The organism is Streptomyces sp. NPDC102270 (genome assembly GCF_044766405.1).
Classification (GTDB): domain Bacteria; phylum Actinomycetota; class Actinomycetes; order Streptomycetales; family Streptomycetaceae; genus Streptomyces.
Window position 1 is genome coordinate 410,394 of sequence record NZ_JBIWLX010000008.1, and the last position, 51,599, is coordinate 461,992.

Annotated in this window: 51 protein-coding genes (1 of these 51 only partly in view); 30 read left to right on the forward strand and 21 right to left on the reverse strand. The window is 70.2% G+C overall.

Going from position 1 to position 51,599, the window contains the following annotated elements:
* The 19 genes from ACIRP7_RS19270 to ACIRP7_RS19360 form a co-directional block, all read left to right on the forward strand.
* Window positions 1-357, forward strand: the 3' end of a protein-coding gene (locus ACIRP7_RS19270; protein ID WP_403660708.1) for a trypsin-like serine protease. Its footprint begins 1,443 nt before the window's first position; the window shows 357 of its 1,800 coding nt (coding positions 1,444-1,800); the start codon falls outside the window, past its left edge; its stop codon occupies window positions 355-357.
* A 207-nt stretch (window positions 358-564) separates the two neighbouring features.
* Window positions 565-1,671 carry an LCP family protein gene (locus ACIRP7_RS19275; protein ID WP_403660532.1) on the forward strand — a complete coding sequence of 369 codons (1,107 nt, stop codon included), beginning with the start codon at window positions 565-567 and terminating at the stop codon, window positions 1,669-1,671.
* Between the two features lie 176 nt (window positions 1,672-1,847).
* Entirely contained in the window at window positions 1,848-2,066 is a 219-nt protein-coding gene (rpmE, locus tag ACIRP7_RS19280; RefSeq protein WP_403660535.1) for a 50S ribosomal protein L31, read from the forward strand.
* A 103-nt stretch (window positions 2,067-2,169) separates the two neighbouring features.
* Entirely contained in the window at window positions 2,170-3,246 is a 1,077-nt protein-coding gene (gene prfA / locus ACIRP7_RS19285; protein ID WP_403660538.1) for a peptide chain release factor 1, read from the forward strand.
* Window positions 3,247-3,285: 39 nt separating this feature from the next.
* Window positions 3,286-4,131, forward strand: a complete 846-nt coding sequence (gene prmC, locus ACIRP7_RS19290) for a peptide chain release factor N(5)-glutamine methyltransferase (RefSeq protein ID WP_403660541.1) — start codon at window positions 3,286-3,288, stop codon at window positions 4,129-4,131.
* Window positions 4,132-4,183: 52 nt separating this feature from the next.
* Window positions 4,184-4,831 (forward strand): L-threonylcarbamoyladenylate synthase, encoded by a 648-nt coding sequence (locus tag ACIRP7_RS19295; protein ID WP_352391220.1) that lies wholly within the window; start codon window positions 4,184-4,186, stop codon window positions 4,829-4,831.
* On the forward strand, window positions 4,828-5,499 hold the full coding sequence (locus tag ACIRP7_RS19300; RefSeq protein WP_352391221.1) for a protein-tyrosine-phosphatase: 672 nt from the start codon (window positions 4,828-4,830) through the stop codon (window positions 5,497-5,499). Before ACIRP7_RS19295 ends, ACIRP7_RS19300 begins: the two co-directional genes overlap by 4 nt.
* Before the next feature lie 325 nt (window positions 5,500-5,824).
* A complete protein-coding gene (gene glyA / locus ACIRP7_RS19305; RefSeq protein ID WP_403660546.1) occupies window positions 5,825-7,066 on the forward strand; it encodes a serine hydroxymethyltransferase in 1,242 nt (413 codons plus the stop codon).
* 129 nt (window positions 7,067-7,195) lie between these two features.
* Window positions 7,196-8,509 (forward strand): MraY family glycosyltransferase, encoded by a 1,314-nt coding sequence (locus tag ACIRP7_RS19310; protein ID WP_403660549.1) that lies wholly within the window; start codon window positions 7,196-7,198, stop codon window positions 8,507-8,509.
* A 306-nt stretch (window positions 8,510-8,815) separates the two neighbouring features.
* A complete protein-coding gene (locus tag ACIRP7_RS19315; RefSeq protein ID WP_403660552.1) occupies window positions 8,816-9,247 on the forward strand; it encodes a hypothetical protein in 432 nt (143 codons plus the stop codon).
* Between the two features lie 210 nt (window positions 9,248-9,457).
* A complete protein-coding gene (atpB, locus tag ACIRP7_RS19320) occupies window positions 9,458-10,294 on the forward strand; it encodes a F0F1 ATP synthase subunit A (RefSeq protein WP_403660711.1) in 837 nt (278 codons plus the stop codon).
* Between the two features lie 74 nt (window positions 10,295-10,368).
* Window positions 10,369-10,605 (forward strand): ATP synthase subunit C, encoded by a 237-nt coding sequence (locus ACIRP7_RS19325; protein ID WP_033285402.1) that lies wholly within the window; start codon window positions 10,369-10,371, stop codon window positions 10,603-10,605.
* A gap of 41 nt (window positions 10,606-10,646) precedes the next feature.
* A complete protein-coding gene (locus ACIRP7_RS19330; RefSeq protein WP_390005528.1) occupies window positions 10,647-11,192 on the forward strand; it encodes a F0F1 ATP synthase subunit B in 546 nt (181 codons plus the stop codon).
* Window positions 11,189-12,004, forward strand: a complete 816-nt coding sequence (locus ACIRP7_RS19335) for a F0F1 ATP synthase subunit delta (RefSeq protein WP_403660556.1) — start codon at window positions 11,189-11,191, stop codon at window positions 12,002-12,004. The genes ACIRP7_RS19330 and ACIRP7_RS19335 overlap by 4 nt, the downstream gene beginning before the upstream one ends.
* A gap of 125 nt (window positions 12,005-12,129) precedes the next feature.
* On the forward strand, window positions 12,130-13,719 hold the full coding sequence (gene atpA, locus ACIRP7_RS19340) for a F0F1 ATP synthase subunit alpha (RefSeq protein ID WP_403660559.1): 1,590 nt from the start codon (window positions 12,130-12,132) through the stop codon (window positions 13,717-13,719).
* Between the two features lie 21 nt (window positions 13,720-13,740).
* Window positions 13,741-14,658 carry a F0F1 ATP synthase subunit gamma gene (locus ACIRP7_RS19345; RefSeq protein ID WP_403660562.1) on the forward strand — a complete coding sequence of 306 codons (918 nt, stop codon included), beginning with the start codon at window positions 13,741-13,743 and terminating at the stop codon, window positions 14,656-14,658.
* Window positions 14,658-16,094, forward strand: coding sequence for a F0F1 ATP synthase subunit beta (gene atpD, locus ACIRP7_RS19350; protein ID WP_403660564.1), 1,437 nt, complete (start codon window positions 14,658-14,660; stop codon window positions 16,092-16,094). Before ACIRP7_RS19345 ends, atpD begins: the two co-directional genes overlap by 1 nt.
* Window positions 16,095-16,311: 217 nt before the next feature.
* Window positions 16,312-16,686 carry a F0F1 ATP synthase subunit epsilon gene (locus ACIRP7_RS19355; RefSeq protein ID WP_037721615.1) on the forward strand — a complete coding sequence of 125 codons (375 nt, stop codon included), beginning with the start codon at window positions 16,312-16,314 and terminating at the stop codon, window positions 16,684-16,686.
* Between the two features lie 142 nt (window positions 16,687-16,828).
* Window positions 16,829-17,275: a DUF2550 domain-containing protein gene (locus ACIRP7_RS19360; RefSeq protein WP_403660568.1), complete on the forward strand. Its 447-nt coding sequence runs from the start codon at window positions 16,829-16,831 to the stop codon at window positions 17,273-17,275.
* Window positions 17,276-17,284: 9 nt separating this feature from the next.
* Here the strand turns inward: ACIRP7_RS19360 and ACIRP7_RS19365 are convergent, their stop codons facing one another.
* The 3 genes from ACIRP7_RS19365 to ACIRP7_RS19375 all read right to left on the reverse strand — a co-directional run bounded on the left by ACIRP7_RS19365 (window position 17,285) and on the right by ACIRP7_RS19375 (window position 21,034).
* Window positions 17,285-19,108, reverse strand: coding sequence for a glycosyl hydrolase family 18 protein (locus ACIRP7_RS19365; protein ID WP_403660571.1), 1,824 nt, complete (start codon window positions 19,106-19,108; stop codon window positions 17,285-17,287).
* 118 nt (window positions 19,109-19,226) lie between these two features.
* Window positions 19,227-19,868 (reverse strand): response regulator, encoded by a 642-nt coding sequence (locus tag ACIRP7_RS19370; protein ID WP_403660574.1) that lies wholly within the window; start codon window positions 19,866-19,868, stop codon window positions 19,227-19,229.
* Window positions 19,865-21,034: a sensor histidine kinase gene (locus ACIRP7_RS19375; protein ID WP_403660577.1), complete on the reverse strand. Its 1,170-nt coding sequence runs from the start codon at window positions 21,032-21,034 to the stop codon at window positions 19,865-19,867. Before ACIRP7_RS19375 ends, ACIRP7_RS19370 begins: the two co-directional genes overlap by 4 nt.
* Window positions 21,035-21,184: 150 nt before the next feature.
* Between ACIRP7_RS19375 and ACIRP7_RS19380 the strand changes: the two genes are divergently transcribed.
* Complete coding sequence (locus tag ACIRP7_RS19380; protein WP_403660580.1) at window positions 21,185-21,715, forward strand: hypothetical protein; 531 nt, start codon at window positions 21,185-21,187, stop codon at window positions 21,713-21,715.
* Here ACIRP7_RS19380 and ACIRP7_RS19385 read toward each other — a convergent pair.
* From ACIRP7_RS19385 to ACIRP7_RS19395, 3 genes are read right to left on the reverse strand one after another with little or no spacing between them, the layout of a single operon-like run.
* Window positions 21,712-22,284 carry a cob(I)yrinic acid a,c-diamide adenosyltransferase gene (locus ACIRP7_RS19385; RefSeq protein ID WP_403660583.1) on the reverse strand — a complete coding sequence of 191 codons (573 nt, stop codon included), beginning with the start codon at window positions 22,282-22,284 and terminating at the stop codon, window positions 21,712-21,714. The two genes, ACIRP7_RS19380 and ACIRP7_RS19385, sit on opposite strands and share 4 nt — an antisense overlap.
* A gap of 13 nt (window positions 22,285-22,297) precedes the next feature.
* Entirely contained in the window at window positions 22,298-23,047 is a 750-nt protein-coding gene (locus ACIRP7_RS19390; RefSeq protein WP_403660586.1) for an ABC transporter permease, read from the reverse strand.
* A 7-nt stretch (window positions 23,048-23,054) separates the two neighbouring features.
* Window positions 23,055-23,840 carry an ABC transporter ATP-binding protein gene (locus tag ACIRP7_RS19395; protein ID WP_403660589.1) on the reverse strand — a complete coding sequence of 262 codons (786 nt, stop codon included), beginning with the start codon at window positions 23,838-23,840 and terminating at the stop codon, window positions 23,055-23,057.
* 80 nt (window positions 23,841-23,920) lie between these two features.
* On the opposite strand from ACIRP7_RS19395, the gene ACIRP7_RS19400 reads away from it, so the two are divergent.
* From ACIRP7_RS19400 to ACIRP7_RS19415, 4 genes are all read left to right on the forward strand, one after another.
* Window positions 23,921-24,562, forward strand: a complete 642-nt coding sequence (locus tag ACIRP7_RS19400; RefSeq protein WP_403660592.1) for a TetR/AcrR family transcriptional regulator — start codon at window positions 23,921-23,923, stop codon at window positions 24,560-24,562.
* A 137-nt stretch (window positions 24,563-24,699) separates the two neighbouring features.
* Window positions 24,700-25,548, forward strand: a complete 849-nt coding sequence (locus ACIRP7_RS19405; RefSeq protein WP_403660595.1) for a 3-hydroxyacyl-CoA dehydrogenase family protein — start codon at window positions 24,700-24,702, stop codon at window positions 25,546-25,548.
* Between the two features lie 171 nt (window positions 25,549-25,719).
* A complete protein-coding gene (locus ACIRP7_RS19410) occupies window positions 25,720-26,043 on the forward strand; it encodes an STAS domain-containing protein (RefSeq protein ID WP_352391241.1) in 324 nt (107 codons plus the stop codon).
* Between the two features lie 229 nt (window positions 26,044-26,272).
* Window positions 26,273-28,792: an ATP-binding protein gene (locus tag ACIRP7_RS19415; RefSeq protein ID WP_403660598.1), complete on the forward strand. Its 2,520-nt coding sequence runs from the start codon at window positions 26,273-26,275 to the stop codon at window positions 28,790-28,792.
* Window positions 28,793-28,819: 27 nt separating this feature from the next.
* Here the strand turns inward: ACIRP7_RS19415 and ACIRP7_RS19420 are convergent, their stop codons facing one another.
* Together ACIRP7_RS19420 and nucS are read right to left on the reverse strand one after the other, a co-directional pair.
* Window positions 28,820-30,373 (reverse strand): alpha/beta hydrolase, encoded by a 1,554-nt coding sequence (locus ACIRP7_RS19420; RefSeq protein ID WP_403660601.1) that lies wholly within the window; start codon window positions 30,371-30,373, stop codon window positions 28,820-28,822.
* 133 nt (window positions 30,374-30,506) lie between these two features.
* On the reverse strand, window positions 30,507-31,178 hold the full coding sequence (nucS, locus tag ACIRP7_RS19425; RefSeq protein ID WP_403660604.1) for an endonuclease NucS: 672 nt from the start codon (window positions 31,176-31,178) through the stop codon (window positions 30,507-30,509).
* A gap of 255 nt (window positions 31,179-31,433) precedes the next feature.
* Here nucS and ACIRP7_RS19430 point away from each other — a divergent pair, with 255 nt between their 5' ends.
* Window positions 31,434-31,826, forward strand: coding sequence for an SCO5389 family protein (locus tag ACIRP7_RS19430; RefSeq protein ID WP_007384741.1), 393 nt, complete (start codon window positions 31,434-31,436; stop codon window positions 31,824-31,826).
* A gap of 85 nt (window positions 31,827-31,911) precedes the next feature.
* On the opposite strand, the gene ACIRP7_RS19435 is transcribed toward ACIRP7_RS19430, so the two are convergent.
* A complete protein-coding gene (locus tag ACIRP7_RS19435; RefSeq protein ID WP_403660607.1) occupies window positions 31,912-32,940 on the reverse strand; it encodes an LLM class flavin-dependent oxidoreductase in 1,029 nt (342 codons plus the stop codon).
* A 223-nt stretch (window positions 32,941-33,163) separates the two neighbouring features.
* Between ACIRP7_RS19435 and ACIRP7_RS19440 the strand changes: the two genes are divergently transcribed.
* Window positions 33,164-33,505 (forward strand): hypothetical protein, encoded by a 342-nt coding sequence (locus tag ACIRP7_RS19440; protein ID WP_037721485.1) that lies wholly within the window; start codon window positions 33,164-33,166, stop codon window positions 33,503-33,505.
* A 6-nt stretch (window positions 33,506-33,511) separates the two neighbouring features.
* Here the strand turns inward: ACIRP7_RS19440 and ACIRP7_RS19445 are convergent, their stop codons facing one another.
* The 7 genes from ACIRP7_RS19445 to mce all read right to left on the reverse strand — a co-directional run bounded on the left by ACIRP7_RS19445 (window position 33,512) and on the right by mce (window position 43,450).
* Window positions 33,512-34,390 (reverse strand): ABC transporter permease, encoded by an 879-nt coding sequence (locus ACIRP7_RS19445; protein ID WP_403660610.1) that lies wholly within the window; start codon window positions 34,388-34,390, stop codon window positions 33,512-33,514.
* Window positions 34,387-35,577, reverse strand: a complete 1,191-nt coding sequence (locus ACIRP7_RS19450) for an ABC transporter ATP-binding protein (RefSeq protein ID WP_403660613.1) — start codon at window positions 35,575-35,577, stop codon at window positions 34,387-34,389. The genes ACIRP7_RS19445 and ACIRP7_RS19450 overlap by 4 nt, the downstream gene beginning before the upstream one ends.
* A gap of 112 nt (window positions 35,578-35,689) precedes the next feature.
* Complete coding sequence (locus tag ACIRP7_RS19455; RefSeq protein WP_403660616.1) at window positions 35,690-36,460, reverse strand: ABC transporter permease; 771 nt, start codon at window positions 36,458-36,460, stop codon at window positions 35,690-35,692.
* Window positions 36,461-36,462: 2 nt separating this feature from the next.
* On the reverse strand, window positions 36,463-37,425 hold the full coding sequence (locus ACIRP7_RS19460; RefSeq protein WP_403660619.1) for an ABC transporter ATP-binding protein: 963 nt from the start codon (window positions 37,423-37,425) through the stop codon (window positions 36,463-36,465).
* 354 nt (window positions 37,426-37,779) lie between these two features.
* On the reverse strand, window positions 37,780-38,715 hold the full coding sequence (locus ACIRP7_RS19465) for a cellulose-binding protein (RefSeq protein WP_403660622.1): 936 nt from the start codon (window positions 38,713-38,715) through the stop codon (window positions 37,780-37,782).
* Window positions 38,716-38,898: 183 nt separating this feature from the next.
* Window positions 38,899-42,777: a polarized growth protein Scy gene (gene scy / locus ACIRP7_RS19470; protein ID WP_403660625.1), complete on the reverse strand. Its 3,879-nt coding sequence runs from the start codon at window positions 42,775-42,777 to the stop codon at window positions 38,899-38,901.
* A 232-nt stretch (window positions 42,778-43,009) separates the two neighbouring features.
* Window positions 43,010-43,450, reverse strand: a complete 441-nt coding sequence (gene mce / locus ACIRP7_RS19475) for a methylmalonyl-CoA epimerase (RefSeq protein WP_007384751.1) — start codon at window positions 43,448-43,450, stop codon at window positions 43,010-43,012.
* Window positions 43,451-43,598: 148 nt separating this feature from the next.
* Between mce and ACIRP7_RS19480 the strand changes: the two genes are divergently transcribed.
* Window positions 43,599-44,801: an acetyl-CoA C-acetyltransferase gene (locus tag ACIRP7_RS19480; RefSeq protein ID WP_403660629.1), complete on the forward strand. Its 1,203-nt coding sequence runs from the start codon at window positions 43,599-43,601 to the stop codon at window positions 44,799-44,801.
* Window positions 44,802-44,835: 34 nt separating this feature from the next.
* A complete protein-coding gene (gene meaB / locus ACIRP7_RS19485; protein WP_403660632.1) occupies window positions 44,836-45,792 on the forward strand; it encodes a methylmalonyl Co-A mutase-associated GTPase MeaB in 957 nt (318 codons plus the stop codon).
* Window positions 45,793-45,846: 54 nt separating this feature from the next.
* Here the strand turns inward: meaB and ACIRP7_RS19490 are convergent, their stop codons facing one another.
* A complete protein-coding gene (locus ACIRP7_RS19490; RefSeq protein WP_403660635.1) occupies window positions 45,847-46,479 on the reverse strand; it encodes a PepSY domain-containing protein in 633 nt (210 codons plus the stop codon).
* Window positions 46,480-46,604: 125 nt separating this feature from the next.
* Between ACIRP7_RS19490 and ACIRP7_RS19495 the strand changes: the two genes are divergently transcribed.
* Both ACIRP7_RS19495 and ACIRP7_RS19500 read left to right on the forward strand, forming a co-directional pair.
* The gene (locus ACIRP7_RS19495) at window positions 46,605-47,273 is read left to right on the forward strand and encodes a response regulator transcription factor (protein ID WP_403660638.1); all 669 of its coding nucleotides are present in this window, start codon (window positions 46,605-46,607) and stop codon (window positions 47,271-47,273) included.
* On the forward strand, window positions 47,270-48,667 hold the full coding sequence (locus tag ACIRP7_RS19500) for an ATP-binding protein (protein WP_403660641.1): 1,398 nt from the start codon (window positions 47,270-47,272) through the stop codon (window positions 48,665-48,667). The genes ACIRP7_RS19495 and ACIRP7_RS19500 overlap by 4 nt, the downstream gene beginning before the upstream one ends.
* 13 nt (window positions 48,668-48,680) lie before the next feature.
* Here ACIRP7_RS19500 and ACIRP7_RS19505 read toward each other — a convergent pair whose 3' ends face one another.
* The 4 genes from ACIRP7_RS19505 to ACIRP7_RS19520 form a co-directional block, all read right to left on the reverse strand.
* The gene (locus ACIRP7_RS19505; protein WP_403660644.1) at window positions 48,681-49,157 is read right to left on the reverse strand and encodes a MarR family winged helix-turn-helix transcriptional regulator; all 477 of its coding nucleotides are present in this window, start codon (window positions 49,155-49,157) and stop codon (window positions 48,681-48,683) included.
* A gap of 96 nt (window positions 49,158-49,253) precedes the next feature.
* The gene (locus ACIRP7_RS19510) at window positions 49,254-50,051 is read right to left on the reverse strand and encodes an AIM24 family protein (RefSeq protein WP_403660647.1); all 798 of its coding nucleotides are present in this window, start codon (window positions 50,049-50,051) and stop codon (window positions 49,254-49,256) included.
* Complete coding sequence (locus tag ACIRP7_RS19515; protein WP_352391259.1) at window positions 50,048-50,698, reverse strand: AIM24 family protein; 651 nt, start codon at window positions 50,696-50,698, stop codon at window positions 50,048-50,050. The genes ACIRP7_RS19510 and ACIRP7_RS19515 overlap by 4 nt, the downstream gene beginning before the upstream one ends.
* 1 nt (window position 50,699) lies before the next feature.
* The gene (locus tag ACIRP7_RS19520; RefSeq protein ID WP_393600764.1) at window positions 50,700-51,332 is read right to left on the reverse strand and encodes an AIM24 family protein; all 633 of its coding nucleotides are present in this window, start codon (window positions 51,330-51,332) and stop codon (window positions 50,700-50,702) included.
* Window positions 51,333-51,599 lie beyond the last annotated feature (267 nt).

Consider the following 51,599-nt stretch of genomic DNA (forward strand, 5'->3'; position numbering starts at 1 on the left):
GGCGGCGGCTGGAGCCAGTACAACCTCCTGCTCGGCCACGGCGACTTCACCGGTGACGGCAAGGCGGACGTCCTCGCCCGCAACAAGAGCACCGGCGACCTGTACCTCTACAGGGGCACCGGCAAGTCCGGCACCGGCGTCTTCGCGGCCCGGGTCAAGGTGCGCACCAACTGGAGCGGCTACAACGCCTTCGACGCCGTCGGCGACATCACCGGCGACGGCAGGGCCGACCTGGTGGCCCGCACCCCGGGCGGCACGCTCTATCTGTACAAGGGCACCGGCAAGGCGACCAGCGAGATCTTCGCCACAAGAACCACCGTGGGGACCGGCTTCCAGCAGTACGACATCTTTGGCTGAAACCACTGGTGAGCAGGGCATGCCCTGATGCTTCAGTGACGCGCTGTGACCGCCGCTCCCCGTGGTGGTCACAGCGCGTTGTGCAACCCTTTCTCGAGTATCCCCGTCTGACCAGGCGGAGAGACCATGGAGCGGTACGGGTCTTGTGATGACCACGTCTGACCCTGAAAACAGGGGGTAACCGACCGGACGAGATTCGAGGAGCACATGTCAGCCGAGAGCGCGCCGATACCCGGAGAACCGGGCGGCAAGGGACGTCGCCGCACACCCCGCAGCAGGGGCCGCAAGGGCCTGCTGACCATGGCGTGGGTCGCCGCGGGGATCGTCGTGGTGGGCGGCACCGGGGCCGGTTACGTGTACTTCAAGCTCAACGGCAACATCAAGAGCGTCGACATCGACCAGGTCCTCGGCAGTGCGCGGCCCACGAAGGCCGACAACGGCTCCGAGAACATCCTCGTCCTGGGCTCCGACACCCGCTCCGGCTCCAACAGGAAGCTCGGCGGCGGCACCGACGACGGCAGCGCCCGCTCCGACACCGCGATGGTCATCCACGTGTACGAGGGCCACAGGAAGGCCACGGTGGTCTCCATCCCGCGCGACACCCTGATCGACCGCCCCGAGTGCACCGACACCGACGGCAAGGCACACGACGCCGCGTCGGACGTCATGTTCAACTCCGCCTACACGACCGGTGGCGCGGCCTGTGCCGTCAAGACCGTCGAGTCCATGACCGACATCCGCATGGACCACTACCTGGAGGTCGACTTCAGCGGCTTCGAGAAGCTGGTCGACGAACTCGGCGGGGTCACGGTCACCACGACCAAGGACATCAAGGACACCGACAGCCACCTGGACCTCAAGGCCGGCCCGCATGAACTCACCGGTGCCCAGGCCCTCGGTCTCGTCCGCACCCGGCACGGCGTCGGCGACGGCTCCGACCTCGGCCGGATCCAGCTCCAGCAGGCCTTCATCAAGGCGCTGGTCAAGAAGGTCAAGAGCGTCGGCGTGCTGACGAGCCCCAAGAAGCTCTACGACCTCGCCGACACCGCCACCAAGGCCGTCACCACCGACTCCGACCTCGGCTCGGTCAACTCCCTGGTCTCCTTCGCGAGCGGCCTCAAGCACATCAGCGACTCGAACATGACCATGGTCACCCTGCCGGTCCGCTACGACCCGGCGAACCCGAACCGGGTCCTCGTGCAGAAGACCAAGGCCAAGCAGATCTGGACGGCCCTGGAGAACGACCGGCCGATCCCGAAGTCGGCCACGGAAGGCACCGCGACGGGCCAGGCCAAGGGCGTCGTCACGTCGTAGGTCCGCGTCTGCCAGGGGTGTCCGCCGGGGGTGTCCGCCGAGGGCGGGGAATAGATCGCGGTGCCCCCTCGTTTTGGGGGATGCGGCCAGTGCTGGCAGACTGGTACGTCGGCCCCGGTTCACGCACCCGCAGCCCGCGGTGGCGACCCGGCGCCCTCCCGAAACTAGGAGACACCTTGAAGCGCGACATCCACCCCGAGTACGTCGACACGCAGGTCAGCTGCACCTGTGGCGCGTCGTTCACCACCCGTAGCACGATCCAGAGCGGCACCATCCGTGCCGAGGTCTGCTCCGAGTGCCACCCGTTCTACACGGGCAAGCAGAAGATCCTCGACACCGGTGGCCGTGTGGCCCGCTTCGAGGCCCGCTTCGGCAAGGCTGCTGCCAAGAAGTAGCGAGCCACCAGCGCCGGTCCACGCCGCACTCCTCGGAGTGCGCCGGGACCGGCGTTTTTGGTCGCCCGCCTTCCCCCTTCATCCGCAGTACAGGAGCCCAGAGATGTTCGAGGCCGTCGAGGAACTCGTCGGTGAGCACGCCGACCTGGAGAAGAAGCTCGCCGACCCGTCGGTCCACTCCGACCAGGCCAACGCGCGCAAGCTGAACAAGCGCTACGCCGAGCTCACCCCGATCGTCGCCACGTACCGCTCCTGGAAGCAGACCGGCGACGACATCGAGACGGGGCGCGAGTACGCCGCCGCCGACCCCGACTTCGCCGCCGAGGTCAAGGAGCTGGAGAAGCAGCGCGAGGAGCTGACGGAGAAGCTGCGGCTTCTCCTCGTCCCGCGCGACCCCAGCGACGACAAGGACGTCATCCTCGAGATCAAGGCGGGCGCGGGCGGCGACGAGTCCGCGCTGTTCGCCGGCGACCTGCTGCGCATGTATCTCCGGTACGCCGAGCGCGTCGGCTGGAAGACCGAGATCATCGACGCCACCGAGTCCGAGCTGGGCGGCTACAAGGACGTCCAGGTCGCCGTGAAGACCAAGGGCGGCAACGGCGCCACCGAGCCCGGACAGGGCGTGTGGGCCCGGATGAAGTACGAGGGCGGCGTGCACCGCGTGCAGCGCGTCCCGGCCACCGAGTCCCAGGGCCGTATCCACACCTCCGCGGCCGGTGTGCTGGTCACCCCCGAGGCGGAGGAGGTCGACGTCGAGATCAACCCCAACGACCTGCGCATCGACGTCTACCGCTCCTCCGGGCCCGGCGGACAGTCCGTCAACACGACCGACTCCGCGGTGCGCATCACGCACATTCCCACCGGAGTCGTCGCCTCCTGCCAGAACGAGAAGAGCCAGCTGCAGAACAAGGAGCAGGCCTTGCGTATCCTGCGCTCCAGGCTGCTCGCGGCGGCGCAGGAGGAGGCGGAGCGCAATGCCGCCGACGCCCGGCGCAGCCAGGTGCGCACCGTCGACCGCTCCGAGAAGATCCGTACGTACAACTACCCGGAGAACCGCATCTCGGACCACCGTGTCGGCTTCAAGTCGTACAACCTGGACCAGGTCCTGGACGGCGACCTCGACGCGGTGATCCAGGCCTGCGTCGACGCGGACTCGGCAGCGAAGCTGGCGGCCGCGTAAGAGGCGTACCCACGCACGAGTACGACACGGAGGACTTGCGTGAATCTGCTGCTCGCAGAGGTGGCCCAGGCCACCCAGCGGCTGGCCGACGCCGGCGTGCCCTCGCCGCGCAACGACGCGGAGGAGCTCGCCGCGTTCGTGCACGGCGTGAAGCGGGGCGAGCTGCACTCCGTGAAGGACGCGGACTTCGACGCCCGCTACTGGGAGACCATCGCGCGCCGTGAGCAGCGCGAGCCGCTCCAGCACATCACCGGCCTCGCCTACTTCCGGTACCTCGAACTCCAGGTGGGGCCCGGCGTGTTCGTGCCGCGCCCCGAGACGGAGTCCGTGGTCGGCTGGGCCATAGACGCGGTGCGCGCGATGGACGTCGTCGAGCCGTGCATCGTCGACCTGTGCACCGGCTCCGGCGCCATCGCGCTCGCCCTCGCCCAGGAGGTCCCGCGCTCCCGCGTGCACGCCGTGGAGCTGTCCGAGGAAGCCCTGCGGTGGACCCGTAAGAACGTCGAGGGGTCCCGGGTCGAGCTGCGCCAGGGCAACGCCCTGGACGCCTTCCGCGACCTCGACGGCCATGTCGACCTGGTCATCTCCAACCCGCCGTACATCCCGCTCACCGAGTGGGAGTACGTCGCTCCCGAGGCGCGGGACTACGATCCCGAACTCGCCCTGTTCTCGGGGGAGGACGGCCTCGACCTCATCCGCGGTCTGGAACGGACCGCACACCGGCTGCTGCGCCCGGGCGGTGTCGTCGTCATCGAGCACGCCGACACCCAGGGCGGCCAGGTGCCGTGGATCTTCACCGAGGAGCGGGGCTGGGCCGACGCTGCCGACCACCCCGACCTCAACAACCGCCCCCGGTTCGCGACGGCCCGCAGGGCGATGCCGTGAGCCACACCCCCAAGACTCCAGAGCAGTACGTGTACGAGGAGGCCCGCTAGATATGGCACGGCGATACGACACCAACGACGCGACCGACCGCACGACCGGTCTGCGCGAAGCCGCGTCCGCCGTCCGCCGTGGCGAGCTCGTGGTCCTCCCGACCGACACGGTGTACGGCATCGGCGCCGACGCGTTCTCCTCCGAGGCCGTCTCCGACCTCCTGGAGGCCAAGGGCCGGGGCCGCAACATGCCCACCCCCGTGCTGATCGGCTCCCCGAACACCCTCCACGGTCTCGTCACCGACTTCTCCGAGCTGGCCTGGGAACTCGTCGACGCCTTCTGGCCGGGCGCGCTCACGCTCGTCGCCAGGCACCAGCCGTCCCTGCAGTGGGACCTGGGTGACACGAGGGGCACGGTGGCCGTCCGGATGCCGCTGCACCCGGTCGCCATCGAGCTGCTGACCGAGGTCGGCCCCATGGCGGTCTCCTCCGCCAACCTGACCGGTCACCCGTCGCCGGAAACCTGTGACGCCGCGCAGGAGATGCTCGGCGACTCGGTCTCCGTCTACCTCGACGGCGGCCCGACCCCGGGCAACGTCCCGTCCTCGATCGTCGACGTCACCCGCGAGGTGCCCCTGCTGCTGCGCGCGGGCGCGATCTCCGCGGACGAGCTCAGGAAGGTCGTACCCGACCTCGAGGTGGCGAATTGACGGCCCCTGACGCGGGGCGTGGCATATGGGACGGGGAAGAGACGCGGACCTTCACAGGGCTCCCGCGTGACAGCTTCCGCATCCTCCACGTCAGCACCGGCAACGTCTGCCGCTCGCCGATCACCGAGCGGCTGACCCGGCATGCCCTGGCGGACCGGCTGGGCGACCCGCTGTGGGGCGGCCTGGTCGTGGAGAGCGCGGGGACCTGGGGCCACGAGGGCGCGCCCATGGAGGCCAACGCGGAGGCGGTGCTGGCCGAATTCGGCGCGGACGCCTCCGGCTTCACCGGGCGCGAGCTCCTCGACGAACACGTGATCATGGCCGACCTGGTCCTGACCGCCACCCGCGACCACCGCCAGCAGGTCATCTCGATGGGCCACTCGGCGGGCCTGCGCACCTTCACCCTGAAGGAGTTCACCCGTCTGGTGAAGGCGATCGACACGGCGACCCTGCCTCCCCTGGAGGAGGGCCTGGTGATCCGCGCACGCGCCCTGGTCCGCGCCGCGGCGGCTCTACGCGGGTGGCTCCTGGCCCCGACCGCGGAGGCCGACGAGGTCTTCGACCCGTACGGGGCACCGCTGCCCTTCTTCCGCTCGATCGGGGACGAGATACACGAGGCGCTGGATCCGGTGGTGACGGCGCTGACGGGGGTTCCCGCGCGCACGTGACGCCGGGCGGGGCGGCACCCGAGCCGGCGGACGGAGTCCGACGCAGCGGCCCGAAGCCCGGGAGGCCCGCCAGGGCCGAGCGGTGCGAGGGGCGCGTCGGGGATGGGGCTGCACGAGGCGCTGGATCCGGTGGTGACGGCGCTGACGGGGGTTCCCGCGCGCACGTGACGCCGGGCGGGGGCGCGTTGGGGTTGGGGCTGCACGAGGCGCTGGGTCCTGCGTCACCGCGCTGACGGGTGTACCCGCAAGGACGCAACGACCGGGCACCCGGCGGGCCCCGGGCCTACATTGGACGTACGTCATCGTCGACGCCCCGGAGTCCACCATGTCGGTCACCCATGCGCCCCAGGCCGCAGACGTCCTCACACGGCAGGACCCCGAGCTGGCCGAGATCCTGCTCGGGGAGCTCTACCGGCAGTCGTCGGCGCTTCAGCTCATCGCCGCCGAGAACTTCTGCTCGCCGGCCGTGCTGGCCGCGCTGGGCTCCGCGCTGGCCAACAAGTACGCCGAGGGTTATCCGGGGTCCCGGCACCACGGCGGCTGCGAGATCGTCGACGTCGCCGAGCGGCTCGCCGTGGACCGGGCGAAGTCCCTGTTCGGCGCCGAGCACGCCAACGTGCAGGCCCACTCCGGCTCTTCGGCGGTCCTGGCCGCCTACGCCGCGCTCCTGCGCCCCGGCGACACCGTCCTCGCCCTCGGCCTGCCCTACGGCGGCCACCTCACCCACGGCTCGCCCGCCAACTTCTCCGGCCGCTGGTTCGACTTCGTCCCCTACGGCGTCGACGCCGAGACCGGGCTCATCGACCACGACCAGGTCCGGACACTGGCCCGCACCCACCGGCCCAAGGCGATCGTGTGCGGCTCCATCGCCTACCCCCGGCACATCGACTACGCCTTCTTCCGCGAGGTCGCCGACGAGGTGGGCGCCTATCTCATCGCCGACGCCGCCCACCCCATCGGGCTCGTCGCCGGGGGAGCGGCGCCCAGTCCTGTGCCGTACGCCGACATCGTCTGCGCCACCACGCACAAGGTGCTGCGCGGGCCCCGCGGCGGGATGATCCTCTGCGGAAGCGAACTGGCCGAGCGGGTCGACCGGGCCGTCTTCCCGTTCACGCAGGGCGGCGCGCAGATGCACACCATCGCCGCGAAGGCGGTCGCGTTCGGCGAGGCGGCGACACCGGCGTTCTCCGCGTACACCCATCAGGTGGTCGCCAACGCGCGGGTGCTCGCGGCCGGGCTGGCCGACGAAGGACTCGTCGTCACCACCGGCGGAACCGACACCCACCTCGTGACGGCCGATCCGGCGCCGCTCGGCGTCGACGGGCGCGCGGCGCGGGGACGGCTCGCGGCCGCGGGGATGGTGCTCGACTGCTGTGCGCTGCCTCACGCGAACACCCGCGGACTGCGCCTGGGCACCGCCGCGGTGACCACCCAGGGGATGGCCGAGAAGGAGATGGCGAGGATCGCCGCCCTGCTCGCGAGGGTGGTGCGCGGCGAGGTCGAGAGCGCCGGGGCACGTGAAGAAGTACGGGATCTGGTCGGCGGATTTCCGCCGTATCCGGCCTGAGCGAGGGTATTCGCACCTGGGTGCACAGCCGCACGTGCAACCATCGGCTCTACCCGGATGTCCACAACCATATGCGTGCGTCGCTAGGGTGTGGGGCTGAGATGGCCAGCGAGACCTGTGGGGAAGCCTGTGCGTGAATACCTGCTGACGCTCTGCATCACGGCCGCGGTGACGTATCTGCTGACAGGGCCGGTACGGAAGTTCGCGATCGTGGCCGGAGCGATGCCGGAGATCAGGGCCCGTGACGTGCACCGGGAACCGACTCCGCGGCTCGGCGGTATCGCCATGTTCTTCGGACTGTGCGCGGGCCTGCTGGTCGCCGACCACCTGACCAACCTCAGCGAGGTCTTCGAGAAGTCGAACGAACCGCGTGCCCTGCTCTCCGGAGCGGCCCTGATCTGGCTGATCGGCGTCCTGGACGACAAGTTCGAGATCGACGCCCTGATCAAGCTGGGCGGCCAGATGATCGCCGCGGGCGTGATGGTCATGCAGGGTCTGACGATCCTGTGGCTGCCCATCCCCAGCGTCGGCTCGGTCGCGCTGACCCAGTGGCAGGGCACCCTGCTGACGGTCGCGCTCGTCGTCATCACCATCAACGCGGTGAACTTCGTCGACGGCCTCGACGGTCTCGCGGCCGGCATGGTCTGCATCGCGGCGGCGGCGTTCTTCCTGTACGCCTACCGCATCTGGTACTCGTACGGCATCGAGGCGGCCGCCCCGGCCACGCTGTTCTCGGCGATCCTGATGGGCATGTGCCTGGGCTTCCTGCCGCACAACATGCACCCCGCGCGGATCTTCATGGGCGACTCCGGCTCGATGCTCATCGGCCTGGTGCTGGCCGCGGGCGCGATCTCCATCACCGGGCAGATCGACCCGGACGCGCTGAAGCTGTTCGCCGGGTCGGAGAAGGCGGCCGTGCACCAGACGGTCCCCGTCTACATCCCGCTGCTGCTGCCGCTGAGCATCATCGCGGTGCCGGCCGCCGACCTGATCTCCGCCATCGTGCGCCGCACCTGGCGCGGCCAGTCGCCGTTCGCCGCCGACCGCGGGCACCTGCACCACCGGCTCCTGGAGATCGGGCACTCGCACAGCCGGGCGGTGTGGATCATGTACTTCTGGTCGGCGCTGATCGCGTTCGGCTCGCTCGCCTACTCGGTGAACTCCGCGTCCATGTGGATCGTGCTCGGTGTCGTGTTCCTCAGCGCGATCGGGCTCGCCCTGCTCCTGCTGCCGCGCTTCACCCCGCGTGTCCCGGTGTGGGCCCAGGCCGTCGTGCCGCCGCGCTACCGCCGCCGCAGGCGTGCCGTGGCCGCGGAGCCGGTGGAGGCGGAGGTGGAGCAGCGCACTCCGGTGGCCGTGGGGGTGGCGGGTGTCAACGGCGCGACCGCGCTGAGCACCCGTCAGCACGTCCAGGAGAGGCGTACGGCGGAGACCTCGCGCTGACGGCCAAGGTAAGAATCTGACTAAAGCATTGCCAACGCGTGGGAGTTCGGCGGGGTGACAAATCGCCCTTATACCAGACAACTCGGCCGTGTTTCCGCACGGACGGGCAGCTTCACTCTCATGTGTGACAGTGGGCACACCTTCTAGGTAAAGACCGCATCAAATAGTTTGTGATACGGTTCACGAGAACCCGGGAGAGAGCCGAAGGACCGCAGTGCGACGGTCCCTTGGCGTGAGGGTCACCCTCAGCCCGGGACTACGCTCGTCCATGACGACACACCCCCCCTTGAAAGCGGAGTTGCCGCCATGCCGTCCAACGACGTCCGGATCCTGGCTCAGGCCGCCGTGCCCACGGCTGCCGTCGGCGCGATCGCCGCCGTCGTCAGTGGTGTGGTCGCCGGTGGCAAGGGTGCGGTCGGGGCGGGAGTGGCGACGCTGATCGTGATCCTCTTCATGGGAATCGGTCTCTACATCCTGCAGCGCACTGCCAAATCGCTTCCGCACCTGTTCCAGGCGATGGGCCTGATGCTCTACACGGCTCAGATCCTGCTGCTGTTCGTCTTCGTCGCGGTGTTCAAGAACACCACGCTGTTCCACCCCAAGGCTTTCGCTCTCACGCTCGTCGCCGGCACCCTCACCTGGATCGCCGCGCAGACACGCGCCCACATGAAGTCCAAGATCCTCTACGTCGAACCCGATTCGGGCACCAAGTCCGAAAAAACGGGGCACTCGTCGTGAGAGGTAGGGCCGGGATAAATGCGACTGAGAGACCCTGCTATCGTCCGGTGCCAACTGCGGCATCGCGGGCGCGGGCATCCGAGCTGACGCCTGCTCGAACGCGAGGCTCGATGCCCCCCGGCCGCCCCCACATCCGTAACACCAGTCCAGTGCCGAACCGCGGCTACGCGCCGCGCCGACACAACGAGGTTGCCGTACTTATGCGCCACGCTGAAGGAGCCCGCGGTGAGTGCTGACCCGACGCAGGTGCTCGCCTTCGAGACCGACTGTCACATCTTCGACGGCTGTGGCTTCCCGGCTCCCGGCCTGCACTCGTTCCTGTTCAAGCCCCTTCTGGGGGACGGCGACAGCAACGTGTACTTCAACAAGCCGATGCTGCTGGCGCTGCTCGGCTCGGTCATCGTTGTCGGCTTCTTCTGGGCCGCCTTCCGCAAGCCGAAGGTCGTCCCCGGCAAGCTGCAGATGGTCGCCGAGTCCGGCTACGACTTCATCCGCCGCGGTGTCGTCTACGAGACCATCGGAAAGAAGGAAGGCGAGAAGTACGTACCGCTGGTCGTCTCGCTCTTCTTCTTCATCTGGATGATGAACCTCTGGTCGATCGTCCCGGTCGCCCAGTTCCCGGTGACGTCGATCATCGCGTACCCGATCGTCCTCGCGGCGATCGTGTACATCCTCTGGGTATCGCTGACGTTCAAGCGGCACGGATTCGTCGGCGCCTTCAAGAACTTCACCGGCTACGACAAGTCGCTCGGCCCGGTTCTCCCGCTGGCCATGACGATCGAGTTCTTCTCGAATCTGCTCGTCCGGCCGTTCACCCACGCCGTGCGACTCTTCGCGAACATGTTCGCGGGCCACACCCTGCTGCTGCTTTTCACGATCGCCAGCTGGTACCTGCTGAACGGCATCGGGATCGCCTACGCCGGTGTCTCGTTCATCATGGTGATCGTCATGACGGCCTTCGAGCTGTTCATCCAGGCCCTGCAGGCGTACGTCTTCGTGCTGCTGACCTGCACCTTCATTCAGGGTGCGCTCGCCGAGCACCACTGAGCACCCCCTCCAGACCCCCCCTTAGCGTCCGGTGGCCAACCCCCGCCGGTCCGTACAGATAAGGAAGAATCAGCATGGCTGCCACTGAGACCCTCGCTGCCGTCTCCGGTTCGCTCGGCTCGATCGGCTACGGCCTCGCCGCCATCGGTCCCGGCGTCGGCGTCGGCATCATCTTCGGTAACGGCACCCAGGCTCTTGCCCGTCAGCCCGAAGCTGCCGGCCTGATCCGTGCCAACCAGATCCTCGGCTTCGCCTTCTGTGAGGCGCTCGCCCTCATCGGTCTGGTCATGCCGTTCGTCTACGGCCAGTGATCTGCCGTTCATCGACAGCCCACTAGACGAAAGGCACTGACATGAGCCAGATGCTCATTCTGGCGGCCGAGGCGAAGGAAAACCCCCTCGTCCCGCCGATCCCCGAGCTCGTCATCGGCCTGATCGCCTTCGTCATCGTCTTCGGCTTCCTCGCCAAGAAGCTCCTCCCGAACATCAACAAGGTTCTGGAAGAGCGTCGCGAGGCCATCGAGGGCGGTATCGAGAAGGCCGAGGCCGCGCAGACCGAGGCCCAGAGCGTCCTTGAGCAGTACAAGGCACAGCTTGCCGAGGCCCGCCACGAGGCCGCGCGCCTGCGCCAGGAGGCTCAGGAGCAGGGCGCCACGCTCATCGCCGAGATGCGCGCGGAAGGCCAGCGGCAGCGCGAGGAGATCGTCGCCGCCGGTCACGCGCAGATCGAGGCCGACCGCAAGGCCGCCGCGTCCGCGCTGCGCCAGGACGTGGGCAAGCTCGCCACCGACCTGGCCGGCAAGCTCGTCGGCGAGTCCCTCGAGGACCACGCCCGGCAGAGCCGCGTCATCGACCGCTTCCTCGACGACCTCGAGGAGAAGGCCGAGGCCGCGCGATGAACGGAGCGAGCCGCGAGGCCCTGGCAGCCGCACGCGAGCGTCTCGACGCGCTGACGGACAACACGTCCGTGGACGCCGGCTCGCTCGCCGACGAGCTGGCCGCCGTCACCGCGCTGCTCCACCGCGAGGTGTCACTGCGTCGGGTCCTGACCGACCCGGCGCAGCCCGGCGAGGCCAAGGCCGAACTGGCCCAGCGCCTGATCGGCACGCAGGTCGGCGGCCCCGCCACCGACCTGGTGGCCGGCATGGTGCGCTCCCGCTGGTCGCGCTCGCGTGACCTGGTGGACGCACTGGAGGAGCTGGCCGACACCGCCGACCTCACCGCCGCGCAGCGGCGGGGCAAGCTCGACAACGTCGAGGACGAGCTGTTCCGGTTCGGCCGGATCGTCGCCTCGAACACCGAGCTGCGCGCCGCGCTGACCGACCGCGCCGCACCGGCCGCGGCCAAGCGTGAGCTGCTCGCCAGCCTGCTCGGCGGCCGCGCCGATGCGACGACCGAACGTCTGGTGACGCGCCTTGTGGCCGCGCCCCGGGGACGTAGCCTGGAGGCGGGACTGGAGTCCCTGTCCAAGCTCGCCGCCGAGCGCCGGGACCGCATGGTGGCCGTCGTCACCTCGGCGGTTCCGCTGAGCGACCAGCAGAAGCAGCGCCTGGGCGGTGCCCTGGCGAGGCTCTACGGCCGCCCGATGCACCTCAACCTCGACGTGGACCCCGAGGTCCTCGGCGGGATCCGGGTGCAGGTCGGCGACGAGGTCATCAACGGCTCCATCGCGGACCGTATCGAGGACGCCGGCCGCCGCCTGGCGGGCTGACAGCAACTTCATAGCAGTACGTACTTACGACGGCCCTGGTTGGGCCGTACATGAAGAATCCTGGGGGTCGCCCCCAGACCCCCAAAGTGAAACTTCGGGCCCAACAAGGAGAGCAGGGAACCCAGATGGCGGAGCTCACGATCCGGCCGGAGGAGATCCGGGACGCGCTGGAGAACTTCGTCCAGTCGTACAAGCCGGACGCGGCCTCGCGCGAGGAGGTCGGTACGGTCACCCTTGCCGGCGACGGCATCGCGAAGGTCGAGGGCCTGCCCTCGGCCATGGCCAACGAACTGCTGAAGTTCGAGGACGGCACCCTCGGCCTCGCGCTCAACCTGGAAGAGCGCGAGATCGGTTGCGTCGTCCTCGGTGAGTTCAGCGGCATCGAGGAGGGGCAGCCGGTCACCCGTACCGGCGAGGTCCTCTCCGTGGCCGTCGGCGAGGGCTACCTCGGCCGCGTCGTCGACCCGCTCGGTGCCCCGATCGACGGCCTCGGCGAGATCGAGACCAGCGGTCGCCGCGCGCTTGAGCTGCAGGCTCCGGGCGTCATGGCCCGTAAGTCGGTGCACGAGCCGATGGAGACCGGCTACAAGGCCGTCGACGCGATGACCCCGATCGGCCGTGGCCAGCGTCAGCTGATCATCGGTGACCGTCAGACCGGCAAGACCGCCCTGGCCGTCGACACGATCATCAACCAGCGTGACAACTGGCGCTCCGGCGACCCGAAGAAGCAGGTCCGCTGCGTCTACGTCGCCATCGGCCAGAAGGGCTCGACCATCGCCTCCGTGCGTGGCGCCCTCGAAGAGGCCGGCGCGCTGGAGTACACGACCATCGTCGCCGCCCCGGCGTCCGACCCGGCCGGCTTCAAGTACCTGGCGCCGTACACCGGTTCGGCCATCGGCCAGCAGTGGATGTACGAGGGCAAGCACGTCCTCATCATCTTCGACGACCTCTCGAAGCAGGCCGACGCCTACCGCGCCGTGTCCCTGCTGCTGCGCCGCCCGCCGGGCCGTGAGGCCTACCCGGGTGACGTCTTCTACCTGCACTCCCGTCTGCTGGAGCGCTGCGCCAAGCTCTCCGACGACATGGGCGCCGGCTCGATGACCGGTCTGCCGATCGTCGAGACCAAGGCCAACGACGTCTCGGCGTTCATCCCGACCAACGTCATCTCCATCACCGACGGCCAGTGCTTCCTGGAGTCGGACCTGTTCAACGCCGGTCAGCGCCCCGCGCTGAACGTCGGTATCTCCGTCTCCCGAGTCGGTGGTTCCGCGCAGCACAAGGCGATGAAGCAGGTCTCCGGACGTCTGCGCGTGGACCTCGCCCAGTTCCGTGAGCTGGAGGCGTTCGCCGCCTTCGGTTCCGACCTGGACGCCGCGTCGAAGGCGCAGCTGGAGCGCGGCCAGCGCATGGTCGAGCTGCTGAAGCAGGCCCAGTACCAGCCGATGGCGACCGAGGACCAGGTCGTCTCCGTCTGGGCCGGAACCACCGGCAAGATGGACGACGTTCCGGTCAACGACATCCGCCGCTTCGAGAAGGAGCTCCTGGAGTACCTGCACCGCAAGGAGCAGGGCCTCATGACCTCCATCAAGGAGGGCGGCAAGATGTCGGACGACACCCTCACCGCTGTTGCCGACGCGATCGCCGACTTCAAGAAGCAGTTCGAGACCTCGGACGGCAGGCTTCTCGGCGAGGACGCCCCGGCCGCGGCCAAGTGACGTAAGGAAGGGACCTGACTCATGGGAGCCCAGCTCCGGGTCTACAAGCGTCGCATCCGATCCGTCACCGCGACCAAGAAGATCACCAAGGCGATGGAGATGATCGCCGCCTCGCGCGTCATCAAGGCGCAGCGCAAGGTGGCCGCCTCCGCGCCCTACGCGACCGAGCTCACCCGCGCGGTCACGGCGGTCGGTACCGGCTCGAACACCAGGCACCCGCTGACCACGACGGCCGAGACGGTCACGCGGTCCGCGGTGCTGCTCCTGACGAGCGACCGCGGTCTCGCCGGCGCCTTCAACTCCAACGCCATCAAGCAGGCGGAGCGGCTCACCGAGCGGCTGGAGCGCGAGGGGCAGGAGGTCGAGATCTATGTCGTCGGCCGCCGTGGTGTCGCCCACTACAACTTCCGTGAGCGCAAGATCTCGGAGTCGTGGACCGGGTTCACCGACGAGCCCACGTACGCGGACGCCAAGAAGGTCGCGGGTCCGCTGATCGAGGCCATCGAGAAGGACACGGCCGAGGGCGGCGTGGACGAGCTCCACATCGTCTTCACCGAGTTCGTCTCGATGATGACGCAGACGGCGCTCGACGACCGCCTGCTGCCGCTCAGCCTCGAAGAGGTGGCGAAGGAAGCGAAGCCGCAGGGCGAGATCCTCCCGCTCTACGACTTCGAGCCCTCGGCGGAGGACGTCCTCGACGCCCTGCTGCCGCGCTACGTCGAGAGCCGTATCTACAACGCGCTGCTCCAGTCGGCCGCCTCCAAGCACGCCGCCACGCGGCGCGCGATGAAGTCGGCCACCGACAACGCCGGAGAGCTCATCACCACGCTCTCCCGACTTGCCAACGCGGCCCGCCAGGCCGAAATCACCCAGGAAATCAGCGAGATCGTCGGTGGCTCCGCAGCCCTGGCCGACGCGTCCGCGGGGAGTGACAGGTAATGACGACGACAGTTGAGACGGCCGTTGCCACGGGCCGCGTCGCCCGGGTCATCGGCCCGGTCGTCGACGTGGAATTCCCCGTCGACGCCATGCCGGAGATCTACAACGCCCTTCACGTCGAGGTGGCCGACCCGGCCCTCGCCGGCGAGAAGAAGACGCTGACCCTGGAGGTCGCCCAGCACCTGGGTGACGGCCTGGTCCGCACCATCTCGATGCAGCCCACCGACGGTCTGGTCCGCCAGGCCGCCGTCACCGACACCGGCACGGGCATCACCGTCCCGGTCGGTGACTTCACCAAGGGCAAGGTGTTCAACACCCTCGGCGAGGTGCTGAACAGCGACGAGACCTACGACGGCGAGCGCTGGTCCATCCACCGCAAGGCCCCGCGCTTCGACGAGCTCGAGTCGAAGACCGAGATGTTCGAGACCGGCGTCAAGGTCATCGACCTTCTCACCCCGTACGTCAAGGGTGGAAAGATCGGTCTGTTCGGCGGTGCCGGCGTCGGCAAGACGGTGCTCATCCAGGAGATGATCTACCGCGTCGCCAACAACCACGACGGTGTCTCCGTGTTCGCCGGTGTCGGCGAGCGCACGCGTGAGGGCAACGACCTCATCGAGGAGATGTCCGACTCGGGCGTCATCGACAAGACCGCGCTGGTCTTCGGCCAGATGGACGAGCCCCCGGGCACCCGTCTGCGCGTGGCCCTCGCCGGTCTGACCATGGCGGAGTACTTCCGCGATGTGCAGAAGCAGGACGTGCTGTTCTTCATCGACAACATCTTCCGCTTCACGCAGGCCGGTTCCGAGGTCTCCACGCTGCTCGGCCGGATGCCCTCCGCGGTGGGCTACCAGCCGAACCTGGCCGACGAGATGGGTCTCCTCCAGGAGCGCATCACCTCGACCCGTGGACACTCGATCACCTCGATGCAGGCGATCTACGTCCCCGCGGACGACCTGACCGACCCGGCCCCGGCCACCACCTTCGCCCACCTCGACGCGACGACGGTTCTGTCCCGTCCGATCTCCGAGAAGGGCATCTACCCGGCCGTGGACCCGCTGGACTCCACGTCCCGGATCCTGGACCCGCGCTACATCGCGCCGGACCACTACGAGACCGCCATGCGCGTCAAGGGGATCCTCCAGAAGTACAAGGACCTCCAGGACATCATCGCGATCCTCGGCATCGACGAGCTCAGCGAGGAGGACAAGCTGGTCGTCCAGCGTGCCCGACGCGTCGAGCGCTTCCTGTCCCAGAACACCCACGTCGCCAAGCAGTTCACCGGCGTGGACGGTTCGGACGTGCCGCTGGACGAGTCGATCACCGCGTTCAACGCGATCTGCGACGGCGAGTTCGACCACTTCCCGGAGCAGGCGTTCTTCATGTGCGGTGGCCTGGAGGACCTCAAGGCCAACGCCAAGGAGCTCGGCGTCTCCTGAACTGCCTGAGTTCGAAGTGAACCCTGTGGTTCACGCCTGAGGGGGCGGGGCACGTCCCGCCCCCTCACGCACGCCCACTGCTGCATCATCTGGGGGGCAACCCCCAGACCCCCGGCCGCGTTCCGGGGCGGGCCCCGACACCTTGGTGCTCGGCGCCCTACTAGACTTGCCAATAACACCCGGCGATGAGAGTCGGGTGGTGACCCGAGGAGCCACCTTGGCTGCTGAGCTGCACGTCGCGCTGGTCGCGGCCGACCGAGAGGTCTGGTCCGGCGAGGCCACCCTGGTCGTCGCGCGCACCACGTCCGGCGACATCGGCGTCATGCCCGGTCACCAGCCGCTGCTCGGTGTGCTGGAGTCGGGCCCGGTGACCATCCGTACGAGCGATGGCGGGACGGTCGTCGCCGCGGTGCACGGCGGTTTCATCTCGTTCGCCGACAACAAGCTGTCGCTGCTGGCCGAGATCGCCGAGCTGTCGGACGAGATCGACGTCCAGCGCGCGGAGCGGGAGCTGGAGCGCGCGAAGGCGGAGGGCGACGCCGCCGCCGAGCGTCGCGCGGACGTACGACTGCGCGCGGCGACTTCGCGCTGAACCAGCGCGGAGCCGTATGACGTCACTCAGCCGCGGCCGGCACCGGAGCGATCCGGAGCCGGTCGCGGCTGAGGCAGATCTGGATGTTTTTTCCGTTCCGTTACCTATTGAAGGTACCTAGGAGACGAGGAGGTCGGTGTCGATGGTCCTCGCTCTGACTGTGTGCGGAATCGTCGTGGCCCTGGTGGTACTGGGGCTGTTCGTCTTCGGCCTGCGCCGCAGGCTCATCCAGCGCTCCGGCGGCACCTTCGACTGTTCCCTGCGCTGGGACGTCCCGGAGAAGACCGACATCAGCGGCAAGGGCTGGAGCTACGGCGTCGCCCGCTACAACGGCGACCGCGTCGAGTGGTACCGCGTCTTCTCCTACGCCTATCGCCCGCGCCGGGTCCTGGAGCGGGCTGCGATCGAGGTCGCCGGCCGTCGTCTGCCCGACGGCGAGGAGGAGATGGCTCTCCTCTCCGACGCCGTGATCCTGACCTGTATGCACCGGGGCACGCGTCTCGAACTCGCCATGAGCGAAGACGCGCTGACCGGTTTCCTCGCGTGGCTGGAGGCAGCCCCGCCCGGTCAGCGCGTCAATGTCGCCTAGCGCGTGTGCTTACGACAGTCCGCTGTTGATGGCGCTCACCAGCTCTCCGTTGCCGGTGTCGCCGCTGAACTCCCAGAAGAACGCGCCGCCCAGGCCCTGGTTCTTGGCCCAGGTCATCTTTCCGGCGATCGTCGCGGGGGTGTCGTAGGACCACCAGTTGTTGCCGCAGTAGGCGTACGCCGTACCCGCGATGGTGCCGGTGGCCGGGCAGGACGTCTTGAGGACCTTGTAGTCCTCGATGCCCGCCTCGTAGGTGCCGGGTGCCGCTCCGGTCGCCGAGCCGCCGGGGGCGGCCTGGGTGACGCCGGTCCAGCCGCGGCCGTAGAAGCCGATGCCGAGCAGCAGCTTGTTGGAGGCCACGCCCTTCGACTTCAGCTTGGCGATCGCGTCGGCCGAGTTGAAGCCCGCCTGCGGGATGCCGGCGTACGACGTCAGCGGCGAGTGCGGGGCGGTCGGGCCCTGCGCGTTGAAGGCACCGAAGTAGTCGTAGGTCATCACGTTGTACCAGTCGATGTACTGGGAGGCGCCGCCGTAGTCGGCCGCGTCGAGCTTGCCGCCGGAGGAGCCGTCGGCGGTGATGGCCGCGGTGACCAGGTAATTGGAGCCGAACTCCGAGCGCAGCGCGCCCATCAGGTTCTTGAAGGCCGCGGCCCCGCTGGTGTCGCAGGTCAGACCGCAGGCGTTCGGGTACTCCCAGTCGATGTCGATGCCGTCGAAGACATCCGCCCAGCGCGGGTCCTCGATGACCGACTTGCAGGAGGCCGCGAAGGCGGCGGGGTTGGCCGCGGCCTGCGCGAAGCCGCCGGAGTAGGTCCAGCCGCCGAAGGAGTACAGCACCTTGATGTTCGGGTACTTGGCCTTGAGCTCACGCAGTTGGTTGAAGTTGCCGCGCAGCGGCTGGTCCCAGGTGTCGGCGGCGCCGCTGACGGACTGGTCGGCGGTGTACGCCTTGTCGTAGGCGGCGTAGGTGTCGTCGACGACGCACTTGCCGTCCTTGACGTTGCCGAACGCGTAGTTGATGTGGGTGATCTTCGAGGCGGAGCCCGAGGTCACCAGGTTCTTGACGTGGTAGTTGCGGCCGTAGACGCCCCACTCGGTGAAGTAGCCGAGCCTGACCTTGGAGCCGGTGGGCGGCGGGTCGGTGGTGCCGCCGGTGGTGTGCACCGCGACCGCGCCGCTGGCCGGTCCGGTCTGGTCGGCGGTGTCACGGGCCTGCACGGTGTAGGAGTAGTCGGTACCGGCACTCAGGCCGGTGTCCGTGTACGAGGTCGTCGTCACGGTCGCCACCTTGGCACCGTCGCGCAGCACGACGTAGTTCTTGATGCCCTTGTCGTCGGTGGCGGCGCTCCAGGCCAGTTTCACCGAGGTGTTGGTGATGCCGGAGGCGGTGGGGGTGCCGGGGGCGGACGGTGCCGCGTCCCCCGGAGTGGAGCCGCCGTCACAACTGCCGCCGTTCAGCTTGCAGTTGGCCGGGGAGCCCGCGCCGGTGCCGTTGAAGCCGAAGGAGACGGAGGCACCCGGGGCGAGGCTGCCGTTCCAGGACTTGTTCTTGGCGGTCCAGTGGGTGCCGGAGGAGGTGACGTCGGCGTCCCAGGCGGAGGTGACGGAGGTGCCGGAGGGGAAGTCCCACTCGACGGTCCAGGAACTGAGGCTGGTGGTACCGGTGTTCTTCACCGTCCACTTGCCTTCGAATCCGGTACCCCAGTCCTGGGTCTTGGCGTAGGTCGCCGTGGCGGAGGTCGCGGCCTGGGCGGGGCTCGCGAGGCCGACCAGACCGGCGAAGGGGAGCAACAGTGTCGCGAATCCTGCCGCGGCTCTGTGTCTGAAGCGCATCGTGCGCCTCCTAGGGGAGTTGGGGGCGTGACTGAGCCTTCACACCCACGGTGCCGCGAGAATAGAAAGGTCTGGACCACAGGTCAATAGGTCTGGACCACTCTGGTTCACGCCGCAACTAGACGCCCAACTCCTGCGCCAGTACGGCTGCTTGCACCCGGCTCCGCAGCTCCAGCTTCCCCAGCAACCGGCTGACGTGCGTCTTCACCGTGGCCTCCGCCATGTCGAGGCGGCCGGCGATGTCGGCGTTGGACAGGCCCTCCCCGAGACAGGAGAGCACCTCGCGTTCGCGGCGGGTGAGGGCGTCGAGCACGCCGGGATCGGTGCCCGGCCCGCGGACCGGCCTCGCGGCGAACTCGGCGATCAGACGGCGGGTGACGGCGGGCGCGATCAGCCCCTCCCCGCGCGCCACGGTCCGCACCGCTTCCAGCAGATCCCTGGCCTCGGTGTTCTTGAGAAGGAACCCGGACGCGCCCGCGCGCAGCGCCCCGAACACGTACTCGTCGAGGTCGAACGTGGTCAGCACGAGGACGTCGGCGAGCCCCTCCGAGACGACCGTCCGGGTCGCCGACACCCCGTCCAGACGCGGCATCTGAATGTCCATCAGCACCAGGTCGGGCCGCAGCTCCCGGGCGCGCTCCACCGCCTGCTCACCGTCGGCAGCCTCGCCGATCACCTCGATGTCGGGTGCGCTGCGCAGGATGAGGACGAGCCCGGCGCGTACGGCGGACTGGTCCTCGGCGACGAGGACACGGATCATGCGGATTCTCCTTCCGACACGGGGAGCGTGGCGTGTACGACCCACAGCACGTCCTGCGGTCCGGCCCGGAAGGTGCCGCCGAGCAGCGCGGCCCGCTCCCGCATACCGGCCAGTCCGGCGCCGGATCCGGGGGCCCGCGGGCCGTCGCGATGGCCGTAGGGGCTGGTCACCCGGATGTCGAGCAGACCGTCGCGTCGGCCGAGGGCGACGGTGACGCGGCCGGGGCAGGCGTGCTTGAGGGCGTTGGTCAGGGACTCCTGGACGATGCGGTAGGCGGCGAGCTCGACCGGTGCGGGAACCCTGCCGTGGTCGTCGGTGTCGAGGCGCACGTCGAGGCCGTTGGCGCGGGCGCCGTCGACCAGTGCGGTGAGGCCGTCCAGGGTGGGGGAGGCGGCGGGCTCGGTGTCGCCGCCGGCGTCGCGCAGGATGCCGATCAGCCGCCGCATCTCGGCGAGGCCCGCCACGCTGTTCTCCCTGATGACGGTCAGCGCCTGCCGTGAGGTGGCCGGTTCGTCGATCGACAGCGCGGCCGTGGAGTGGATGGCGATCGCGGACAGGTGGTTGGCGACCATGTCGTGCAACTCCCGTGCCATCCGGGCCCGTTCCGCGGTCACGGCCTGGGCGCGGTCCATCTCCGCGAGCAGCGCCGTCTGTTCGGCACGCAGCCGGGCGGCCTCGGCGGCGTCACGATGGTCGCGCACGATCCACCCCGTGGCGGCCGGCGCGTACGCCACGACCCCCACCACCACGCCGATCAGCAGCGCCTCCGGCACCCGCCACACCGCGAACGGCACCAGCGTCCCGGCCACCGTCAGCAGCCCGGTGATCCACTGGATGCGGCGGGCCGAGGCGAGCGGGCCGTAGAGCACGGCCGCGTAGACGACGTCGGTGAACATCAGGACGGTGGCAAGACTGCCCTGGGTCACGAGGTCGGCGCAGATCGCGGCGGTGGCGATGAGCAGGGCCGCGCGAGGGGCCGCGCGGCGCAGCAACTCGCAGCCGGCCAGCACGGTGAGCGGCACCAGGACCGGCCAGGGGCCGTCGAAGAGGGTTATCGGGTCGCTGGACGGCCGGGTGCCCAGGCCGATGCCCACCAGCAGCAGCCCGCCGAGCAGCCCGCCGACCGCGATGTACACGTCGAAGCGGTGCGGGCGGGGGAGGGCCATGACTCCATCCAACACGGTGGCCGCGCGCCACGCCTGATCCCCGGGAACGGTCCTGGACTGCATCTTTCGATGTAGCGCGGTTTCGTCACCGGCGACGACGAAAGCGGCCGCGCGCGTCGGGAGCCTTGAGGGGAGACGAAGGGAGTGGTCGTGGTCGTCGGACTGATCGTCGCCTGTGAGGTGGCCTTCTGGGCGCTGCTCGCGGCCGGACTGGCCTTCCGCTACGGGCTGCGCATGCCGCGTGTCGGACTGGCCCTGCTGCTGTGCGAGCCGTTGCAGGAGCTCGTGCTGTTCACGGTCACCGCGATCGACCTGAAGAACGGTGCCGAGCCCGACTGGAAGCACGGCCTGGCCGCCGTCTACATCGGTTTCACCGTGGGCCTCGGCCACTCGACGATCAGGTGGGCGGACGCCCGGGTCGCCCACCGGTTCGCCGGTGGTCCGCCGCCGGTGAAGCCGCCGAGGCACGGCATGGCCCGCGCCGCCCACGAGTGGAGGGTCGCGGGCCGCTGGATCCTCGCCGCGGTGGTCGCCGTGGCACTGCTCCAGGCCGCGGTCTGGTACGTCGGCGACGGCCAGGCCGACTCCTTGCTCGCCTGGCAGCAGCGCATGCTGTGGCTGATCGTCATCAACCTGGTCATCGCCGCCAGCTACACCCTGTTCCCCAAGCGCGAGCGCTAACGCTCCCCGCCCGGGACCCAGAGCACGTCCCCGACGTCCTTGTTGGCCGTGCGCGCCAGGATGAACAGCAGGTCCGACAGGCGGTTCAGGTAGGTCGCGGTGAGCGGGTTCATCGCCTCGCCGTGGACCTCCAGCGCCGCCCACGTCGAGCGCTCGGCCCGGCGTACGACCGTGCAGGCCTGGTGGAGCAGGGCCGCGCCCGGGGTGCCGCCGGGGAGGATGAAGGAGCGGAGCTTCTCCAGCCGCTCGTTGAAGCGGTCGCAGTCCGCCTCCAGCTTGTCGATGTAGAACTGCTCGACCCTGAGGGGCGGGAACTGCGGGTTCTCGACCACGGGCGTGGACAGGTCGGCTCCGACGTCGAACAGGTCGTTCTGCACCCGGGTGAGGACCGTGACGACCTCCTCGTCGAGCCCGCCCAGCGCGATCGCCGTGCCGATCACCGCGTTCGCCTCGTTGGCGTCCGCGTACGCGGAGATCCGCAGATCGGTCTTGGCGACCCGACTCATGTCACCGAGGGCGGTGGTGCCCCGGTCGCCGGTCCTGGTGTAGATGCGCGTCAGATTGACCATGAGGCCAGCGTAGTTACGCCCCGGACGTCCGGAAGACCCGTGTGCCCACCGTCACGGCGAGTCCCGCGAGGGCCACCGCGACCACGGCGCCGTACAGCATGTGAGGCGTCGTGTACGAGCCGACGTACGCGTCCCGCACGGCGTCCACCAGATAGCGCAGCGGCATGAGGTGGGAGAGGACGTCCAGCCAGGCCGGGCCGAGGGTCATCGGGAGCATGAGGCCGGACAGCAGCATCGACGGCATCGACACGGCGTTGATCAGCGGGCCGAACTCCTGGGGGGTACGGACCTTCATCGCCAGCGCGTACGACAGCGAGGCCAGCGAGACGGTCAGCAGAGCGACGAACGCGAAACCGATCAGGATGCCGGTCAGCGGGGCCCGGAGCCCCATCGCCACCGCGGCGAGGACCAGCAGCACTGCCTGGAAGACGAACACCGTGGCGTCGCGCAGTACCCGGCCCAGCAGCAGGGCGAGCCGGCTGACGGGGGTGACCCGCATCCGCTCCACCACGCCCTGGCTTTTCTCGATGATGATCAGGAAGCCGGCGAACAGCGCCCCGAACAGCCCCAGCTGGAGCAGCAGCCCGGGCACGAGGACCTGCCAGGAGCTGCCCTGTCCGCCGAGCGGCAGATCGGTGAGCAGCGGGCCGAAGAACAGCAGATACAGCAACGGGGTCAGCACGCCGAAGAGCAGGGCGATGCGGGAGCGCAGCGACTGGCGCAGGTAGCGGCCGTAGATGAGAGCGGTGTCCTGGAGAAGCATGGGATTCCTATACGGCTACGGGGGCGGCGTCGGTCGGCGTGGCGCTGCGGCCGGTGATCGCGAGGAAGGTGTCCTGGAGCGAGGCGTCGATCGAGCCCGCGAACTCCAGCTTCAGCTTGGCCGGTGTGCCCTCCGCCACGACCACGCCCTGATCGACGATCACCAGTCGGTCGGAGAGCGCGTCGGCCTCGTCGAGGTAGTGGGTGGTCAGGAAGACGGTCGTGCCGTACTCGTCGCGCAGCCGGCGGATCAGCTCCCACAGGCCGGCGCGGCCGGCGGGGTCGAGTCCGGTGGTCGGCTCGTCGAGGAACAGCACCTTCGGCCGGTGTGTGAGCGCCATCGCGATGTCCAGGCGGCGGCGCCGGCCGCCGGAGAGCGTGCCGCACCTGCGGTCGAGCAGCTCGGTGAGGCCGAGGTCGCGGGCCAACTCGGCGGTGCGGGCGACGGCCTGGTCCTTCGTCAGCCGGTAGAGGCGCCCCTGCGTGACCAGCTCCTCCCGCACGGAGATCTGCGGATCCACCCCGCCCGACTGGGCCACGTACCCGCACGCGCGCCGCACCCCCGCGGCGTCGGTCGCGAGGTCGCAGCCGGCGACGGTGGCCGCGCCGCCGGTGGGTGCCAGGAGGGTCGTGAGCATCCGCAGGGTGGTCGTCTTCCCGGCGCCGTTCGGGCCCAGGAAGCCGAGGATCTCGCCCTCGCGGACGGCGAGATCGATTCCGCGGACGGCCTCGACGGTGCCGTGCTTGGTCTGGAAGGTGCGGGCCAGTCCGGCCGCGCTGATGACGGTTGCCATGGAGCCAGAAAAACAGAGTCCCTGAAATTTTGCAATGGCTCCAAAATTTGAGGGAGCCCAAGAACGGATAGGATCGGGACATGGCAGAGGGGCTCAGGGAGCGGAAGAAGCGGCAGACCCGGCAGTACATCTCGGACGTCGCGACCGGCCTGTTCATCGAGCGGGGATTCGACGCGGTGACCGTCGCCGAGGTCGCCGAGGCCGCGAACGTCTCCGTCAACACCGTCTACAACTACTTCCCGGCCAAGGAGGACCTCTTCCTCGACCGCAGCAAAGGCATCGTCGACCGGCTCTCGCGCTGGGTGCGCGGCCGGGACGTCGGCGAGTCGGCGGCCGCGGCCGTACTGAGGGAACTGCGCGGCGAGGTCGAGGCGGTCTCGCCGCGGGTCGGCCTGCTGGCGGGCTACGACCGCTTCATGCGGGTCGTCCAGGACGCGCCGACGCTCCGCTCCCGGCTGTGGAGCATCCAGCAGGAGGTCCAGGAGAACCTGGAGGAGACCCTGCGCGAGGAGACCGGCGCCGCCCCCGGCGATCCGCTGCCCGCCCTGATCGCCGGTCAGATCAACTGGCTCCACCAGACGGTCATGGGCAGCATCGGACGCGAAATGGTCGCCGGGCGCAAACCGGACGAAGTGTCACGAGAGACGCTCGCGCTTCTCGACGACATGGAGGAGTTGTTGAGCGATAAGGTGCTCAACTACGCCGTACGAGACCACTCGTGACAGCTACCGGTGTGATGTCCGTCAGATGAGACGTGACGCGCATTACTAACCGGTCACACAGCCCTTCACGAGCGCTAGTGTCCGCCGCAGAGGCAACGTAAACAGGGCGTAAGGCGTTTCAAAGGGGAGTCGCAACAGTGGCACGGAAGCTTGCCGTCATCGGCGCCGGCTTGATGGGTTCCGGCATCGCCCAGGTCTCCGCCCAGGCGGGCTGGGACGTGGTCCTGAGGGACGTCACCGACGAAGCGCTGAAGCGCGGCACCGACGGAATCAAGGCTTCGTACGACAAGTTCGTGAGCAAGGGCAAACTGGAGGCGCACGACGCCGACGCGGCCCTCGCCCGGATCACCGCGACCACCGACCTGGACGCGGCCGCCGACGCCGACATCGTCGTCGAGGCCGTCTTCGAGAAGCTCGAAGTCAAGCACGAGATCTTCCGCACGCTCGACAAGATCGTCCGCGCGGACACCGTACTGGCCTCCAACACCTCCGCGATCCCGATCACCAAGATCGCGGCGGCCACCGAGCGCCCGGAGCGGGTCGTCGGCGTGCACTTCTTCTCGCCGGTGCCGATGATGCAGCTCGTCGAGCTGGTCCGCGGCTACAAGACGAGCGACGACACCCTCGCCACCGCGCGGGAGTTCGCCGAGTCCGTCGGCAAGACCTGCATCGTCGTCAACCGGGACGTGGCGGGGTTCGTGACCACCCGTCTCATCTCCGCCCTCGTCGTCGAGGCGACCAAGCTCTACGAGTCGGGCGTCGCGACCGCCGAGGACATCGACCTCGCCTGCAAGCTGGGCTTCGGCCACGCCATGGGCCCGCTCGCCACGGCGGACCTGACCGGCGTCGACATCCTGCTGCACGCCACCAGCAACATCTACACCGAGTCCCAGGACGAGAAGTTCGCCCCGCCGGAGCTGATGCGCCGGATGGTGGACGCCGGTGACATCGGACGCAAGAGCGGGCAGGGCTTCTACAAGCACTGACGGTTTTTTCCGCCACCGTAACCGCACAAGCCCCTCTGGTTTCACACCCGCGGGTGAATTCGGTATCGGTTCGCTTACAGACGGCAACCTCTGACCGCCCAACGCAGTCAGAGGTGTCATCACTGGACATGCAAATTCGTGGAGTACTACACGCACTCACGGGGAGCGCATATGTACATCAGGGGCGACCACGCCGAGCTGGTCGTCGGGGGCCGCCTCGACGTCCGCAGCGCGGCGGACGCCCGTACGGTCCTGCACTCGGCCGTCGACGACGGAGCCGGCGACCTGGTGCTCGACCTGTCCGAGCTGGATTCCTGGGACGCCACCGGTCTCGGGGTGATCATGGGGGCCCACCGCCGGGCCGGCCGCTGCGGCCGCCGGCTGGTGCTGCGCCACGTACCGCCGCAGATGCAGCGCCTCCTGGTCGCCACCCGGCTGCACCGGATCCTGGCGATCGAGGGCGGCATCGGCGTGGAGTCCCTGCCCCGCGTCTGACCGAGGCCGCCGTGGCGAAACGCATGTCACGCGCAATCCTCACGAGACTGTGACGTCTCGGACGGCGCGGTACCCCGGGCTGTCGTAGATACTGTGCGAAGGTTTAGGGTTCGGTCGCCCGCTGCCACATTCCCTTCGAGCGGGCCCGGACCAGAAGCGACAGCGCGGTGAGCTGCAGGCCGGGAGGGCCACTGACGGCACACGAGACGCTTTTGGGGGGCTTGAACCTATGGACCCGAACAACCGGGGACCCGAGGAGTACGGCCATGACGACGACGGCGGCTCGCCGCGTCAGCGGCCTCCCAGGGACTCCCTCACATCCGAATTCGGCCAGCACTCGCCCGCGCTCGCCCGCACCGTGCAGCTCGTCGCGGGTGACTTCCTGCTCACCGTCAACCCCGTCGACGGCAGCGAGATAGAGGCCTGCCCGCCCGGCGAGCGGCCCGGACGGCCCGAGAAGTACGGCACCGCCGAACGCGCCGAGGTGGACCGCGCGGCCCGCCCGCCCGTCCCACCGGGACCGACCCGCACCGCGCTGCACCTCCTGGCCCGCCAGGGCGAGCGCGAGCGACTCGTACGGCTGCTCGCCCGCGGCCGCTCGGTACGCCTGACCGGCCCCGCCGGCTCCGGCCGCACCAGCCTCCTCGACCTCGTCGCCGAGGACTGCTCGGACCTCGCCCCCGACGGCGTGGTCCGCCTCACCGGCTTCCACCGCACGGCCGGCGAGCTGCTGTACGACCTCTTCTACGCCGTCTTCGACTCGCCCCTGCACCGCCCCGACCGGGACGAGCTGCTCTCCTGCGTCCGGGAGATCGGCGCGGTCGTCGTCCTCGACGACATCGAGTTCGGCGGCGCGGCCCTCGACGAACTGCTCGACGCCACCCCCGAGTGCGCCTTCGTGATCGGCGCCACTCCCGACGTGCCCGCGCCCTCGGCCGACTCCGCCGTCGAGGAGGTCTTCCTCAGCGGCCTGGAGCGCGCCGACGGCGTGGAGCTCCTGGAGCGTTCCGTCGGACGGGTGCTGACGGAGGAGGAGTCGAACTGGGCGGGCGACCTCTGGTTCGAGTCCGAGGGCCTGCCCCTGCGCTTCGTCCAGGCCGGCGCCCTGCTCAGGCAGCGCGACCGGCTGCGGGCCGGGGCGAACGCCGTCGACGAGTTCGGTGTCTTCGCCGACGCGGCCCCGGTCGACGCCCCGCTCGCTGCCGACGAGGGCGAGGAGATCCCCCTGCCCGCGCTCGGCGAGGCCGCGGCACCCGCCCCGCTGCTCGCCTCCCGGCTGAGCGAGTCCGCCCGTGCCACCCTGCGGTTCGCCGTCGCGCTCGGCGGCGAGGTGCCCCACCAGGCGCACCTGCCCGCCCTGATCGGCGACACCCACGCGGACGCCGCCCTCGGCGAGCTCGCGGACTGCGGCCTGGTCTCCCCGGTCGGCTCCCGCTACCGGCTCGCCGCCGGCGTCCTCACCCAGCTGGAGGCCGCCGGATACGGCGACGACACCGAGCGCCGCGCCCACACCGCCGCCCAGCACTACGCGTGGTGGGCCGGACACCCCTCGGTCACCCCGGAGCGGGTGTGCGCGGAGGCCGACGCCCTGCTCGCCGCCCTCACCGTCCTGGTCCCGGCGACCACCGCGCCCGACGAGGGCGCGGAGGCCGTCACCGTGCAGCTGGCCCGCACGGCGGCGCCCGCGTTCGCCGCCGGCGGCCACTGGGGTGCCTGGGAGCGTTGCCTGCGAGCCGGTTCCGAGGCCTCCCGGCTGGCCGGCGAGGTGTCGGATCAGGCCTACTTCCACCACGAGCTCGGCATCCTCGCGCTCTGCGGCGGACAGCTCGACCGGGCCCGCGCCGAACTGGAGGCCTCCATCGGCCTGCGCGGCGCCCTCGCCGACAAGCGCGGCACCGTCGCCGGCCGCCGCGCCCTCACCCTGGTCTCCGACCGGGACGGCACCGCGCCCGGCCTGGCCGGTCTCGGCGCGACGGCGGGCGAGGAGGTGCCCGACGCCCGGTACGACGAGTCCGCCTCACCGCCCGGGGGAGTCCCCGCGGCCTTCCCGCCGCTGCAGCCGCCGGCCGACTCGCAGACGATCGTCGTTCACCGCTCGCCCTCCACGCCCGCGCCCTCGCGCAAGGCCCGGGGCGGACTCAAGGGCCTCGCCAAGCGCAATCTCGTCGCGGCCGGCGCGGGTGCGCTGCTGGTCGCGGTCCTCGGCACGGTCGTGACGCTGGGCGCCACCTCCGGCAACGACCCGAACGCCCCGTCCAACGAGGTGGGCGTCAACCCCTCGGCCAGCGTCGGCATCGACGACGGCAACCTCGGCGCGGACGTCCCGAAGAACGACGACGGCAAGGGCGACACGGGCACGGCCACGTCCCGCCCGACCGACCCGGGGCCCGACGGGACGTACGGGACTTCGGACGATCCGACGCCCACGGGTGGGGCGGAGCCGTCCGACGAGCCGAGCGGGACGAAGGGCGGCGGTTCGTCGACCCCGTCCACGTCGACGTCGCCCAAGCCGTCGAGCCCTTCGAGTCCGTCCGCGTCGCCTTCCGGCAAGCCGTCGGGCACTCCGTCCAACTCCGCGTCACCGTCCGGCTCGCCGTCGGAGTCGGCGACGCCCACGCCGACGGCCACGACCCCGAGCAACGCCACCTCGGCCAGCGGCCCCGCATCCTCCGCCCCCGTGGAGACGAGCAGCTCGGCCGGCGCGCCGGAGAGCAGCACGGTGAGTTCACCGAGCGGGTCCGTCATCTAGTGCTGTGACCGCGGATCCGTACGGGCCTCAGGACATGCTGCCCCGGCACACCGTCCCCGGGGCCGGGGTGCGGCCCGTGCGCAGGTAGGTGTCGACCGCCTCCGCCACGCAGCGGTTCTGCGGGTATGTGCCGTGGCCCTCTTCCTCGGCCGTCAGGAGCACGCCGACACCGTCGCCCAGGGCGCGGGCCATGTGGCGAGCGCCGGGATAGGGGGTGGTCGGGTCGCCGGTGCCGCCGACCACCAGGACGGGGGCCGCGCCGTCGGCGTTCACCTGGAGCGTGGCGCGCTCGCCGTCGAACGGCCAGTCGTAACAGAGGTAGACACCAGTGGACCAGGTCTCGCCGAAGACGGGTGAGGCGGCTTTGATACGGGCCTCGTCCCTGTCGAGGCGTTCGAAGCCAGGGCGCAGACTGGAGTCCGCGCAGGTGATCGCGATCCGGGCGGCGCGGCTGCTGTCCCGTGGGGTCGCCGCGCGGTCCGCGGAGCCGGTGTCGTCCGCGCCCTTGCTGAGCGGACCGCCGTCGTTGTGGTCGATCAGCGCGGTGAGCGCCTTGGCGAGCGGCGACCAACCGTCTGTGCCGAGGTCGAGATAGTCACTGACCGTGAGCGCGAGGGCGTCGGCGTCGAGGTTCCTTCCGCCGCCGGCCGGGGCAGGCGTCTTCTCCAGGCGGTCGGCCAGGCGTGCCATACGTCGCGCGGCCTCCTCGGGCCCATCGCCGGTCGGGCAGTGGCGGATACGGGCCGCGCAGTGCGCGGCGAACCGGTCGAACGCCGCCTGGACCGCCTTGACCTGCGACACCTGCTCCTCGCTGAGGTCCTCGGTCGGATCGACGGACGCTTCGAGGACGAGCCGCCCGACGTGCGACGGGTACAGGTGGGCGTAGACCCCGCCGAGCGCCGTTCCGTACGAGACGCCGAAGTAGTGAAGCCGCTCGTCGCCGAGGAGGTAGCGCATCAGGTCGAGGTCGCGCGCGGTGTGCGAGGTACCGATGTACGGGAGGAGCGCCCCGGAGTGCTCGGCGCAGGCGGCGGCCCCGTCGTAGCCGGTGTCGTCCGCGTTCTTGCCGCAGCGCACGGGAATGGTCGCGCCAACGCCGCGCGGGTCGAAGGAGACCAGGTCGTAGCGGTCGAGGAGCGGCTCGTACTGGTTGAGGTGTTCGGGTAATCCGCGCACGCCGGACACGCCGGGGCCGCCGAAGTTGAGGACGAGCGAGCCGATGCGCCGGGCGTTCGGGCCGGTGGCCTTACGGCGGATCAGGGCGACGTCGATCGTCCTGCCGGCTGGTTTCCGGTAGTCGAGGGGGGCCCTCATGACGGCGCAGTCGTAGCCCGTGCGCGCGGTGGGCGGCGAGGTGCAGCGGGACCAGTGGAGGTGCCGGCCGGTGGTGAGTGCGGTGGGCAGACCGGCGGGTGGGTTGTTCGCGGTGAACTCCGTACGCGGCTCAGCACTCCGGCCGGGCGCGTCGTGCTGGAGCCAGGCGCCGACGGCCCCGATCGCGGCGAGGACGACCACGGCGAGAAGGCGCGCACCGACCGAAAGGCCCGTCCTGCGGCTTCGTATCGGATGTGCGTCACCCATCGAAATCCCCGCGTCGTCCGATCATCGAATGAATGCAGAGTACAAGCCGTCTCCGACAACAGCTCAGGCACAGCACGAGGGCCGGGTCCGTGCATCGGACCCGGCCCTCGTCGTCGTAGACGAAGACGCGCTGTCAGAACAGCCGCAGCTTGTCGTCCTCGATGCCCCGCAGCGCGTTGTAGTCCAGCACCGTGCAGCCGATGCCGCGGTCGGTCGCGAGGACGCGGGCCTGGGGCTTGATCTCCTGGGCCGCGAAGATGCCGCGGACCGGGGCGAGATGGGGATCGCGGTTCAACAGGTCGAGATAGCGGGTGAGTTGCTCGACGCCGTCGATCTCGCCGCGCCGCTTGATCTCCACCGCGACCGTCTGGCCCTCGGCGTCCCGGCACAGGATGTCGACCGGGCCGATGGCCGTCATGTACTCGCGGCGGATCAACGTGTAGCCGTCGCCGAGCGTTTCGATGCGGTCCGCGAGCAGCTCCTGGAGGTGTGCTTCCACGCCGTCCTTGATCAGGCCCGGATCCACGCCCAGTTCGTGCGAGGAGTCGTGCAGGACCTCCTCCATCGTGATGATGAGCTTCTCGCCCGCCTTGTTGATGACGGTCCAGACGCCTTCGTCGTCGCCGGTCCCCTCCTTCAACGTGCAGGGCGGCGACATCCAGTTCAGGGGCTTGTAGGCCCGGTCGTCGGCGTGGATGGAGACGCTGCCGTCGGCCTTCACCAGGATCAGACGGGGGGCCGAGGGCAGGTGGGCGGTGAGCCGGCCCGCGTAGTCGACGGAACACCGGGCAATGACGAGACGCATGGTCGGCAACGCTACTCGACGGGCGCATGTCCACGCGATTCGGCCCGTAAGGCTGTGGAGAAACCCTGTTCACTTGTGGCCGATTGTGGGCCTGTTGGGAGTGCCCTTTGTTCGCATTCTCCTGGTGCCGTCACCGTCCGTTGCCTACCGTAGTGAACGGGAGGTCGCGAGGCGTGTACTGAGCGTGTCCGGTCGCGCGAACTCCCTCATCTGTCCGGCAACCCCTGAGGAATCGGGGGTGCGAGAGGAGAACCCATGTCGCTCGACGTCTCACCGGCCCTACTCGAGAAGGCCGAGCGAGGCGAGGTCGACGAAGCCGAATTCGTCGACTGCGTCCGGACCTCCCTGCCCTACGCATGGGAGATGATCAGCTCCCTGGTGGCCCAGCTGAAGGTCGACGGCGGCAACTTCGCCGACAACCAGACGCCCCCGCCGGACGAGCAGGCACGCGGTCAGCTGCTGCGTGCGCTTGCGAGTGACGCGATACGCGGCGCGCTTCAGCGGCACTTCGGTGTGCGGCTGGCCTTCCAGAACTGCCACCGGGTGGCGGTGTTCCCGTTGGACTCCTCGGTCGACGAGACGCTGGTCCGCTTCACCTCGGTGCGCAGTCAGCTGCTGAACCAGTCTCCGGAGTTCCGGGACTGCTGACGCGGCGCCGCTCGCTTGCCGCTCCGTACGCGGGAGGTGCATCAGTACGGGGCGGCAAGCTCCCGCCGAACAGGGCTGTTCCGATTCAGGTCAGGTGCGGCAGCACTTCCGCACCCAGCCGCCGTACGTTCTCCTCGGTGGCCGCCAGGTCTCCCGAGCCCTCGACGAGCAGGGCGAAGCGGGTGACGCCCGTGCGTTCGCTGGTCGCCGCCAGACGGTCGGCGGCGAGCCGCGGGGTGCCCACCGGGTGCAGTCCGCAGAGCAGTTCGGTGTAGGCCACCGGATCGCGCATCTGCCGTGCGCGCCCGTCGACCGTGACATGGGCGCCGAGTCCCTGCCTGAGCCAGCCCGGCATCGCCTTCACCAGGGCCTCCACCGCGTCCGTGCGCCGGTCCGCGAGCTGACAGACACCGGCCGAGACATGGGGCGCGTCCAGGACCTTCTCCGGCGCGTGGCCGGCGGCACGCGCCTGCCTGCGCCACAGTGCGACCATCTCCGCCTTCTCCTCGTCCCCGACATGCATCCCGAGCAGCATCGGAAGCCCGCGCTCGGCCGCCAGCCGGACGCTCGCCGGGGAGGTGCAGGCGACGATCACCTCGGGACCCGCCACTTCTGTGAGCGCCTCGGACGGCCGCGGCACGACCGGCACTTCGCGGAAGCGGAAGCGCTCGCCGTCCGCCCCGACGGACGGCTCGCGCAGCCAGCGCACCAGCAGATCGAGTGATTCCGGGAAGCCCTTCTCGTACGCCTCGAGACCCGACCCGAACACCTCCAGGTCGACCCACGGGCCGCCGCGCCCCACCCCCAGCGAGAAGCGCCCGCCGCTCGTCATGTGCAGCAGCGCGGCCTGCTCCCCGAGGGCCACCGGGTGCACCGTGGGCAGCACGCTCACGGCGGTGCCGACCCGGATACGGCGGGTGCGGCCCAGCAGCAGGGCCGCCAGGGTGATCGCCGACGGACAGGTGCCGTACGGTACGAAGTGGTGTTCTGCCAGCCAGACCGCGTCGAGTCCGGCCTCTTCCGCGACCTCGGCCGAGCGGACCGCGCGGTGCAGCGCCTCCCCCTGGCCCTGCCCCGGGAACTGGGCCGCCAACACGAAACTTCCCACGTGCATGTGCTTTTCCTGCTTCCTTGGCTCCGACACGGAGCTCCCCCGCACGGCATAACCGCCCGACACGTGCCGAGGACACGGCCTGGCGGAGAGATTTGCCGATTGTCTGCAGAATGGGTCGCCCCGGAGGGGGACTTGTGGGGGTTGGTGCCCTACGCGTACCCCGCCGCGTCCCGCGTAGGCTGGACGCGGTCCCTGCTTCCTGTATAGCCCCGTGAGGTGTCCTGTGTCCCCGCGTCGCAACCGACCCAAGGGTTCCGGTTCGTCGGACTCGGCCGGCCGGAGTGCCGAGGACGACCGTTCCGGCCGGTACGGCGGCTTCCAGTCCTCGACGCACTGGCAGGGCGAGGACTGGAACGTCCGGCACGTGGCGGGGGCGAGCGCACAGGGCAAGACGTACCGGTGCCCGGGCTGCGACCAGATGATCCCGGACGGCGTCCCGCACGTGGTGGCCTGGCCGGACCACTCGGGTGTCGACGAGCGCAGACACTGGCACAAGGCGTGCTGGAACGCGCGGGACCGCCGAACCACGCGGGTGCAGCGGTCCCGTAACGCGCCGAGGTTCTAGGGCTGTTTACACGTCCCGCTTCTCCAGCAGGGCGAAGGCGCCGGCGAACGCGACGGCCGTCACGCCGGCGATGATCCACAGCGGATCCCAGCCCGAAGGGCCGGAGTCGGTGAGGGAGTTGGAGTAGAAGACGCTGAGCTGGTTCGGAATGGAGTACTCGAACAGCGCCTGGCGCAGGCCTTTCAGGGACTGCGAGACCATGAACAGCGCGATGACCAGCGGGGCCAGCACCAGACCGATCATCAGGGTGACCGCCCCCGCCGAGTGCCGGATGATCGAGCCGACGATCAGCGAGAGCAGGCCGAGCAGCGCGATGTAGAGCGAGATGCCGAGGGTGCCCTTCAGCCACTCCTGGCCGGTCGGGGTGCGGGCGCCGTCCAGCAGGGCCACGTCCGCGAGGGCGACGACGAGGACCGGGACGAGGGTGGCCACGAAGGCGACGGCGAAGAACACGATCGCCTTCGCCGCGAGGACCCGGCCGCGCGAGGGGCAGGCGACCATCGTCGTACGGATCATTCCGGTGCCGTACTCCGAGGCCGTGGTCAGCACGCCGAGCGTGATGACGCACATGCTGCCGAGCAGCAGACCGAAGAAGCCCAGGGGCAGCGGGCTCTCGCCCGCCATGCTCTCCTGCGAGGCGTTGGCCGCGACCAGGGCGGCGGCCCCCAGCCCGATCCCGATCACGAGCAGCACGAACACGCCGAGCGTCCAGATCGTCGACCGCACCGAGCGGATCTTCGTCCACTCCGACGCGATGGCATGCCCGAGATGCGTGGGCACCACGGGGATCGGCGAGGTGTAGCCGGGGTACGACGGCCCACCCGCCGCCTGCCGGTTCGGCACGGCGGCCTGGGCCTGCTGCATCGAAGGCTGCGGGGTGCTCATCGGGCGTCCTCGGACTCGGTCGGGGTGGTGGCGGACGGTGCGGGGGCCTGCGGGGCGGCCGGGGGCTGGGGTTGGGCGTACGGGTTGGGCGCACCCGCGCCGGGGCCACCGTACGGACCGGGCTGCGCGTGGCCCTGCGGGCCCGTGAAGGGCTGCCCGCCCTGCTGGGGCGGCGGCGGGGCGTACCAGTCCGGCTGGCCCTGGCCCGGGACCGGCACGGGGGGCTGCGCGCCCGGCGGGAGGGGCTGCATCAGGCCCGCCTTCTCGTCGACGGTCGAGCGGTAGTCCACCGCGCCCTGCGTCATCCGCATGTACGCCTCCTCCAGCGAGGCCTGGTGCGGTGACAGCTCCCACAGGCGTACGTCCGTGTCGTGCGCGATGTCGCTGATGCGGGGGAGCGGCAGCCCCGTCACCCGCAGCGCCCCGTCCTGCTCCGGCAGGACGTGCCCGCCCGCCTCGGTGATCGCGGCGGACAGCTTCTCGCGCAGCTGCGGCTCGGTGTCGGGCGTCCGCACGCGCGCGAAGCCCGCGGAGTTCGCGGCGATGAAGTCCTGGATGCTCATGTCGGCGAGCAGCTGCCCGCGCCCGATGACGATGAGATGGTCGGCGGTCAGCGCCATCTCGCTCATCAGGTGGGAGGAGACGAAGACCGTACGGCCCTCCGCGGCCAGCGCCCTCATCAGGTTGCGCACCCACAGGATGCCCTCGGGGTCGAGCCCGTTGACCGGCTCGTCGAAGAGCAGCACCTGCGGATCGCCGAGCAGCGCGGCCGCGATGCCGAGCCGCTGGCCCATGCCGAGCGAGAAGCCCTTGGAACGCTTCCTGGCCACGTCCTGGAGGCCGACCACACCCAGCACCTCGTCCACCCGGCGGGCCGGGATCCCGGACAGCTGGGCCAGGCACAGCAGGTGGTTACGGGCCGCCCGGCCGCCGTGCACGGCCTTGGCGTCGATCAGCGCACCGACCTGCCGGGCCGCGTTCGGCAGCCTGCGATAGGGGTAGCCGCCGATCGTCACCTGCCCCGAGGTGGGGTTGTCCAGGCCGAGGATCATCCGCATGGTCGTCGACTTGCCCGAGCCGTTGGGGCCCAGGAATCCGGTGACGGTACCGGGACGCACCTGGAAGGAAAGGTTGTACACAGCGGTCTTGTCGCCGTAGCGCTTGGTCAGGCCGACTGCCTCGATCATGCTCCGCACCCATCGCAAGGTTCAGGACAGCGGGGCGCACGCCCCCCGTAAGGGTTAGGAGCTTATCGGGACGCTGACGGTTCCGCTCAAATGAAAGCAAAGGCTCGTCGCGTCACGCGTCCCGCTTCTTCAACAGGACATAACCGCCGATCAGCGCGACCGCCACCCACAGCGCCATGATCCCGAGCCCGCCCCAGGGGCCGTAGGGGGTGTCGTCGTCGATCGGCGTGACCACCTGCATGATCCTGCTGCCGGCCTGGTCGGGCAGGAACCGGCCGATCTTCTTCGTCGCCGAGACATTGCCCAGGATGTTGGAGATCAGGAAGAAGAACGGCATCAGGATGCCCAGCGACAGCATCGGCGAGCGCAGCATCGCGGCGACACCCATCGAGAACATCGCGATGAGGGTCATGTAGACGCCGCCGCCGATCACGGCACGCAGCACGCCCGGGTCGCCGATCTGAGCCCGGTGCGAGCCGAGCACCGCCTGCCCGAGGAAGAACGTGACGAAGCTGGTGACGAGACCGACGGCCAGCGAGAGCCCGGTGGCCACCGCGATCTTGCTGACCAGGAAGGTGCCGCGCTGCGGCACGGCGGCCAGCGAGGTGCGGATCATGCCGGTGCTGTACTCGTTCGAGACGACGAGCACCCCGAACACGATCATCGCGAGCTGTCCGAGGCTCATCCCGGCGAAGCTGATGAAGGTCGGGTCGAAGGACAGCTTGTCCTCGCGGCTCATGGTGTCGAACTCGTTCTTCGACAGGGCCGAGATCAGGATGCCGAGCCCGATGGTGACGACCACGGCGAGGGAGAGCGTCCACACTGTGGAGGCCACCGACCGGATCTTGGTCCACTCGGAGCGGATGACCTGGGTCGCCGCCATGGTCAGTTCCCCTTCCAGCCGTTGCCCCACGGCTGCTGCTGCGGTGCCTCGACGGGTGCGTCGCTGTGGGCGTGGTACTCGACCGACTCCGCGGTCAGCTGCATGAACGCCTCCTCCAGGGAGGCCTGTTGCGGGCTCAGCTCGTGCAGCACGATCTGGTGCTGCGCGGCCAGCTCACCGATGTACTCGGACTTGCTGCCGTCGACCTCCAGCGTGCCGTTGCCGGTCTCCACGACGGTCACCCCGGCCCCGTGCAGCACGTCGAGCAGCCGCTCGCGCTGCGGGGTGCGGATGCGGACATAGGACCGCGAGTTCTGCGCGATGAAGTCGGCCATGGAGGTGTCGGCGAGCAGCCGCCCCTGGCCGATGACGACGAGATGGTCGGCGGTCAGCGCCATCTCGCTCATGAGATGGGAGGAGACGAAGACCGTACGGCCCTGTGCGGCGAGGGACTTCATCAGGTTGCGGATCCAGTGGATGCCCTCGGGGTCGAGGCCGTTGACCGGCTCGTCGAACATCAGGATCCGCGGATCACCGAGCAGTGCGCCCGCGATGCCGAGCCGCTGGCCCATGCCGAGCGAGAAACCCTTGGCCTTCTTCCTCGCGACGGCGGTGAGACCGACCGTGTCGAGAACCTCGTGCACCCGCTGCTTCGGGATGCCGTTGCTCTGCGCGAGACACAGCAGATGGTTGAAGGCGCTGCGCCCGCCGTGCGTGGCCTTGGCGTCCAGCAGGGCGCCGATGTACGTGAGCGGGTCCTTGAGCTGGTCGTAGTGCTTGCCGTCGATGCGGACGTCCCCGGCGGTGGGCCGGTCGAGCCCCAACATCATGCGCATGGTGGTCGACTTGCCGGCCCCGTTGGGACCGAGGAAGCCCGTGACGATGCCCGGTCTGACGGTGAAGGTCAGGTTGTTGACCGCCACCTTCTCGCCGTACCGCTTCGTCAGGCCCGCTAGCTCGATCATGCGGACCACGCTAGGTGCGGGGTCCGGCAGATGCCAACCGTATGGGCAAACGGAGGCTGACGAGATGGGTAAACAACGTGAGAGCCGTCGACGTCGGTCTCAGGGAGTGGGGGCCGTACGAGGGTTGTCGCCGGCCGGGTGCCGGACAGGGGTCGCCGCGCGGGGACGTACTCGAGGTGCTGCGGGCCGGCGCCGAACGGCAGCGGCGGGCGGCCGAGCGCGGCGGGATCCCGACGGCCGGCCTTGTCGTCGACGACGTCTTCCCGCCCCTCGCGCACCAGTCGCCCCCGGACACGCCAAAGGCCCGCACCTGTCGGGGGAGAAGGTGCGGGCCCTTGATGCCGTCAGGCGGTGTTACCGGGACTGCTGGGCCGGAACCCCACGGGAGATCGGCTCGTCGTCGGCCGGGGTGCTCGCGGCGGCCACCGCGGCGCCCGTCAGCGTGGCGAGCATCTCGCGGACGTTCGTCAGCTGGGCGTTGATCGAGTCGCGACGGTTCGTCAGAGCCGCCAGCTCGCGCTCGGATTCCGAACGGATCCGGTCGGCCTTGGCGTTGGCGTCGGCCACGATGTCCTCGGCCTGGCGCTGCGCGGTCTCCACCGTCTGGCGGGCGCGGCGCTCGGCGTCGGTGCGCAGCTTCTCGGCCTCCAGGCGCAGCTGCTCCGCGCGGTGCTCGATCTCCGCGAGACGCTTCTCCGCCTTCTGCTGACGCGACGCCAGGTCGCGCTCGGACTGCTCGCGGCGCTTGGCGAGGTTCGTCTCGAAGTCGGCGGCGGCCTGCGCGGCCTTGGCGCGGGTCTCCTCGAAGAGGGCGTCCGCCTCCTCACGCTTGGACTGCGCGTCCTTCTGGGCCTCGGAACGCAGCTGCGAGGCGTCGCTCTTGGCCTTCTCGACGATCCGGACGCCCTCGTCCTCCGCCTTGGCCTTGCGCTCCGCAGCGAACGATTCTGCGTCGTTGCGGACCTGCTGGGCCGACGACTCGGCGAGTTCGCGGTGCTGCTCGGCCGCGCGACGGGCCTCCTCGCGCAGGTCCTTGGCCTCCTCCTCGGCGAGGCGGAGGATCTTCTCGACACGCGCGCCGAGGCCGGCGTACGACGGCTCGGCGTCGGACACCTGGGCCTGGGCGTTCTGCGTCTCGAGGTGGAGCTCCTCGATGCGCTTTTCCAGGGCGGTGATGCGGGAGAGAGCGCTGTCACGGTCGGAGACGAGCTTGGAGATCCGTTCGTCCACCTGAGCGCGGTCGTACCCACGCCGCACAAGCTCGAAGCCGTAGGGGGAAGTGTCGCTCATGGGGTTCCTGTCAAATGAGACCGGTGAGGTGATAGGGGGAATCCTAGGGGCCGAAGCGGTGTGTCATCGAGCGGATACGTGTTTGATCTGGAGAATGACACCCCTTTTGAGTGGCTAACCCTGGGACGGCTTGCCAAAAACTTGGTCAAAGGCCCCAGACGGCAGCGGATTCCGACCAGTCGGTCAGCTGTCCGACGGCTTACCCGAACGAGGGGCGCCGACCGCGGCGCCCGCCTTGACGCCGCCGTCCTTGCCCGCCGAGGGGGCCTCGAAGGATTCCAACGCCTCCAGGACATCCTGGACACGGGAGATCTCGGTGTTGATGTCCTCGCGGCGGCGCACGAGGACCTCGAGCTCGCGCTTGCCCTCCTCGACCGTGCGCCTCGCCTCGCGGATCGCCTCGGCCTTGAGCTCCTCGGCCTCCCGGACCAGCGTGGCCTTCTTCTGCTCGGCCTCCTTGAGGAGCCCCTCGGCCTTCTTGACCGCGGCGATGCGCACCTTGCCGGCTTCCGAATTGGCCTCCGAGACCAACTCCTTGGCCTTCGCCTGGGCCTTGCCGAGCTGCTCCTCCGCGGCCTTGATGAGCGCGTCGCAGCGGTCGCCGGTCGACTTCATGGTCTCCGCGGCCTCCCGGCGGGCCCGCTCGTGCAGCGCCTCGATCTCGCCGGTGATCCGGTCACGCAGCTCCTCGGCGCGCTCCCTTATCGCGGTGGCGTCCCGGCGGGCACCGACGAGCAGCTCGTCCGCGTCCGTACGGGCCTTCTCCACGCGCGCGTTGCCCTCGACCGTCGCCTCGGAGACCAGCCGGTCGGCCTCCTTGCGGGCCGCGCCGACCATGGTGTCGGCCTGCGCCTCCGCCTCCGCGGTGGTCTTGAGCGCCTGCTGCTGCGCCTCGCTGAGCAGCTTGTCCGCCTCGGCGGCGGTCTCCGTGATGAGCGTGTCGACCTGTTCGGCCGCCTCGGAACGCCGCTTGTTGGCTTCCTGGCGGGCCTCGTCGAGGGTGCGATCGGCCTCCGCGCGCGCGGAGTTGACCAGCTCCTCGGCCGCGGCCGCCGCGTCCGCCCTGACCCGCTCGGCCTCGCTGCGGATCCGCTCCGCGTGCTGCTGCGCCTGCCCGACCGTGTCGGCGGCCTCGGCCCGCAGCCGCTCCGCGTCCCCGGTGGCCTCCCCGATCAACTGCTCGGCCTTGGCGACCGATTCGGCCCGCACGCGCTCGGCCTCGGCGACCGTCTCCGTCCGCAGCCGGTCGGTGTCGGTGAGGGTCTCCTCGGTGAGCCGCTCGGCTTCGCTGCGCGCCTCGGTGATGAGGGTGTCGGCCTGCCGCGCCGCGTCCGAGCGGATGCGGTTGGCGTCCTCGCGGGCGTCCGCCCGGGTGCGCGAGGCGTCCTGCTCGGCCTGGGCGACGGCGTCCGAGGCCTCGGTGCGCGCCCGCTGGGCGTACTCGGTCGACTCCGACCTGAGCCGCTCCGCCTCCGCGATCGCCTCCGAGACAGTGCGCTCGGCAAGGGACTTGGCGGCGTCCGTCTCCGCGGTGGCCTCGCGCCGGATCCGGGCCGCGTCCTCACTGGCCCGCTCCCGCTCGGCGTAGGCGTCCGAACGGACCCGGTCGGCCTCCTCCTGGGCCTCGCGCCGGGTGCGGTCCGCCACGTGCTCGGCGGCGGAGCGCAGCCCGGTGATCTCCTCCTGCGCCTGCTCGTGCAGCCCGGCCACCGAGTCCCGCACCTGCTGGGCGTGCTGCTCGGCGGCCGACACCATCTCGGTGGCCCGCCGGTCCGCCTCCTCGACCAGCCGTACCGCCTCGGCCTGGGCCTCCTCGACCCGGTTGCGGGCGGAGGCGAGAAGCTCCTCGCTCTGCTCGCGGGCCCGCTCACGCTCCTGGTCGGCCTCCTGACGCGCCGAACCGAGGTACTCCTCGGCCTCGCGGCGGCGCCGGTTGGCCTCCTCCTGGGCGGCGGCCAGCGTCTCGGACGCCTCGGTGGTGATCCGCTCAGCGGCGGTCTGCGCCTCCGCGCGGACCCGGTCCGCGGTCTCCTGGGCCTCGGACTTCAGCCGCTCCGCCTCGGTGGCGGCCTCGGTACGCAGCCGTACGGCGACGGCCTCGCCCTCGGCGCGGGAGGCGGACGCGTCGGACGCGGCCTCGGTGCGCAGCCGGTCGGCCTCCGCCTCGGCCTGCTGCTGAAGGGTGCGGATCCGCTCGGCGGCCTCGGTGCGCAGCCGGTCGGTGTCCTCGGCAGCCTCGCGGCGGATCAGCTCGGCCTGCGCACGCGCTTCGGTCAGGGCCTGCTCGGCGGAGGCGAGACGCTCCTCGGCCTCGGTGTGCAGCCGGGCCAGCTCATCGGCGGCCTCGGCACGGCGTGCCTCTATGGCCCGCTCGGTCTCCTCGCGCAACTCGCCCGCGGCCCGCTCGGCGGCGGCTGTGATCTCCTCGGACAGTTCGACGGCCTCGGCGCGCTGCCGCTCGGCCTCGTTGCGGGTGCGCTCCAGGGTCTCCTCGGCCTGCCGGCGCAGCGCGGTGGCACGCTCGATGGCCTCGGTGCGGACCTTCTCGCTGTCCGTGGTGGCGCTCTGGCGCAGCTCGTCGGCGTCCGCCTTGGCCTTGGAGAGCAGCTCCTCGGCGGTCTTGGCCGCCTCCTCGATCTGCTGGACGGCCTCCTTGCGGGCCTCCGCGCGGATCTTCTCGCCCTCGGCGACCGCGTCGGAGCGCAGCTGCTCGGCGTCGCCGCGCAGCCGACGGGCCTCCTCCTGCAGCTCGACCGTCTTGGCGCGGTACTCCTTGGTGTCGTCCTTCGCCGTGCCCTTGAGCTGCTCGGCGATGTCGTGCGCCTCGGCGCGCAGCCGGTCCGCCTCGGTCTCCGCCTCGCGGCGGATCCGCTCGGCCTCCTCGGCGGCGGCCCTGGTGGTCTTCTGCGCGTCCTCCTGCGCCTTGGTGAGGACGTCCTCGGCGGTCTTGGCCGCCTTGGACAGCTGCGTCGCGCTCTCCTCGGCGGTGAGCGTGCGGGCCTTCTCCGCGGCCTCGGCGACGATCTTCTCGGCCTCGGCGCGGGCGTCCGCGACGATCTGCTCGGCGGCCTCCTTGGTCGCCTCGGCCTCCTGGCTGGCCTCGGTGACCAGCCGGGCGACCTGCTCCTTGGCCGTACGCGTGCGCTGCTCGTTGGCCGACTCCGCGCTCGCGAGCGTCTTCTCGGCGGCCGACTTCGCCTCGGTGAGCACCTTCTCGGCCTCGGCCTGCGCCTTGCGCAGCGCCTCCTCGGCCTCCGCCATCCGCTGCTCGGCGGCCCGGCTCAGCTCGGTGGCCTGGCGGCGGGCGCTGTCCGACTCGGTCGCGGTGGAGGTGCGCAGCTGCTCGGCGTGGTCGGTGGCCTCCTGGGCCTGCGTGGAGGCGGCGTCCAGCAGGCGCTCGGCGTCCGCGCGGGCGCGGCGCAGCAGCTGTTCGGCCTCCGCGCGGGCCGCCTCGGCCTCGCTCTGCAGGCGCTGGCGGGCCTCCGTGGTGACCCGCTCGGCCTCGGCACGGGCGGCCGCCATGGCCTGCTCGGCCTCCGCGCGGGACTCCTCCAGGAGCCGTCGGGCCTGCGACTCGCTGCGGGCGCGCAGCTGCTCGGCCCACGCCACGTTCTCGTTGACGTGCGACTCGACGGTCTGCCGGCGCTCGGCCAGCTCCTGGTCGAGCTGCTGGCGGCGGGTGACGGCCTCCTGGTGGAGCTCCGCCTGCAGACGTGCGGCCTGCTCGGCGTGCTCCTGGAGGATGCGCTGGGTCTGGGCGCGGACCTGGCTCAGCTCGCGCTCGGCGTCCTGGCGCAACTGGTCGGCCTGGATCTGCGCGTTGCGCAGCAACTGCTCGGCCTGGTAGCCGATGTCGCCGCCGCCGAATTCGGGCCGGGACATGAGGGTGCGCCGCGCCTCGTGCAACTTGGCGCGCAGCACCTCGACCTGGTAGCCGAGGTCCTCGGCGTGCTGGATCGCCTTTTCCCGCTCGGTCTTCAGCCGATCCATCTCGGCCTCGAACCGAGAGAGGTGGTCGACGTCAGCCGCCGGCTCTCGCTCCTGGCGTTCGTAGCCCCGCACTGCGCGGTCCCATCCGTCCCCTGGTCGCAAGTCTCTCCAAACGAGCCCCGTCCATCCGCCGAACGGGGCCCCCGGGGAATGGTGTCAGATCAACGGAGGAGCATGCGCTGCTGCCCACTGCTCGACCCCCGAAACCCGGACCCCGGCTCGGTTCTGCCGCCATGGGCAGGACCCGGTCGCCCTGGCAAGAGCGGCGACCGCCCCCAACCCTACCGGCCCATATGTACGAGGGTCAGTGCTCAGGTGACTCAACAGGCGCTGAAGTGACCAGTTCTGTCAGTACGCCATGGCAATCCTTCGGGTGCAGGAAGGTGATCCGTGACCCCATGGAGCCGCGTCGGGGCTCCTCGTACAGGACGCGTACGCCCTTGTCCTTGATGTCCGCCGCGTCCTGGTCGACGTCCGCCGTACCGAAAGCGATGTGGTGGACACCCTCGCCGTTCTTGTCCAGCCACTTGGCGACGGTCGAGTCGGGGCGGGTCGGCTCCAGAAGCTGCAGGTAGGAGGCGCCGCCGTCGGACGTCTCGTTGATCTTGAGCATGGCCTCGCGCACGCCCTGCTCCTCGTTGACCTCGGAGTGGAACACCTCGAAGCCGTACGTGGCCCGGTAGAACTCGACGGTCTTGTCGAGGTCGAAACAGGCGATCCCGATGTGGTCGATTCGCGTCAGCATGTTGTCAGTGCAGCGCTCCTACGATGGTTACGCAACGTGCGCGCGATCACACCGACGGGACGATGACGGCACGGAGTGCCACTCAGTACATTCGAAGTAAACCCTCGTTCACTCCTCGGCAGTGCAGCCGGTAAGGGGATCGCAGCTCATGTCTGGATCGAACAGCACGACCTCGGTGATCGTCGCGGGCGCCCGTACGCCCATGGGGCGGTTGCTGGGCTCGCTGAAGTCCTTCTCCGGAGCCGACCTCGGCGGCTTCGCGATCAAGGCCGCCCTCGACCGTGCGGGGATCGGCGGCGACCAGGTGCAGTACGTCATCATGGGCCAGGTGCTCCAGGCCGGGGCAGGGCAGATCCCGGCACGCCAGGCCGCCGTCAAGGCCGGCATCCCGATGAACGTCCCGGCGCTGACCATCAACAAGGTGTGTCTCTCGGGTCTCGACGCGATCGCGCTGGCCGACCAGCTCATCCGCGCCGGCGAGTTCGACGTGATCGTCGCGGGCGGCCAGGAGTCCATGACCAACGCCCCCCACCTGCTCCCGAAGTCCCGCGAGGGCTTCAAGTACGGGGCGATCGAGATGCTCGACGCCATGGCGTACGACGGCCTGACCGACCCCTGGGAGAACATCCCCATGGGCCAGTCGACGGAGACGCACAACACCCGCCTCGGCATCCGGCGCCCCGAGCAGGACGAGTTCTCCGCCCTGTCCCACCAGCGGGCCGCCGCCGCGCAGAAGAACGGCATCTTCGAGGCCGAGATCACCCCGGTCGAGATCCCGCAGCGCAAGGGCGAGCCGGTCGTCTTCAGCAAGGACGAGGGCATCCGCGCCGACACCACCGCCGAGTCCCTCGGCAAGCTGCGCCCCGCGTTCACCAGGGACGGCACCATCACCGCGGGCAGCGCCTCGCAGATCTCCGACGGCGCGGCGGCCGTGGTCGTGATGAGCAAGGCCAAGGCGCAGGAGCTGGGCCTGGAGTGGATCGCGGAGATCGGCGCCCACGGCAATGTGGCGGGCCCGGACAACTCTCTGCAGTCCCAGCCGTCCAACGCGATCCTGCACGCCCTCAAGAAGGAGGGCCTGGAGGTCTCCGACCTCGACCTGATCGAGATCAACGAGGCGTTCGCGGCCGTCGCGGTCCAGTCGATGAAGGACCTCGGCGTATCCACCGAAAGGGTGAACGTGAACGGCGGCGCCATCGCCCTCGGCCACCCCATCGGCATGTCCGGCGCCCGGCTCGTCCTGCACCTGGCCCTGGAGCTCAAGCGGCGCGGCGGCGGGGTCGGCGCGGCGGCGCTGTGCGGCGGCGGCGGTCAGGGTGACGCGCTCGTCGTGCGGGTACCAAAGGCCTGAGCACGCGTACGTCGTCCACGTGAACGGAGCTGTGATGCAGGACGTCTCCACCCTGGTGGCCCAGGCCAGGGAGGGCCGGCCACGGGCCGTGGCCCGGCTGATCTCCCTCGTGGAGGGGGCGTCCCCGCAGCTCAGGGAGGTCATGGCGGCGCTCGCCCCGCTGACGGGCAACGCGTACGTGGTGGGCCTGACGGGCTCGCCCGGGGTGGGCAAGTCGACGTCCACCTCGGCCCTCGTGACCGCCTATCGAAAGCAGGGCAGGCGGGTCGGCGTCCTGGCCGTCGACCCGTCCTCGCCGTTCTCCGGCGGAGCCCTGCTCGGCGACCGGGTGCGCATGTCGGACCACGCCTCCGACCCCGGCGTCTACATTCGCTCCATGGCCACCCGCGGCCACCTCGGCGGCCTCGCCTGGGCCGCCCCGCAGGCCATCCGGGTCCTGGACGCGGCCGGCTGCGAGGTGATCCTGGTCGAGACGGTCGGCGTCGGCCAGTCCGAGGTGGAGATCGCCTCCCAGGCCGACACCTCCGTGGTGCTGCTGGCCCCCGGGATGGGCGACGGCATCCAGGCCGCCAAGGCCGGAATCCTGGAGATCGGCGACGTCTACGTCGTCAACAAGGCCGACCGCGACGGCGCCGACGCCACCGCACGCGAGCTCAACCACATGCTGGGCCTGGGCGAGTCCCGCAAGCCCGGCGACTGGCGCCCGCCGATCGTCAAGACGGTCGCCGCCCGCGCCGAGGGCTTCGACGAGGTCGTGGAGGCCCTGGAGAAGCACCGCGCCTGGATGGAGGAGCACGGCGTCCTCGCCGAGCGCCGCCGCACCCGCGCCGCCCACGAGGTCGAGACGATCGCCGTCACCGCCCTGCGTGAACGCATCGGCGACCTCAAGGGCGACCGACGCCTGGACGCCCTCGCGGAGCGGATCGTCGCCGGCGAACTGGACCCCTACCGTGCGGCGGACGAACTGGTGGAGGGCCTGACCCGGGGCTGAGCTCACCGCTCGTGTCTCGCGGGGACGGGTGCGGCGGTCGCCGCGACGGCCGGGTCAGTCGTCGTCGCGGTCCTGGGTGACCTTGCCCGAGTCGAGGGCGACCGTCCACTCGCTGTGCTTGCCGTCCTTCACGGTGTCCGCCGTCCAGAACACGGCGCCGTTGTCGTCGTCGAGGCCGACCTCGGTCACCGTGCCCTGGTGCGCGGCGGCCAGCGCGGCCTCGCGGGCGTCCGTCTTCGCGCCCTTCACCGCGGCGAGCTCGGCGCGGTCGTCGGCGTCGTTGTCGTCGCCAGTGTCGCGCTGGGCGCCGAGGACCTTGCCGGAGTCGGGGGCGATCCGTACGTCGTATTCGGTGCCGTCGCCCTTGACGACGCTCACCTTCCACGCGTCCGCGCCGTCGTCGTCCAGGTCGACGGAGAGCGCGGTGCCCGGGGTGTGCTTCAGGGCGGCCGCGATCGCCTCGGCGGCGGTGAGGCTGCCGTCGGGGAGCGCCGTACGGTCCTCGGAGGCGTCGTCGTCCTGGTCGTCCGCGGAGTCGTCGTCGTGGTCCGCAGCCTCGTGGGCGCTCGTGTCCGTCTGGCGCTGCGTCGTCGTCGGCTCGTCGTCGCCCGCCGCGAAGGCCGCGACGGTGCCGCCGGTGGCCAGCGCGGCGGCGGTGAGGGTGGCGATGACGATGTTGCGCTTCATGAGGATTCCTCCAGAGCCGTGCTGCTTCGTTCGCTTTCGACGACGACCAAGCTGCCGGACGGGAGCTGAACGGGACCTGAAGCCGCCTGAAGGTGTCTTCAGGTTCGCTTTGCGAGGCTGTACCCATGCGCCTGCTGATCGTCGAGGACGAGAAACGACTCGCCCTGTCCCTCGCCAAGGGCCTCACCGCCGAGGGCTACGCCGTCGACGTCGTCCATGACGGCCGGGAGGGGTTGCACCGGGCCACCGAGGGGTCGTACGACCTGGTGATCCTCGACATCATGCTGCCCGGCCTCAACGGCTACCGGGTCTGCGCCGCCCTGCGCGCCGCGGGCCACGAGGTGCCGATCCTGATGCTCACCGCGAAGGACGGCGAGTACGACGAGGCCGAGGGCCTGGACACCGGCGCCGACGACTATCTGACCAAGCCCTTCTCCTACGTCGTCCTCGTGGCCCGGATCAAGGCCCTGCTGCGGCGGCGCGGGAACGGGGCCGGGGCCTCGCCGGTGCTCGAGACCGGGCCGTTGAGGATCGACACCGCCGCGCGCCGGGTCCTCCTCGACGACACCGAGGTCACTCTCACCGCCAAGGAGTTCTCGGTCCTGGAGCAGCTCGCGGTGCGGGCCGGCGAGGTGGTCTCCAAGGCACAGATCCTGGAGCACGTCTGGGACTTCGCGTACGACGGCGACCCGAACATCGTCGAGGTGTACGTCAGCACCCTGCGCCGGAAGCTGGACGCCGGCCTCATCCGCACGGTCCGCGGTGCCGGGTACCGGCTGGAGGCCGGGAGATGAGGCGGCTGTTCGGTTCGGTCCGGGCGCGGGCCACGCTGGCCGCGACCGCGGTGGTGGCCGTGGCCCTGGTCGCCGCGGGCGCCGTCGTCCTGCTGTCGTTGCGCAGCAACCTCGCGGGCCAGGCGGACACGGCCGCCGACAGCGCCGCCCGCAACGTGGCGGCGCAGATCGCGCGGGGCGTGCCGTACCGGGAGCTGGACCTGGACGAGGACCACCCGGTCCAGGTGGTCGACCCGGGCGGGCGGGTGCTCGCGGTGAGCGAGGACCTGGAGGCGATCAGCGGCACCGGCGCCCCCGACGTCACTCCCGTCTCGAGCCCGGACGCGACGCCGGACGACGACAAGGACGCCCCCGACTCCGGCGAGGTCGGAGAGGTCAGCGAGATCACCTGGCACGGCCAGGGCTGGGCCACCGCCGACGGGGAGAGCGTCGCGTACCGCTTCGCCCAGGTCCAGGTCACCGACCGCGGCGACAGGACGGTCCGGGTCTACGCCGGTGCCTCGCTGCAGGCCCAGCAGGACGCCGTGCACACGGCCGCCACGGTCATGCTCGTCGGCCTGCCCGTACTGCTCGCGGTGGTCGCCCGGGTGACCTGGGCGGTCACCCGTCGGGCCCTTCGCCCGGTCGAGGCCATCCGCCAGGAAATGGCCGCGATCACCGCCTCCGAGGACCTCGCCCGCCGCGTCCCGGTCCCGGACACCCACGACGAGGTGGCCCGCCTCGCCCGCACCACCAACGAGACGCTCGCCGCGCTGGAGACCTCGGTGGAGCGCCAGCGCAGGTTCGTCGCCGACGCCTCCCACGAGCTGCGCAGCCCGATCGCCTCGCTGCGCACCCAGCTCGAAGTGGCCGCCGCGCATCCCGGGCTGCTGGACCTGGACGGGGCGGTCGAGGACACCGTACGACTGCAACACCTCGCCGCGGACCTGCTGTTGCTGGCCCGCCTGGACGCGGGGGAGCGGGGCGCCGGCGCGCGGATCGAGCTGGCGGCGCTGGTGCGGGAGCGGGCCGCCGGGCGGCCCGGGGTGACGGTGCGGGCGGACGCCGTGGAGGTCACGGGGTCCCGGGGGCAGCTGGAGCGCGTGCTCGACAACCTGCTGGACAACGCGCGGCGGCACGCGCGGTCGGCGGTGGTGGTGACGGTACGACGGGACGGTGGCCGGACTGCCGTGGTCGAGGTCGCCGACGACGGCGACGGGGTGCCGGCCGGGGACCGGGAGCGGATCTTCGAGCGGTTCGTACGGCTGGACGAGGCGCGGGCGCGGGACGACGGCGGGGCCGGGCTCGGTCTCGCCATCGCCCGGGATGTCGCCGCCCGGCACGGCGGCACGCTGACGGTGCGGGACACGCCGGCAGGCGGAGCCCTGTTCGAACTCCGCCTGCCGATCGCCTGATCGGGCCCCGGTGTCAGGGACGCCCCCGATGCCCCCGCAGATGCTCCGCGATGGGCTTGAGGGCCTTGTCCAGCTCCGTCAGGGACTCGGGCGGCACGAGGTCGATGAAGTGCCTGCGCACCGACGCCACATGATGCGGCGCGACCTTCTCCATCGTCTCCATGCCGTGCTCGGTCAGGACCGCGTACAGGCCGCGGCGGTCGGACTCGCAGTTCTCACGCCGGACCAGGTCGGCGTTCTCCATGCGGGTGATCTGGTGCGAGAGCCGGCTCTTGGACTGGAGGGTGGCGGCCGCGAGGTCGCTCATCCGCATCCGTACGCCCTCCGACTCGGAGAGATTGACCAGGATCTCGTAGTCGTTCATCGTCAGGCCGAACGGCTGAAGGTCCCTTTCGAGCTGATACGTCAACAGCCTGTTGACCTCCAGGTGGGTGCGCCAGGCGCACTGCTCCGCATCGGTCAGCCAGCGCGTGGCCGTCTCGGTCTCCATGAATGAAGTCTACCTAAAAGGTTGAAAGGCGAACTAGTGAGGGTGTCCGTGACGACGGCGCGCACACGTTCGACGTCACACTCCGCAGACTACCGCTCACAGCCCGAAGCGACGCTGGAGGTCCCCCAGCTGTCCGGGAAGGCGCGGTACCCCCGGCTGCTGCGGCTGGCCTGCGGGTGCCCCGTAACCGCCGGGTACCCCGGGCTCGGACGGAACCACCCCCGTGGCCTGCTCGGCCATCAGGACCTCGGTCGACTGGAGCAGTACGGTGCCGGCCCCCACGAACTCGAACTGGTGCTCCTCCCCGGAGGCCCCGACGAGGCCCGTCATCGCACGTAGACCGCCCATCAGACCCGTCATGTACCCGTGGTCGTAGTGGTGGCACGGCGAGGGGCAGTCCGCCCAGCCCACAAGCGCTTGCGGGTCCACCCGGATGGGGGGCTCCATGAACACCACCGGACCGTTCGAGGCCGCCACGAACTTTCCGGTTCCGATGAGGGTCAGGAAGCCGGGCACGATCGACTGCTTCAACGCGAGACTTGGCTGAAAAGCGAGCAGGTTGCCCGAGCGAATGGTCAGGTTGCCCTCTTCGAGGTCGTACGAATTCACGTCGAAGGCCCGGTCGGCGAGGAGCATCTTGCCCGAACCCTGCGCCACGACCCAGTCGCTCGCGTGCAGAGGCGAATGGAAGGACGTACGGATGAGACCGTCGAGGCGGCCGTGTCCGATGCCGTTGAAATCCATCTGCCCGTAGTAGGCGATCATCTTCCCCTTCTGCAGGAACCACTGGCTCCCCTTGAGCTCCACGCAGAAGGTGTAGTTGTTGACGTTGTCGTCCGACGGCAGCGTCATCGGGTCGTACACGGTGGGGCCCGCGCCCGCGTAGTGGCTCACAGCTTCTCCTCCGAGGCCTGGACGAACACCACGCCGTTCCCGCTGAGCTCCAGCTGGAAGGCCTCGCCGGAGCCGCGGCCCACCATGTCGCGCCAGCCGAGCGCCGTCGACAGCTTGTTGCGCACGTCGCCGTAGTGGGCGACGTAGGCCTGCGGGTCGACGTGGACCGGGCGCTGCGGGCTGATGGGGACCTCGAAGACCCCGCCGTGGGCCATCACGGCCACCGAGCCATGGCCCTTGAGCGTGGTCGTGAACAGGCCCTGGCCGCTGATCTGGCCGCGCACCATGCCCATGACGCCGCCCTGCGAGCCCATGAACATGGTGCCCTGCTGGAGGGTGCCCTCGAAGGCGAGCAGACGGTCCGCCTCGACGTACAGGGTGTCGCCGGTGAGGTTGATGACCGTGACGTGGTGGCCGCCGTGCCCGAACAGGACGGTGCCGCTGCCCTCGACGGTCATCAGGGGCGTGTCCTCGTTGGCCACGCGGCGGCCGATCATCGACATGACGCCGCCCTGGCCGCCCTGGATGTTCGGGGTGAAGGACACCTCGCCCTTGTACGCCAGCATCGCGCCACGCTGGCTGAACAGCCGCTGGCCCGGCAGGACGGTCGCCTCGACCATCTTGGAGTTGATCTCACGGAAGGGCATGTCACACATCTCCCGCGATCGTGTTCCGCTCGCTGGGCTGGACGTACACCAGGCCGTCGCCCTCGAAGCGGATCTGGAAGGCCTCACCGCCGCCCTCACCCATGAACGTGCGGAACGTCACACCGGACTGGAAGGACTGGTTCAGGTTCCCCTGGTGCGCGATGTACGCGCCGGGATCGACGGTCAGGGGGTACTGGCGGCTGACCCGCAGCACGACCGCGGGGCCGTCCGACATGATCGCGGCCTGGCCGTGCCCCTCGACGGTTGTCGTGAACAGCCCGTTGCCCTGGGAGGCGCCGCGCATGCCGGTGAAGCTGGTGCCGGTCCTGAGTCCGGCGTCGGTCGCGAGCAGGTTGCTCGACTCCACGTACAGCTTGTCCCCCTGGAGACTGACGAGGTTGATCTCGGAGGCCCGGTCCGCGAACCAGCACGTGCCGTGCCCCGACACCTCCATCACGGTCATCTGCTCGCCGGTGATGCGCCGGGTGACCATGCCCCGGATGCCCTCACCACCGCCGCTCATCTTCTTGAACGCCATCTGCCCGTCGTACGCGACCATGGAGCCGTTCTTCGCCTTCACGGCGTCCCCGGTCATGTCGACGGCGAGCACTTTGCTGCCTTGAAGTCGAAACATCGCCACGGAGTGAAGGTAGCTGGTGGTGAGTGCTTTCGGACAGGTTCTGGGGGGTGTGGGTCGTATGCCTGCGGGTTCGGGGTGCGGGTGCGGGTTCGGTGGGGGCGGGCGTTGTGCGCAGTTCCCCGCGCCCCTGGATGCCTGCGGCGGCCTGTTCCGGTCCGGTGGGGGGTTGTGTAGCGCGTGGGGTTCGGTGGGTGGGTCGGTGCCGGGGTGGGGGGTGTCCGTCCTCGGTCCGGCGACTCGGCTGCTTGAGCAGGGCTCGGT

Bases quoted from the DNA above. Each gene is read 5' to 3' on its own strand.
- ACIRP7_RS19275 (WP_403660532.1), top strand. From the start codon at position 565: ATGTCAGCCGAGAGCGCGCCGATACCCGGAGAACCGGGCGGCAAGGGA.
- prfA (WP_403660538.1), top strand. From the start codon at position 2,170: ATGTTCGAGGCCGTCGAGGAACTCGTCGGTGAGCACGCCGACCTGGAG.
- ACIRP7_RS19295 (WP_352391220.1), top strand. From the start codon at position 4,184: ATGGCACGGCGATACGACACCAACGACGCGACCGACCGCACGACCGGT.
- glyA (WP_403660546.1), top strand. From the start codon at position 5,825: ATGTCGGTCACCCATGCGCCCCAGGCCGCAGACGTCCTCACACGGCAG.
- ACIRP7_RS19315 (WP_403660552.1), top strand. From the start codon at position 8,816: ATGCCGTCCAACGACGTCCGGATCCTGGCTCAGGCCGCCGTGCCCACG.
- ACIRP7_RS19325 (WP_033285402.1), top strand. From the start codon at position 10,369: ATGGCTGCCACTGAGACCCTCGCTGCCGTCTCCGGTTCGCTCGGCTCG.
- ACIRP7_RS19330 (WP_390005528.1), top strand. From the start codon at position 10,647: ATGAGCCAGATGCTCATTCTGGCGGCCGAGGCGAAGGAAAACCCCCTC.
- ACIRP7_RS19335 (WP_403660556.1), top strand. From the start codon at position 11,189: ATGAACGGAGCGAGCCGCGAGGCCCTGGCAGCCGCACGCGAGCGTCTC.
- atpA (WP_403660559.1), top strand. From the start codon at position 12,130: ATGGCGGAGCTCACGATCCGGCCGGAGGAGATCCGGGACGCGCTGGAG.
- ACIRP7_RS19345 (WP_403660562.1), top strand. From the start codon at position 13,741: ATGGGAGCCCAGCTCCGGGTCTACAAGCGTCGCATCCGATCCGTCACC.
- atpD (WP_403660564.1), top strand. From the start codon at position 14,658: ATGACGACGACAGTTGAGACGGCCGTTGCCACGGGCCGCGTCGCCCGG.
- ACIRP7_RS19360 (WP_403660568.1), top strand. From the start codon at position 16,829: ATGGTCCTCGCTCTGACTGTGTGCGGAATCGTCGTGGCCCTGGTGGTA.
- ACIRP7_RS19365 (WP_403660571.1), bottom strand. From the start codon at position 19,108: ATGCGCTTCAGACACAGAGCCGCGGCAGGATTCGCGACACTGTTGCTC.
- ACIRP7_RS19370 (WP_403660574.1), bottom strand. From the start codon at position 19,868: ATGATCCGTGTCCTCGTCGCCGAGGACCAGTCCGCCGTACGCGCCGGG.
- ACIRP7_RS19375 (WP_403660577.1), bottom strand. From the start codon at position 21,034: ATGGCCCTCCCCCGCCCGCACCGCTTCGACGTGTACATCGCGGTCGGC.
- ACIRP7_RS19385 (WP_403660583.1), bottom strand. From the start codon at position 22,284: ATGGTCAATCTGACGCGCATCTACACCAGGACCGGCGACCGGGGCACC.
- ACIRP7_RS19390 (WP_403660586.1), bottom strand. From the start codon at position 23,047: ATGCTTCTCCAGGACACCGCTCTCATCTACGGCCGCTACCTGCGCCAG.
- ACIRP7_RS19395 (WP_403660589.1), bottom strand. From the start codon at position 23,840: ATGGCAACCGTCATCAGCGCGGCCGGACTGGCCCGCACCTTCCAGACC.
- ACIRP7_RS19400 (WP_403660592.1), top strand. From the start codon at position 23,921: ATGGCAGAGGGGCTCAGGGAGCGGAAGAAGCGGCAGACCCGGCAGTAC.
- ACIRP7_RS19410 (WP_352391241.1), top strand. From the start codon at position 25,720: ATGTACATCAGGGGCGACCACGCCGAGCTGGTCGTCGGGGGCCGCCTC.
- ACIRP7_RS19415 (WP_403660598.1), top strand. From the start codon at position 26,273: ATGGACCCGAACAACCGGGGACCCGAGGAGTACGGCCATGACGACGAC.
- ACIRP7_RS19420 (WP_403660601.1), bottom strand. From the start codon at position 30,373: ATGGGTGACGCACATCCGATACGAAGCCGCAGGACGGGCCTTTCGGTC.
- nucS (WP_403660604.1), bottom strand. From the start codon at position 31,178: ATGCGTCTCGTCATTGCCCGGTGTTCCGTCGACTACGCGGGCCGGCTC.
- ACIRP7_RS19430 (WP_007384741.1), top strand. From the start codon at position 31,434: ATGTCGCTCGACGTCTCACCGGCCCTACTCGAGAAGGCCGAGCGAGGC.
- ACIRP7_RS19435 (WP_403660607.1), bottom strand. From the start codon at position 32,940: ATGCACGTGGGAAGTTTCGTGTTGGCGGCCCAGTTCCCGGGGCAGGGC.
- ACIRP7_RS19445 (WP_403660610.1), bottom strand. From the start codon at position 34,390: ATGAGCACCCCGCAGCCTTCGATGCAGCAGGCCCAGGCCGCCGTGCCG.
- ACIRP7_RS19450 (WP_403660613.1), bottom strand. From the start codon at position 35,577: ATGATCGAGGCAGTCGGCCTGACCAAGCGCTACGGCGACAAGACCGCT.
- ACIRP7_RS19455 (WP_403660616.1), bottom strand. From the start codon at position 36,460: ATGGCGGCGACCCAGGTCATCCGCTCCGAGTGGACCAAGATCCGGTCG.
- ACIRP7_RS19460 (WP_403660619.1), bottom strand. From the start codon at position 37,425: ATGATCGAGCTAGCGGGCCTGACGAAGCGGTACGGCGAGAAGGTGGCG.
- ACIRP7_RS19465 (WP_403660622.1), bottom strand. From the start codon at position 38,715: ATGAGCGACACTTCCCCCTACGGCTTCGAGCTTGTGCGGCGTGGGTAC.
- mce (WP_007384751.1), bottom strand. From the start codon at position 43,450: ATGCTGACGCGAATCGACCACATCGGGATCGCCTGTTTCGACCTCGAC.
- ACIRP7_RS19480 (WP_403660629.1), top strand. From the start codon at position 43,599: ATGTCTGGATCGAACAGCACGACCTCGGTGATCGTCGCGGGCGCCCGT.
- meaB (WP_403660632.1), top strand. From the start codon at position 44,836: ATGCAGGACGTCTCCACCCTGGTGGCCCAGGCCAGGGAGGGCCGGCCA.
- ACIRP7_RS19490 (WP_403660635.1), bottom strand. From the start codon at position 46,479: ATGAAGCGCAACATCGTCATCGCCACCCTCACCGCCGCCGCGCTGGCC.
- ACIRP7_RS19495 (WP_403660638.1), top strand. From the start codon at position 46,605: ATGCGCCTGCTGATCGTCGAGGACGAGAAACGACTCGCCCTGTCCCTC.
- ACIRP7_RS19500 (WP_403660641.1), top strand. From the start codon at position 47,270: ATGAGGCGGCTGTTCGGTTCGGTCCGGGCGCGGGCCACGCTGGCCGCG.
- ACIRP7_RS19505 (WP_403660644.1), bottom strand. From the start codon at position 49,157: ATGGAGACCGAGACGGCCACGCGCTGGCTGACCGATGCGGAGCAGTGC.
- ACIRP7_RS19515 (WP_352391259.1), bottom strand. From the start codon at position 50,698: ATGCCCTTCCGTGAGATCAACTCCAAGATGGTCGAGGCGACCGTCCTG.
- ACIRP7_RS19520 (WP_393600764.1), bottom strand. From the start codon at position 51,332: ATGTTTCGACTTCAAGGCAGCAAAGTGCTCGCCGTCGACATGACCGGG.